Source organism: Chryseobacterium soli (genome assembly GCF_000737705.1).
Taxonomy (GTDB): domain Bacteria; phylum Bacteroidota; class Bacteroidia; order Flavobacteriales; family Weeksellaceae; genus Chryseobacterium; species Chryseobacterium soli.
Genome location: NZ_JPRH01000001.1, coordinates 173,014 through 230,684, shown reverse-complemented (window position 1 = coordinate 230,684; position 57,671 = coordinate 173,014). Strand labels below are relative to the sequence as shown.

The 57,671-nt window shown below is 37.5% G+C and carries 47 protein-coding genes (2 of these 47 only partly in view); 30 read left to right on the top strand and 17 right to left on the bottom strand.

The window, feature by feature from the left end:
• From IW15_RS01020 to IW15_RS00970, 11 genes are all read left to right on the top strand, one after another.
• Nucleotides 1–2,388, top strand: the 3' portion of a protein-coding gene (locus IW15_RS01020; protein ID WP_084681343.1) for a SusC/RagA family TonB-linked outer membrane protein. Its footprint begins 567 nt before the window's first position; the window shows 2,388 of its 2,955 coding nt (coding positions 568–2,955); the start codon falls outside the window, past its left edge; it ends in the stop codon at nucleotides 2,386–2,388.
• Nucleotides 2,389–2,403: 15 nt separating this feature from the next.
• Complete coding sequence (locus tag IW15_RS01015) at nucleotides 2,404–4,029, top strand: SusD/RagB family nutrient-binding outer membrane lipoprotein (RefSeq protein ID WP_034708559.1); 1,626 nt, start codon at nucleotides 2,404–2,406, stop codon at nucleotides 4,027–4,029.
• A 175-nt stretch (nucleotides 4,030–4,204) separates the two neighbouring features.
• Entirely contained in the window at nucleotides 4,205–5,491 is a 1,287-nt protein-coding gene (locus IW15_RS01010; RefSeq protein WP_034708558.1) for an MFS transporter, read from the top strand.
• A gap of 41 nt (nucleotides 5,492–5,532) precedes the next feature.
• Nucleotides 5,533–6,504 (top strand): glycoside hydrolase family 130 protein, encoded by a 972-nt coding sequence (locus IW15_RS01005; protein WP_034708557.1) that lies wholly within the window; start codon nucleotides 5,533–5,535, stop codon nucleotides 6,502–6,504.
• Nucleotides 6,505–6,616: 112 nt separating this feature from the next.
• Nucleotides 6,617–8,860, top strand: a complete 2,244-nt coding sequence (locus IW15_RS01000; RefSeq protein ID WP_034708556.1) for a GH92 family glycosyl hydrolase — start codon at nucleotides 6,617–6,619, stop codon at nucleotides 8,858–8,860.
• A 15-nt stretch (nucleotides 8,861–8,875) separates the two neighbouring features.
• Nucleotides 8,876–10,303, top strand: a complete 1,428-nt coding sequence (locus tag IW15_RS00995; RefSeq protein ID WP_034708554.1) for a glycoside hydrolase family 125 protein — start codon at nucleotides 8,876–8,878, stop codon at nucleotides 10,301–10,303.
• 67 nt (nucleotides 10,304–10,370) lie between these two features.
• Nucleotides 10,371–12,770: an endo-beta-N-acetylglucosaminidase H gene (locus tag IW15_RS21835; RefSeq protein WP_131368445.1), complete on the top strand. Its 2,400-nt coding sequence runs from the start codon at nucleotides 10,371–10,373 to the stop codon at nucleotides 12,768–12,770.
• A 140-nt stretch (nucleotides 12,771–12,910) separates the two neighbouring features.
• A complete protein-coding gene (locus IW15_RS00985; RefSeq protein WP_034708552.1) occupies nucleotides 12,911–13,786 on the top strand; it encodes an ROK family protein in 876 nt (291 codons plus the stop codon).
• A 5-nt stretch (nucleotides 13,787–13,791) separates the two neighbouring features.
• The gene (locus IW15_RS00980; RefSeq protein WP_051881678.1) at nucleotides 13,792–16,062 is read left to right on the top strand and encodes a GH92 family glycosyl hydrolase; all 2,271 of its coding nucleotides are present in this window, start codon (nucleotides 13,792–13,794) and stop codon (nucleotides 16,060–16,062) included.
• Nucleotides 16,063–16,094: 32 nt separating this feature from the next.
• Nucleotides 16,095–16,592 carry a cupin domain-containing protein gene (locus IW15_RS00975; RefSeq protein WP_034708550.1) on the top strand — a complete coding sequence of 166 codons (498 nt, stop codon included), beginning with the start codon at nucleotides 16,095–16,097 and terminating at the stop codon, nucleotides 16,590–16,592.
• Nucleotides 16,593–16,673: 81 nt separating this feature from the next.
• A complete protein-coding gene (locus IW15_RS00970) occupies nucleotides 16,674–18,785 on the top strand; it encodes a glycoside hydrolase family 97 protein (protein ID WP_034708549.1) in 2,112 nt (703 codons plus the stop codon).
• Between the two features lie 536 nt (nucleotides 18,786–19,321).
• Here the strand turns inward: IW15_RS00970 and IW15_RS00965 are convergent.
• The 5 genes from IW15_RS00965 to IW15_RS00945 all read right to left on the bottom strand — a co-directional run bounded on the left by IW15_RS00965 (nucleotide 19,322) and on the right by IW15_RS00945 (nucleotide 25,526).
• Nucleotides 19,322–22,012: a TonB-dependent receptor domain-containing protein gene (locus IW15_RS00965; protein ID WP_034708548.1), complete on the bottom strand. Its 2,691-nt coding sequence runs from the start codon at nucleotides 22,010–22,012 to the stop codon at nucleotides 19,322–19,324.
• Between the two features lie 67 nt (nucleotides 22,013–22,079).
• Nucleotides 22,080–22,424 (bottom strand): hypothetical protein, encoded by a 345-nt coding sequence (locus tag IW15_RS00960; RefSeq protein ID WP_228384289.1) that lies wholly within the window; start codon nucleotides 22,422–22,424, stop codon nucleotides 22,080–22,082.
• A 37-nt stretch (nucleotides 22,425–22,461) separates the two neighbouring features.
• On the bottom strand, nucleotides 22,462–23,094 hold the full coding sequence (locus tag IW15_RS00955) for a hypothetical protein (protein WP_228384288.1): 633 nt from the start codon (nucleotides 23,092–23,094) through the stop codon (nucleotides 22,462–22,464).
• 78 nt (nucleotides 23,095–23,172) lie between these two features.
• Nucleotides 23,173–23,859, bottom strand: a complete 687-nt coding sequence (locus IW15_RS00950; RefSeq protein ID WP_002982671.1) for a response regulator transcription factor — start codon at nucleotides 23,857–23,859, stop codon at nucleotides 23,173–23,175.
• A 119-nt stretch (nucleotides 23,860–23,978) separates the two neighbouring features.
• The gene (locus IW15_RS00945; protein WP_034708544.1) at nucleotides 23,979–25,526 is read right to left on the bottom strand and encodes a sensor histidine kinase; all 1,548 of its coding nucleotides are present in this window, start codon (nucleotides 25,524–25,526) and stop codon (nucleotides 23,979–23,981) included.
• A gap of 202 nt (nucleotides 25,527–25,728) precedes the next feature.
• Between IW15_RS00945 and IW15_RS00940 the strand changes: the two genes are divergently transcribed.
• Nucleotides 25,729–26,220 (top strand): SRPBCC family protein, encoded by a 492-nt coding sequence (locus IW15_RS00940; RefSeq protein WP_034708542.1) that lies wholly within the window; start codon nucleotides 25,729–25,731, stop codon nucleotides 26,218–26,220.
• Nucleotides 26,221–26,344: 124 nt separating this feature from the next.
• On the opposite strand, the gene IW15_RS00935 is transcribed toward IW15_RS00940, so the two are convergent.
• From IW15_RS00935 to IW15_RS00915, 5 genes are all read right to left on the bottom strand, one after another.
• A complete protein-coding gene (locus IW15_RS00935; protein WP_034708541.1) occupies nucleotides 26,345–26,686 on the bottom strand; it encodes a hypothetical protein in 342 nt (113 codons plus the stop codon).
• Between the two features lie 10 nt (nucleotides 26,687–26,696).
• Nucleotides 26,697–26,900: a hypothetical protein gene (locus IW15_RS00930; RefSeq protein ID WP_034708540.1), complete on the bottom strand. Its 204-nt coding sequence runs from the start codon at nucleotides 26,898–26,900 to the stop codon at nucleotides 26,697–26,699.
• Nucleotides 26,901–26,907: 7 nt separating this feature from the next.
• Nucleotides 26,908–28,953, bottom strand: coding sequence for a S9 family peptidase (locus IW15_RS00925; protein ID WP_034708539.1), 2,046 nt, complete (start codon nucleotides 28,951–28,953; stop codon nucleotides 26,908–26,910).
• Between the two features lie 90 nt (nucleotides 28,954–29,043).
• On the bottom strand, nucleotides 29,044–29,784 hold the full coding sequence (locus IW15_RS00920) for a uroporphyrinogen-III synthase (protein WP_034708537.1): 741 nt from the start codon (nucleotides 29,782–29,784) through the stop codon (nucleotides 29,044–29,046).
• Between the two features lie 12 nt (nucleotides 29,785–29,796).
• On the bottom strand, nucleotides 29,797–30,558 hold the full coding sequence (locus IW15_RS00915) for a DUF4271 domain-containing protein (RefSeq protein WP_228384287.1): 762 nt from the start codon (nucleotides 30,556–30,558) through the stop codon (nucleotides 29,797–29,799).
• On the opposite strand from IW15_RS00915, the gene IW15_RS00910 reads away from it, so the two are divergent.
• The 4 genes from IW15_RS00910 to IW15_RS00895 all read left to right on the top strand — a co-directional run bounded on the left by IW15_RS00910 (nucleotide 30,542) and on the right by IW15_RS00895 (nucleotide 33,956).
• The gene (locus tag IW15_RS00910; RefSeq protein ID WP_034708536.1) at nucleotides 30,542–31,258 is read left to right on the top strand and encodes a polyprenol monophosphomannose synthase; all 717 of its coding nucleotides are present in this window, start codon (nucleotides 30,542–30,544) and stop codon (nucleotides 31,256–31,258) included. The two genes, IW15_RS00915 and IW15_RS00910, sit on opposite strands and share 17 nt — an antisense overlap.
• Complete coding sequence (locus IW15_RS00905) at nucleotides 31,255–31,623, top strand: DUF4296 domain-containing protein (protein WP_034709775.1); 369 nt, start codon at nucleotides 31,255–31,257, stop codon at nucleotides 31,621–31,623. Before IW15_RS00910 ends, IW15_RS00905 begins: the two co-directional genes overlap by 4 nt.
• Before the next feature lie 73 nt (nucleotides 31,624–31,696).
• Nucleotides 31,697–32,827: a tRNA guanosine(34) transglycosylase Tgt gene (tgt, locus tag IW15_RS00900; protein ID WP_034708535.1), complete on the top strand. Its 1,131-nt coding sequence runs from the start codon at nucleotides 31,697–31,699 to the stop codon at nucleotides 32,825–32,827.
• Nucleotides 32,828–32,843: 16 nt separating this feature from the next.
• Nucleotides 32,844–33,956 (top strand): LptF/LptG family permease, encoded by a 1,113-nt coding sequence (locus tag IW15_RS00895; RefSeq protein ID WP_034708534.1) that lies wholly within the window; start codon nucleotides 32,844–32,846, stop codon nucleotides 33,954–33,956.
• Here IW15_RS00895 and IW15_RS00890 read toward each other — a convergent pair.
• On the bottom strand, nucleotides 33,950–34,663 hold the full coding sequence (locus IW15_RS00890) for a biotin--[acetyl-CoA-carboxylase] ligase (protein ID WP_034708533.1): 714 nt from the start codon (nucleotides 34,661–34,663) through the stop codon (nucleotides 33,950–33,952). The two genes, IW15_RS00895 and IW15_RS00890, sit on opposite strands and share 7 nt — an antisense overlap.
• Before the next feature lie 88 nt (nucleotides 34,664–34,751).
• Between IW15_RS00890 and rsfS the strand changes: the two genes are divergently transcribed.
• From rsfS to IW15_RS00840, 10 genes are all read left to right on the top strand, one after another.
• Complete coding sequence (gene rsfS / locus IW15_RS00885; RefSeq protein WP_034708532.1) at nucleotides 34,752–35,120, top strand: ribosome silencing factor; 369 nt, start codon at nucleotides 34,752–34,754, stop codon at nucleotides 35,118–35,120.
• A 16-nt stretch (nucleotides 35,121–35,136) separates the two neighbouring features.
• Complete coding sequence (gene ftsH, locus IW15_RS00880) at nucleotides 35,137–37,122, top strand: ATP-dependent zinc metalloprotease FtsH (RefSeq protein WP_034708531.1); 1,986 nt, start codon at nucleotides 35,137–35,139, stop codon at nucleotides 37,120–37,122.
• A 136-nt stretch (nucleotides 37,123–37,258) separates the two neighbouring features.
• Entirely contained in the window at nucleotides 37,259–37,840 is a 582-nt protein-coding gene (locus tag IW15_RS00875) for an LUD domain-containing protein (RefSeq protein WP_034708530.1), read from the top strand.
• 24 nt (nucleotides 37,841–37,864) lie between these two features.
• Nucleotides 37,865–38,737, top strand: a complete 873-nt coding sequence (locus IW15_RS00870) for a phosphatidate cytidylyltransferase (protein ID WP_034708528.1) — start codon at nucleotides 37,865–37,867, stop codon at nucleotides 38,735–38,737.
• A gap of 4 nt (nucleotides 38,738–38,741) precedes the next feature.
• Entirely contained in the window at nucleotides 38,742–39,395 is a 654-nt protein-coding gene (locus tag IW15_RS00865; RefSeq protein WP_034708526.1) for a phosphatidylserine decarboxylase family protein, read from the top strand.
• Between the two features lie 253 nt (nucleotides 39,396–39,648).
• Complete coding sequence (locus IW15_RS00860) at nucleotides 39,649–40,062, top strand: hypothetical protein (protein ID WP_034708525.1); 414 nt, start codon at nucleotides 39,649–39,651, stop codon at nucleotides 40,060–40,062.
• Between the two features lie 8 nt (nucleotides 40,063–40,070).
• Nucleotides 40,071–40,385 carry a hypothetical protein gene (locus tag IW15_RS00855; RefSeq protein WP_034708524.1) on the top strand — a complete coding sequence of 105 codons (315 nt, stop codon included), beginning with the start codon at nucleotides 40,071–40,073 and terminating at the stop codon, nucleotides 40,383–40,385.
• Between the two features lie 197 nt (nucleotides 40,386–40,582).
• Entirely contained in the window at nucleotides 40,583–41,575 is a 993-nt protein-coding gene (locus tag IW15_RS00850) for a helix-turn-helix transcriptional regulator (protein WP_034708523.1), read from the top strand.
• A gap of 145 nt (nucleotides 41,576–41,720) precedes the next feature.
• Nucleotides 41,721–43,523, top strand: a complete 1,803-nt coding sequence (locus tag IW15_RS00845) for a hypothetical protein (protein WP_034708521.1) — start codon at nucleotides 41,721–41,723, stop codon at nucleotides 43,521–43,523.
• 102 nt (nucleotides 43,524–43,625) lie between these two features.
• A complete protein-coding gene (locus IW15_RS00840; protein ID WP_051881673.1) occupies nucleotides 43,626–44,402 on the top strand; it encodes a sterol desaturase family protein in 777 nt (258 codons plus the stop codon).
• Nucleotides 44,403–44,420: 18 nt separating this feature from the next.
• On the opposite strand, the gene IW15_RS00835 is transcribed toward IW15_RS00840, so the two are convergent.
• The 4 genes from IW15_RS00835 to IW15_RS00820 all read right to left on the bottom strand — a co-directional run bounded on the left by IW15_RS00835 (nucleotide 44,421) and on the right by IW15_RS00820 (nucleotide 48,358).
• Nucleotides 44,421–44,771, bottom strand: coding sequence for a DUF1801 domain-containing protein (locus IW15_RS00835; RefSeq protein WP_034708520.1), 351 nt, complete (start codon nucleotides 44,769–44,771; stop codon nucleotides 44,421–44,423).
• A gap of 16 nt (nucleotides 44,772–44,787) precedes the next feature.
• A complete protein-coding gene (locus tag IW15_RS00830) occupies nucleotides 44,788–46,626 on the bottom strand; it encodes an ABC transporter ATP-binding protein (RefSeq protein WP_034708519.1) in 1,839 nt (612 codons plus the stop codon).
• A 299-nt stretch (nucleotides 46,627–46,925) separates the two neighbouring features.
• On the bottom strand, nucleotides 46,926–47,846 hold the full coding sequence (locus tag IW15_RS00825; protein WP_034708518.1) for a M28 family peptidase: 921 nt from the start codon (nucleotides 47,844–47,846) through the stop codon (nucleotides 46,926–46,928).
• A gap of 122 nt (nucleotides 47,847–47,968) precedes the next feature.
• Nucleotides 47,969–48,358 carry a DUF4293 domain-containing protein gene (locus IW15_RS00820; protein ID WP_034708517.1) on the bottom strand — a complete coding sequence of 130 codons (390 nt, stop codon included), beginning with the start codon at nucleotides 48,356–48,358 and terminating at the stop codon, nucleotides 47,969–47,971.
• A 144-nt stretch (nucleotides 48,359–48,502) separates the two neighbouring features.
• Between IW15_RS00820 and rho the strand changes: the two genes are divergently transcribed.
• Together rho and IW15_RS00810 are read left to right on the top strand one after the other, a co-directional pair.
• Nucleotides 48,503–50,401: a transcription termination factor Rho gene (gene rho, locus IW15_RS00815; RefSeq protein ID WP_034708515.1), complete on the top strand. Its 1,899-nt coding sequence runs from the start codon at nucleotides 48,503–48,505 to the stop codon at nucleotides 50,399–50,401.
• A gap of 307 nt (nucleotides 50,402–50,708) precedes the next feature.
• Nucleotides 50,709–51,305, top strand: a complete 597-nt coding sequence (locus IW15_RS00810; protein ID WP_034708514.1) for a superoxide dismutase — start codon at nucleotides 50,709–50,711, stop codon at nucleotides 51,303–51,305.
• A 74-nt stretch (nucleotides 51,306–51,379) separates the two neighbouring features.
• Here IW15_RS00810 and IW15_RS00805 read toward each other — a convergent pair whose 3' ends face one another.
• The gene (locus tag IW15_RS00805; protein WP_034708513.1) at nucleotides 51,380–51,799 is read right to left on the bottom strand and encodes a DUF6146 family protein; all 420 of its coding nucleotides are present in this window, start codon (nucleotides 51,797–51,799) and stop codon (nucleotides 51,380–51,382) included.
• A 58-nt stretch (nucleotides 51,800–51,857) separates the two neighbouring features.
• Complete coding sequence (locus tag IW15_RS00800; protein WP_034708512.1) at nucleotides 51,858–53,057, bottom strand: endonuclease/exonuclease/phosphatase family protein; 1,200 nt, start codon at nucleotides 53,055–53,057, stop codon at nucleotides 51,858–51,860.
• Between the two features lie 239 nt (nucleotides 53,058–53,296).
• On the opposite strand from IW15_RS00800, the gene IW15_RS00795 reads away from it, so the two are divergent.
• Nucleotides 53,297–56,041: a carboxypeptidase-like regulatory domain-containing protein gene (locus tag IW15_RS00795; RefSeq protein ID WP_034708509.1), complete on the top strand. Its 2,745-nt coding sequence runs from the start codon at nucleotides 53,297–53,299 to the stop codon at nucleotides 56,039–56,041.
• Between the two features lie 10 nt (nucleotides 56,042–56,051).
• Nucleotides 56,052–57,671 carry the 5' portion of a DUF5689 domain-containing protein gene (locus IW15_RS00790; protein ID WP_034708508.1) on the top strand. The gene runs 555 nt beyond the window's last position, so only the first 1,620 of its 2,175 coding nucleotides appear in the window; the start codon lies at nucleotides 56,052–56,054; its stop codon lies beyond the right edge, outside the window.

Here is a 57,671-nt window from a genome sequence, read left to right as displayed (position 1 = left end):
AGTCTCACGGTAGATAATGCATACAGTCTGCCTAAATTACAGCATAGCTATTTGTCTTATGATCCTGCGGTACCCAACGAAACTCCGGGTTCTTCTATTTATAGCTGGGGAGCCAAAGGATCTTCGAAAGATTATCTCAAAGATTTTCTGCAAAACGGAACGACTTGGGTTAACAGCCTTTCTTTTCAATCGGGAAATGAAAAATCAACGAATTATTTCTCTATTGGAAATACCACGAATAAAGGAGTGGTACCCATGTCTTATTTTGATCAGTATAATGTTTCTTTCAGGAACTCAAGTAAATACCTGGATGATAAGCTGACATTAGATGCGAACTTCATAGGTTCCCTCCAAAACAGTAAAAACAGGCAGACTCCGGGAGCTTCTTTCTCACCATTGGTGAGTTTGTATTGGCTGCCGAGAGGGGTAGATTTTGATCAGTACGGACCGGATAATTATTCCTACCTCAATAAAACGCGGTTACTTCCTGCACAAAACTGGTGGGAAATAGGGCCGGATGGCGCTTTCAAAGGAAATCCGGCTACTCAGAATCCATATTGGATCCTGAACAGAAACCAGGTGACAGTCAGCAATAAAAACGCCTACAGTTCCATTGCATTGTCCTATCAGATTAACCCATGGCTTTCTGCCAGAGTGCGTGGGAATTATAGCTGGAACATTTCCGACAGCCAGCGTGATATTTCTGCCTATTCAGATCCTGCTTTGCTCGCCAACGGACTCAACGGAAGGCTTCTTAAAAATGTATATGAAAATTCTTCTACCTATGGAGATGCTTTACTTATTGGTAATCCCAAATTAACGGACGATATTTCGCTGGACTTTACGGTAGGAGGAAGTATTAATACGACAAGAAACAAAGTAACCCAGATTGATAATTCTTATCTGGCAAACCCAAACCTGTTTACTTTAAATAATCTGCAATGGGCCGTGAACAGAGCTCCGGGCGATGGATATCATAATATCTACTGGAATATGAAAAAACAGGTACAATCATTCTTTGCGAGTGCATCTGTCGGATATAAAAATATGTTCTATGTGGATATGACATTTAGAAACGACTGGGATTCTACTCTGGCTTTAACTGGAAGAAAAGGCTTTGACTATGAATCTGTAGGAGCGAATGCCATATTATCTTCTGTGTTTAAACTTCCGGAAGTGATTGATTTCTGGAAAGTACGGGCGTCTTATGCTACAGTTGGTTTAGGGTTACCGTCGAATATTTCAAATGCCATGTTGGAATATTATAAAGCCTATTCTTACGGGGTAGATGCCGGAACCATCGTATATCCTAAGAGTTCATTTGTGACCAGTATTCAGGAGCTATCTCCAAAACCGGAACTTAATAAAACGTTTGAAGCAGGAACAGAGCTGAGATTGTTTAAAAACCGATTGAGTTTTGACATCACTTATTATAACTCCAATGCCACCAATCAGTTATTGGAGACGGCAATTTCTTCCAACTTAGGAGGGATTCCTTCAGGCTCATATTACATCAATGCAGGGAAAATACAGAATACAGGTTTTGAATCTTCTTTGTCTTACAAAATTTTCAGTTCAGAAAAATTTGGATGGACTGCTATGGTGAATGGATCAGCGAATAAAAATAAGATTGTAGAATTATTTCCTACCAGCATCAGTGTTCCGCAGGATCAGCTTTTTTCATTGACCGGCGGCGGAAATTATACTAAAATGAAACTGGGCGGATCGTTCGGGGATATTTATGGAATTAAATTCCAGAGAGATGATCAGGGACGTATTCTGGTGGATGCCAATGGAGTTCCGTTAGCCACGACAGGCAGTTTGGGCTATTTAGGAACCCCGAATCCTAAATTTATTATAGGCTTTAATAATGCTTTTAACATTGGAAAATTGGGGATTTCCTTCCTCGTTGATGGGAAATTTGGAGGTAAAGTATTATCTCTCACTGAAAAAGCGAATGATCTGTACGGCGTAAGTAAAGCTTCTGCCGATGCCAGAGATGCAGGCGGAGTGTCTATTCCCAATGCAGTATATGCACCCGGAACACCACAGGCAGGAACCGCTTATAACGGAAAAACCGATGCAAGAGCCTATTATTCAGCAACCGGTGGGATTAATAACGGGACAGGGATTGATGAGGCCTACATGTATAGCGCTACAACAGTACGTTTACGACAAGCTTCCATTTCATACACATTTGATGTGGATTCAAAATATATGAGAAATGCAACGGTAAGCCTTATTGGAACCAATCTGTTTTTCTTCTATAAAAAAGCTCCGTTTGATCCTGAACAGGTATCCGGAAACACGCCGGGCGGAGTGGGAGTAGATTCATTTGGACTGCCGGTTACCCGTTCCATCGGATTATCATTAAAAGCTAACTTCTAATTTTACAATACGAAAATGAAATTCATTACTATTAAAACATGGGTACTTGGAGCAGCGGTATTGCTTACTGCTTCCGGATGTACCAGTGAACTTGATCGATATAATCAGGAAAAGTTAGGAGGACCTGAAAATTTTTATGCAGACTTTATTGCGGTGGTAAACCCGATGAAATCTATGCAGAGAGGCCTTCAGTCAGATTACCAGTTGTATCCGAACCTCAGTGCAGATATGTTTAGCGGGATGTTCAGTACAGCAACCCAATTTAACGGGGGAAAAAATAATATGACCTATTATATGATGGACGGATGGAATAACAGGATTATTGCAAGACAGCAGGATATTTTCAACTATTCCATCATCATTGATAATGCCGCTAAAAATAACTATCCTGGGATCGATTTTACAGCAACATTTGCCGTTAAAAAAATACTGAAAGTGATTACGGCTGCCAGAGTTTCAGACAATCATGGTCCCGTAGTATACAGTAAATACGAAACACCGAATGCAAACGGAGTTACTGATTTCGATTCTCAGCAGGATGCCTACAATTACTTCATTAATGACCTTACCTCTGCTATTTCCGATTTGGAAAAAATAAAGAATACATCCAGTACACAAAATGTAGAAGACAAATCTACTTTACAAAAGGCGGATTTGGTGTATCAGGGAAATATAGCCCAATGGGAAAAATTAGCTAACTCTCTTAAGTTGAGGTTTGCTATGCGAATGAGTTATGCCGACCCGGCAAAATCCAAGCAGTATGCAGAAGAAGCTTTTGCATCCCCAGCAGGATTAATTACGGATAATGCTGATAATGCATTGATAAGTGTCGGACAGTCTGAACTCAGTTTTATTATTTATTCCTGGGGAGATTGTCTTATCGGAGCACCTCTGATGGCCTACATGAACGGATATAATGATCCAAGACTTCCGGCATATGCCATTCCTGCAACAGATGGCAGTGTTCAGGGTAAATATATTGGAATCCGTCAAGGTATTGATTTATTAAATGGAAAAACAACCTACGGAGGATTCTCCCAACCACAGGCGAAATCTGCAAATGGCGATTATTTTTCTGCCACGGACGGTAAACTTAAATTGTTTACAGCAGCAGAAGCCTGGTTCCTGAAAGCCGAAGCTTCCCTGAGAGGATATGCCGGTGCCGGTGATGCAGAAACGAACTATGTAACCGGAGTTCAGCAATCTTTTGGGGAGTGGGGAAAAAGTGCAAATGTTGCCACATATCTTGCAAATACTACCGCAACCGAAGCTCCTTATGTTGATCCTAAAAATGCAGCTAATAATATCAATGCCGGAGATACCCAGCTGAGCACAGTGACCATCGCTTGGAACAATACCGATTCTACGGAAAGGAAACTGGAACGAATTATTACCCAAAAATGGCTGGCCCTGTATCCAAACGGCCCTGAAGCGTGGGCAGAACAGAGACGAACCGGATATCCTATTCTTTTTAAAATAAGACAGAACGATAGCGGGGGACTCATCAGTACAGATGCCATGATTCGTAGAATTCCTTTTACGACCGATACTAAAAATTCGCTGTTCAATTATTCCCAGGCTTTGCAATATCTAGGCGGAGCCGATACCGGAGGAACAAAATTGTGGTGGGATAAAAAATAATTATAGCAAGAACATCATCAGAAAGATCGAGAAGCTGTTTCAAAATTTAGATTTAATTTTTTCTCATCCCGGCGGAAGAATCCCGGTGCAGGAATTCTTCATTTTAATCACGTTCGTTTCACGCCGGAATGAGATTTTTTGAGAGATTCTCTTTTCTTTAGTATTTTAGTTGAATATGGAAAACAACAACTCTGAAACCCGTTCAGTACAACCGATCCTCTGGATATCTACATTATATTTCGCAATGGGAATTCCTTTTGTGACCATTAATGCGGTTTCCGGGATTATGTATAAAGATATGGGCATTTCAGATGCCAAGATCACATTCTGGACGGCTCTGATTATGTTTTCATGGACACTAAAGCCTCTGTGGAGCCCTTTTCTGGAAATCTATAAAACAAAAAAGTTTTTTGTAGTTGCTACTCAGTTTGCTATAGGAATTCTTTTCGCATTAATCGCACTAGCACTGCCGTTACCTGATTTTTTCAAATACAGCATTGCTCTTTTCGCGGTGGTTGCATTTTGTGGGGCGACCCATGATATTGCTGCAGACGGAACCTACATTAATTTTTTAACGAATAAAGAACAGGCAAAATACATTGGCTGGCAGGGTGCTTTTTATAATCTTGCCAAGATCATCAGCAGTGGAGTTCTGGTCTATTTTGCTGGAGTTCTGGAAAAAACAAAAGGAGTCACCAATGCATGGATGATTATCATGGGAATTTATGGACTGCTGTTTTTTGCATTAGCTCTATATCATTATGCTGTTTTACCAAAAGAAAACAGAAGTAAAAAAGAAATCCGGAAAGCAGGAAGTATCCGTAAAGAGCTATTGGAAGTAATCATTTCATTCTTCAAAAAGAAAAACATCATGTGGGCCGTATTGTTTATCATCCTGTACCGTTTTGCGGAAGGATTTGCGATAAAGATTGCGCCTTTATTTTTTAAAGCACCAAGAACTTCAGGAGGATTGGGATTATCTACATCGGATATCGGGCTTATTTATGGTACTTATGGCTCAGCGGCATTTATTTTAGGGTCTGTGCTCGCAGGATATTTCATTGCTGCAAGAGGATTGAAAAAATCTCTGATCTGGTTGTGTTCCGCTTTTAATATTCCATTTGTGGTATATGCCTTATTGGCTCATTTTCAACCGGATACATTGCTTCCTGTAGGCATTGCAGTTGTAGTGGAATATTTTGGCTACGGATTCGGTTTTGTAGGGCTGATGCTGTACATTATGCAGCAGATTGCACCGGGTGAACATAAAACGGCTCATTATGCTTTTGCAACAGGGATTATGAACCTTGGGGTAATGATTCCGGGAATGTTCAGCGGAATGATTAGCGATTGGGTGGGTTATAAGATGTTTTTCATCTGGGTTTTGATAGCAACTATACCCGCTTTTATAGTCACGTTGCTGGTACCGTTCTCCTATTCTGAAAAATTAAAAGAACACTAAATCATTTATTAAACCTATTAAATAAAAGTAAAAAATACTTTATGACATTTCAACCAGCAAAGATCCCCTGGCAGGATCGTCCGGAAGACAGCCGCGATATCATGTGGCGCTACGCTGCAAATCCGATCATCAACAGATATGCAATACCCACATCCAACAGCATTTTCAACAGTGCTGTGGTTCCTTTCGAAGATGGGTTTGCGGGAGTGTTCCGTTGCGATAACAAAGCCGTGCAGATGAATATTTTTGCAGGTTTCAGTAAAGATGGGATCAATTGGGAAATCAACCACGATCCGATTGATATGAAAGCCGGAAATACCGAAATGATAGAATCGGATTATAAATATGACCCGCGTGTTGCCTTTATTGAAGACCGCTACTGGATCACCTGGTGCAACGGATATCACGGACCAACAATCGGGATTGCCTATACTTTTGATTTTAAAGAATTTTTTCAGTGCGAAAATGCATTCCTGCCTTTTAACAGAAACGGAGTTCTTTTTCCTGAGAAGATCAACGGGAAATATGCAATGCTGAGCCGGCCAAGTGATAATGGACATACTCCTTTTGGAGATATTTATATCAGCTACAGTCCTGATATGAAATACTGGGGTGAGCATCGTTGTGTAATGAAAGTAGCACCATTTGAAGACAGTGCATGGCAGTGTACCAAAATAGGAGCAGGCCCTGTTCCAATCAAAACAGAGGAAGGATGGCTGCTTTTCTACCACGGGGTGATCAATACCTGCAGAGGATTCCGTTATTCGATGGGAGCATCGCTGCTGGATCTTGAAGATCCGTCAAAAGTATTGTACAGAACGAAACCTTATTTGCTGGCTCCGGCAGAATTGTATGAGCTTACAGGAGATATTCCTAACGTAGTTTTCCCATGCGCCGCGTTGTCGGAAGGAGATAAAGTAACGGTATATTATGGTGCGGCGGATACGGTAGTAGCCATTGCATTTGGATATATTTCTGAAATCATTGATTATATGAAAAATAATTCGCTTTAAACTTTAATAAATAAACAGTTAATGTTGTATTTCCGGCTGTTGAAATCATGATTAAGGTTTTTATATTGTTGAATAAATCTCTATATTGAGAAATTTTTAAGATTTTCCTATTATGAAAAAAGAATTGCTTGTGTTTTTATTGATAACCCTGTTTTCCTATACCGGAAATGCTCAGCAGCGAAAAGATGATATTCTTTCCTGGGTAGACCCGTTTATAGGAACCGGAGGACATGGCCATACATTCCCCGGAGCGACTACGCCGTTTGGAATGATCCAGCTCAGTCCGGATCAGAATACCAAAAGCGGCGACTGGGATTGGTGTTCAGGCTATCATTACAGCAGTAAAACCATTATGGGATTCAGTCATAACCATCTCAGCGGGACGGGTTGGGCAGATCTTGGAGATATTTTAGTGATGCCTACTGTCGGAAAAATCAATATGCTGCCCGGATCAGAAGAAAAGCCGGAAACCGGGTACCGTTCCACCTTCAGTCATGAAAGAGAAACCGCATCACCGGGATATTATTCCGTGATGCTGGACAGCTACGGAATTAAGGCAGAATTAACGGCTTCTCCAAGAGTAGGATTTCATAAATATACCTTTCCAAAAAGCGAAGAATCTAATGTGATCATTGATCCTACCAATAAGATCTTCGGGAATATTTATCATACCCTTGTAAGCATAGAAGGAAACAATACCATCAAAGGGTACTGTTACAGCAATGGCTGGGGCGGAAAACGGTTTGCTTATTTCGTGATGGAATTTTCAAAACCTTTTAAATCCTACGGCACTTATTCTGAAGGGAAACTGAAGGAGAATGAAAAAATTGCCCTTGCCAAAGATGCCAAAGCGTATGTAAGATTTTCCACTCAGGAGAATGAAAGCATTGAAGTAAAAGTTTCATTATCTCCGGTAAGTACGGAAGGTGCCCAGGAAAACTTTGATGCCGAGGCAAGAAACGTAGATTTTGCAAAAGCTAAAGAAAATGCACAGAATACTTGGAGGGATCTTATCAGCAGATTCCAGGTGACAGGAGGTACCAACGACCAGCGAAAAATTTTCTATACGGGAGTATACCATACCTTTATTGCGCCTAACCTTTATATGGATACCAATGGAGATTATGTAGCAGCACAGGAAAATATGAACACCAAATGGTTTACGAATTACAGTACCTATTCGTATTGGGACGGCTTCAGGGCAACACATCCTTTGCTCACCATTATGGATCAGAAACATACCAAAGAATTTGCAAACTCCCTGATCAGTCGATATACAGACCGTAAAGATCACATGCCGATCTGGGAACTGTGCGGCTATGATAATTTCTGTATGCTTGGATATCACAGTGTATCCGTAATCTGGGATGCCATTTCCAAAGGAGTTCCGGGAATCGATCAGGAGAAAGCATTTGCCGCCATGAAAGATGCTTCTTTAACAGATAAAATGAGCAGCAGCGATGGAGGTGGAGGTCTTAATGATTACATCAAATTAGGATACACACCATCAGAAAACGGAGCTTCAGTTTCCGCAACATTGGAATATGCGTACGATGACTGGTGTATTCAGCAGCTTGCTGAAAAAATGGGTAAAAAAGAAGAAGCGGAAGTCTATAAAAAGCGTTCTATGAGCTTCCTTAATACTTTCAATAAAGAAAATAACCATTTCTGGCCCAAACAGAAAAACGGAAAATTCTTACCGGATTTTACTTTAAACGACTGGAAAAAATTACAGCCACATTGGGTTTCCGGAAATATCTGGGCCTATGACTTCTTTGTTCCCCACCAGATTGATGAAATGATGAATTTATATGGTGGAAAGAAAGGATTTGAAGAAAAACTGGACAAAACATTTACCGAAGAGCTTAAAATGATTGGTGAACAGCACGTAGATATTTCAGGATTCATCGGTTCGCTGGGATTTGGTGACGAGCCTGGACATCATGTTCCTTACCTGTACAATTATGCTGGAGCGCCTTACAAAACCCAGAAGATGGTAAAATATATCCGTGATAATATGTACGCGGCAAAACCAGACGGAATTGTCAATAATGAAGACTGCGGCCAGATGTCGGCATGGTACATTTTCTCGTCATTAGGATTTTATCCGGTAACTCCCGGAAAGCCTGTTTATGCGATTGGAGCACCACAATTTCCAAAAGTATCCCTGAAATTGGAAAACGGGAACACTTTCACCGTTACGGCAGATAAAATATCAGATAAGAATATCTATGTTCAGAAAATGTTTTTGAACGGGAAAGAATTCAAGAGTTGGGAAATTAATCACAGCGACATCATGAATGGTGGTGAACTGAAATTTGTAATGGGAAGCAAACCTGTACAATACAATCAATAATAAATAAAAAGAATAATGGAAAGGAGAAAATTTATAAAAACAAGTGCCATTGCAGGAGCAGGACTGTTGTTTACTCAAAATATTTTTGCTAAAACGTTGAGCATGGAAGATTTTCCTATAGTTCGTGTTCCTAAAGATAAAAGACATTTTACGAGTGAAGCGGTAGATAATGCCATTGCAGCTTTTAAAAAGAAAGTGAAGAATAAAGAGCTGTCATGGCTGTTTGAAAACTGCTTTCCTAATACTTTAGATACCACCGTTTTTTATAAAGAAATCAATGGAACTCCGGATACCTACGTGATTACAGGAGATATTGATGCCATGTGGCTCCGCGACAGTTCTGCCCAGGTTTTTCCTTATCTGCAGTTCTCAAAAAAAGATGAAAAACTTCACAAACTGATCTCCGGAGTGATCCATAAGCAGACAGAATTCATCCTGAAAGACCCATACGCCAATGCTTTTTATAACGATAATAATAAAATAAGCAAGTGGAAAGAATATGACCATACGGACATGAAACCCGGTATTCATGAAAGAAAATGGGAAATAGATTCACTTTGCTACCCAATCCGCCTTGCCTACCATTTCTGGAAGGAAACAGGGGATACAAAACCTTTTGACAGCACCTGGCTGAAGGGAATTAAGCTGACTTTACAGACTTTTATTGAGCAGCAGAGAAAAACAGGATTAGGTCCTTATCAATTCGAACGTACAACCGCCTGGGCTACAGACGGAATTCCAATGGGTGGTTACGGGTATCCTACAAAACCTGTGGGATTGATCAATTCCATGTTCCGTCCAAGTGATGATGCTACGATTTATGCCTTTCTGATTCCTTCCAATTTATTTGCTGTGGTAAGCTTGCGCCAGGCAGCAGAAATGGTTTCACAGATTAAGAATGAAAAAGCACTGGCCCAGCAGCTTAACAGTCTTGCTGATGAGGTTGATGCGGCGATCAAGAAATACGGAATCTATGACCATCCGGAATACGGAAAGATCTATGCTTTCGAGACAAACGGGTTTGGGAGCTACAATTTAATGGATGATGCCAACTGCCCAAGTCTGCTTGGACTGCCATATCTGGGCGCTGTAAAAGCCGATGATCCCATTTACCTCAATACCAGAAAATACGTTTGGTCAAAGGATAACCCGTTCTTTTTCAAAGGAAAACTGGCAGAAGGAATCGGCGGACCACACATTGGTCTTGATATGATCTGGCCGATGAGTATCATTATGAAAGCCTTAACCACCAATGATAAAAAGGAAATCAAATGGTGTATAGAAACGCTACAGAAAACCCATGGCGGAACCGGATTTATGCATGAATCCTTCCATAAAGACAACGGCAAAAAATTTACCAGAGAATGGTTTGCGTGGGCCAATACCTTATTCGGCGAACTGTTATGGAAAACATTTAACGAAAATCAGGATCTATTGATATAAACTTTATAAATCTCATTCAGCTTGCTGTATGAATTTCCCTCATGTACACTACAAAACAAATTATACTATGAAAAAAAAGTCCATTCTTACTGCACTGGTCCTACTGATCGTTCAGGCAACATCAGTGCTTCATGCACAACAGCTTAATCCTGTCGGAATATGCTATGTAGAAGTGAATAACAACAACATACTGAATGCAGGCTCCTATACGTTGCAGAATACCAACAGACAGTTGTTTGATGTGGCTATTATTTTTGCGGCCAATATCAATTATGATGTATCAAAAAACAGAGCGTACATTTCCAATAACAACAATGTAACAAAAGTTCTGAACGACGTAAATACTTACGTAAAACCTTTACAGCAGAAGGGGATGAAAGTATTACTGGATCTTTTAGGAAATCACCAGGGAGCCGGAATTTCCAATTTCCCGAATCGGGAAGCAGCCCGTGATTTTGCATTACAGATTGCACATACGGTATATACCTATGGTTTGGATGGAGTAGACCTGGATGACGAATATGCCGGTTATGGAAACAATGGAACAGGACAGCCTAATAACAGTTCTTTTGTAATGCTTTTGCAGGAGCTAAAGGCTGCAATGCCTGATAAACTGATCACGTTTTATTATATCGGTCCTGCTACCACCAGACAGAGCTACAATGGTGATGCAGCCGGGAATTATATCGACTACAGCTGGAACGCCTACTATGGAACGTACAATGCTCCTGTAGTACCACCTCTTACCAATACCAAGCTTTCTGCAGCTGCAATATGGGTAAATAATACTACAACTTCTGTACTTGCAAGTTCGGCGACCAGTACGAAAAATGACGGGTATGGTGTATTTATGTGGTACGATCTTAATGGAGCCAATAACGCCAGCTACTTAAGTACCGGATCCAATATTCTTTACAACGAAAATACATTACTTACCGGACAGCTCTATTCATGGACTCAGGGAGATACCTGCGATCCACCTTTGGGACTGGAAGTAACCAATACCACAGGAGTTTCTGCCAAATTAAACTGGACTGCCAGTGGCTCCCAAACCTATAATATTGATTATAAGCCAGCTAATTCAACCATCTGGACGAACGTTGCCAATAATTACACCGGAAGCAATATTACGATCAACAACTTAACTCAGAATACAGATTATGACTGGAGAATACAGTCAAATTGCTCTGCAACCATAAAAAGCACCTACCTGTTTGCGCCTCGTTTCAATTCCGGCAGTACATGTGGAACGCCATCCGGCTTGAAGTCTGAAAGCTATCTGGGAACAACAACAAAAGTATCGTGGGATGCAGTAGGAACTGCAACTTCATACACGTTGCAATATAAAACAGCTGCAGCAACTGCATGGACTGAGGTTCAGAACATTACCACCAATTCTTATACGCTGCCTGCTTTAACAGAAAATACAAATTATGTATGGAAAGTACAGACCGTATGCGGCTTAACAAATACCAGTGTATATTCCGGTGAAACACCATTTAACAGTGGATTTGCTCCGGTTCAGAGTCCTGGTGCAAGATCTCTTTCTTTCAACGGAAGCACCCAATATCTGAATGCCGGACAGTTTAACCTTAGCGGAAATGCGGTAACGCTTGAAGGATGGGTAAAAGTCAATGCATTCAAGACTGCTTTTCCTTATATTTCATCTGTAATGGGTATTGAAGTAGGCGACAATAATTCTGCAATGCTAAGATTTGGAGATGGAAATTTAGCCAATAACAAATTACAGTTTATATTAAGCTTTGGGTCTGCCCAGGTGAAGCTTAACAGCGTTTCAGCGCTAAGTACGAATACATGGTATCACATCGCTGCTACTTACGATGGTTCTTCCATGAAGATCTATATCAACGGAGCGCTTGATGCAAGTGCGACAGCTTCAGGGAATTTTACAGCAAATGGAATTATGTATCTGGCCAGAAATTATGATAATACCCGTACCCTTAATGGATTCTTAGATGAATTCCGAGTATGGAAAAGAGCATTAACCGCTACAGAAATTCTTGCCAACAATTGTAATGTTCCGGCCAATGCATCAAACCTTGAAGCCAACTGGAAAATGAACGAAGGAAGTGGAAACGGAGCGTTGGATGCTACAGCCAATACACACTTTGCCACCCTGGTCAGTATGACCAATACAAACTGGAAAACAGATGTAGGTTGTGCGGTATCATTATCAACAAAAGAGGTTGCATCTGAAAAAGGAAGTGTAAATACCATATATCCAAACCCTGTTAAAAAAGGAAATGATATTCATTTTACCATCAATGACCGCTCTGCCAGCGAAATCGTATTGTATGATATGGCAGGAAAAGTAATAGTAACGCAAAAAATTGATAAAGATCATATGGTTATCAATACCCAGAACTTATCTTCAGGAACCTATATCTATACCATTAGCTCAAAAGACAGAAAAATTCAGTCTTCAGGGAAAGTGATCGTAGAATAAAAACTTAATCCTCAAGGAAAATATAAAAAGTAAAAATTAAATTAGAGGATTTTATGATGGGCAGACAGAGAGCAGATTTGCTTTCTTGTCTGTCTGTTTTTTAGATTAAATAATAATGTAAGAAAATAAAGTAAAAGGATATGCAAAATATAGTAGGAATAGACATTGGCGGTTCGCATATTACTATGGCCCAGGTGGATCCGGAGAAGCGTGAAATTATTACTTCTACCTATGTAAGGGAACATGTAGATTCCTTTGGTGCTAAAGAAAGTATCTTTTCCGCCTGGATCTCTGCTATTGACAAAGCGACCCACGATTTGATTAAAAAAGATCTTTTGATCGGTATAGCGATGCCCGGACCTTTTGATTATGAAAAGGGAATTTCACTTATACAGCAGGGAAAATTCATCGATATCTATCAGGTCAATATAAAAGAAGAATTGGCAAAAAGGCTTTCCATTTCGGCTGATCAGATTCATTTTCTGAATGATGCTGGCGCTTTTCTCGAAGGAGAAGTTTTCGGAGGCTGTGTACAGGATTACAACCGCATTTTTGGGGTAACATTGGGAACAGGTCTGGGATCAGCTTTTTATAATGGAAACACCGCATCCGATGAAGATCTGTGGGATTCTCCTTTTAAAGATTCCATCTGCGAAGATTATCTCGCAACACGCTGGTTTGCCAATTATTATCATACATTAACCGGTGAGAAGATATCCGGAACAAAAGACCTATTGGATAAACCTCAGGAAATTCAAACCAGAATATTTGATGAGTATGCAGATTCCTTTGCAGAATTCATCGTGAAATATGTAAAGAACTACGAACCAGAAGTTTTAGTCATAGGCGGGAATATCGCGAAAGTATATCCTTATTTTAAAAAGAGATTAAATCAGCATTTAACAGAACATAAAATTAACCTTCCTATTAAAATTTCTGCTATTTTTGAAGATGCTGCTATTCTCGGTGCTGCAGGCTATGCCTTGAAAAAAGCCCAAATCAATTTAACAAAATAGATACCATGAAGTTTTTATTTTCAACCCTTTTTATTGCCTTACATATCTTTGCATTTGGCCAGGAAACGGCTCTTGCAGATTATGTAAATCCTTTAATGGGAACCCAGTCTAAACCTTCCTTATCCAACGGAAATACCTATCCAGCCATAGGACTTCCCTGGGGAATGAACCTTTGGACTCCGCAAACCGGAAAAATGGGTGACGGATGGGCTTACACTTACGATGCAGACAAAATAAAAGGCTTTAAACAGACCCACCAGCCATCCCCATGGATGAATGATTACGGCGCTTTTGCCATTATGCCGGGAGTGGGTAAACTAAAATTTAAAGAAGAAGAGCGTGCAAGCTGGTTCAGCCATAAAGCTGAAAATGCAAAACCGTACAGCTACAGTGTGTATCTGGCAGATATCAATGTGACAACAGAACTTACCCCAACAGAAAGAGCTGCTTTTTTCAAATTTGATTTCCCTAAAACAGACAGTGCATATATTGTTATTGATGCCTTAAACAAAGGCTCTTATATTAAAATTCTTCCCAAAGAAAGAAAGATCCTGGGGTATACGACCAAATATTCCAGAGGGAAGTATGACAACTTTAAAAACTATTTTGTCATTCAGTTTGATAAAGATTTCGACCTGACGACTACCTGGAAGGACAGTGTCTTTGTAAAAAATCAGTTAGAAATTACCAGCGATCATGCAGGAGCAATTGTTTGTTTTAAATTGAAAAACAAAGAAAGCGTGTATGCGAGAACAGCCTCCTCATTCATCAGTTTCGAACAGGCAGAACTCAATCTGAAAAGAGAAATCGGAAGCAGAAATTTCGAACAGGTAAAAACAGATGCTAAAAATATCTGGAATAAAACTCTGGGAAGAATCGAAGTAAAAGGAGGAACCGACCAGCAAATAAGAACATTTTATTCCTCTTTGTACCGAACTTTATTTTTCCCTCAGAAATTATACGAAATCGATGCCCAGAACACAATAAAGCACTGGAGTCCTTATAACGGAAAGATCATTGATGGGAAAATGTTTGCGGGCACCGGATTTTGGGACACATTCCGTGCGCTGTATCCTTTCCTGAATCTTGTATATCCAAGCATCAATGTTGAAATGCAGGAAGGATTGGTTAATGCCTATAAAGAAGGAGGATTTCTTCCGGAATGGAGCAGTCCCGGGTATTCCGATATTATGATTGGAAATAATTCAGCTGCAGTAGTGGCAGATGCCTACATCAAAGGACTTCGCGGATACGATGTGGAAACCCTCTGGCAGGCCGTAAAGCATGGCGCCAATAACGAAGGTCCGATTGATGCCGTCGGCCGTAGAGGAGTACAGTATTATAATACCTTAGGTTATGTTCCTTACGATGTCAAGATCAATGAGAATGCCGCCAGAACGTTGGAATATGCTTATGATGATTTTGCTATTTATCAATTGGGAAAAGCTTTGGGAAAACCTGCCTCAGAAATTGATATTTATAAAAAAAGAGCGTACAACTATAAAAATGTATTTGATCCGGAAACAGGTCTGATGCGCGGGAAAAATAAAGACGGGAAATTCCAGTCGCCATTCAATCCGTTTAAATGGGGTGATGCCTTTACAGAAGGAAACAGCTGGCATTATACCTGGTCCGTTTTCCAGGATATTGAAGGTTTATCTAAATTAATGGGCGGTAAAAAGAAGTTCGAAGCCAAACTGGATGAGGTTTTTTCCCTTCCACCGGTTTTTGATGACAGCTATTATGGAAGTGTGATTCACGAAATCCGTGAAATGCAGATCATGAATATGGGACAGTATGCCCACGGAAACCAGCCGATCCAGCATATGATTTACCTGTACAACTATGCCGGGGCACCTTATAAAACTCAGTACTGGGCACGGCAGGTGATGGATAAGCTTTATTTCGCAACACCGGACGGATACTGCGGTGATGAAGATAACGGACAGACGTCTGCCTGGTATGTATTCTCAGCCTTAGGATTTTATCCGGTAACACCGGCAACGGATCAGTATGTACTGGGAGCACCGCTTTTCAAAGAAGCTGTAATCCATTTGGAAAACGGTAAGAAAATTGAGATCAAAGCACCGGAAAACAGTGCTGAAAACCTATATGTAAAATCATTAAACGTAAACTTTCGGTCTTACCCAAAAAACTGGTTGAGTCATAAAGAATTAATGAACGGAGCCGTGCTGGAATTTAAGATGGACAATAAGCCTGATAAAGAAAGAGGCTCACAGGAAAAAGATTTTCCATATTCGATGTCAAAAGAATAATTACCCATAACTTTAAATAGAAATACAACTGTATGAGCGCAGAAAAAAAAGAAATATTTGATAAAGTAGAGAAAATGCTGACAGCTCAGGGCTTTACCCTCTCTGCAAAAGATGATACAAGACCCTGGGGCGGTTTTTTTGTGATAGATGAAAATCAGGCACAGGATTTTGCCAATCAGTATTTTGAAGGAATTGATGTGGAAAGTTTAAAAATAGGCGGAAAACTGAGTCCTAAGATTCTAATCGTTGCCCCACAAACCAGATTGAGCTGGCAGTATCATCATAGAAGAGCCGAAATCTGGCAGGTGGTAGAAGGTACAGTAGGAATTAAAACCAGTACTACCGATGAAGAAGGAGAACTGAAAGAATATTACCCGAAAGATCAGATCAAACTTCAGCAGGGAGAGAGACACCGGCTGATTGGTTTAGCTGGCTGGGGCGTAGTAGCCGAAATCTGGCAGCATACCGATGCCTCTAATCCATCCGATGAAGATGATATTGTGAGAGTGCAGGATGATTTCGGAAGATAAGTCTAAAATAGCTGGATCTGTCTCTCTGTGTGATTTCTCCTCCTTAGAGAAGGATGGATAGCATTTTAAAGATTAAATCGTATGAAAAAATATATAGTATCCTTTTGTATAGGTATCCTGTTTGTAGTAATTACTAAGGGGCAGTCCCTTTCGTCTCCGAATGGGCAATTAAAACTGAATTTTAAAATTGAAGGAGAAGGAACTCCATATTATTCTTTAAATTATAAAGATAAAAACGTTTTAAAAGATAGTAAACTGGGGTTTGTTGTAAAACCTGCTGATTCTTATGCCTCTGATTTTAAAATAGATGCTTTTGATCACTCTTCTTTTAATGAAAAATGGGAGCCGGTTTGGGGTCCAAACAAAGAAGTTGCTAATCATTACAATGAAATGCTTGTACACTTAGTGCAAAATAAAACTGGCTGGAAACTTAACATTAGGTTTAGGCTTTTTGATGACGGCTTGGGTTTTCGGTATGAATTTCCGGTTCAATCAGAGTTAAGACATTTTACGATAAAGGATGAAGTTACCAGTTTTAATTTTGGAAAAGATTATAAAGCCTTTTGGATTCCTGCAGATTATGATACAAACGAATTTCCTGTGACGACCTCTAAATTATCCGAAATTTCTAAATTAATAGATGAAGCTCGAAAAGAACCGTTGGCCGCAAAAGCTCCAAGTGCTACTCTCGCAGTGCAGACCCCGCTGATGCTAAAATCACAAGATGGGATCTATATCAATATTCACGAAGCAGCTTTAGTCAATTTCCCCGCAATGACACTTGATGTTGATGAGAAAAATTTTATTTTGTCTTCTAATTTGACGCCAGATAGAAACGGAGATAAAGGCTTCATTCAGACGGGATCTGTAAGTCCATGGCGTACATTGATTATCAGTGATGATGCGAGAGAAATTTTGTCTTCTAATCTTATCATTAACCTTAATGAGCCAAGCAAAATAGAAGATACCTCGTGGATAAAACCTGCCAAATATATTGGAGTTTGGTGGGAATATTTTACAGGAGGTGGCTCTACCTGGGCTTATTCCGATAATCAGGATATTAGAATTGGTGAAACAGATTATAATACTCTAAAACCGAATGGCAGACACGGAGCCAATACAAAACACGTAAAAGAATATATTGATTTTGCTGCAGAAAATGGATTTGATGCTGTTTTGGTAGAAGGTTGGAATGAAGGCTGGGAAGATAATCAGGCATACAGGAAAGAACATATATACAGCTTTATAAAAGCATATCCGGATTTTGATGTAGAAGAACTTCATGCCTATGCAAAAAGTAAAAAAATAAAAATCATCATGCATCACGAAACAACATCTTCTGCTGTTGATTATGAACGACAGCTTCAAAAGAGCTTCCAATTTATGAAAGATAATGGCTATGATGCCGTGAAGACAGGATATGTGGGGCCCATCATTCCCAGAAGTGAATACCATGACAGTCAATGGATGGTGAACCACTATAAGTATGTTGTAGAAACAGCTGCCCAATATCATATTATGGTCAATTCACACGAAGCCGTACGACCAACCGGACTGCATAGAACTTTTCCAAATTGGATTGCTCAGGAGTCTGCCCGGGGAACAGAATTCGAATCTTTTAACGGGAACCGACAGGATCATACAACAATATTGCCTTTCACCCGGCTGATAGGCGGTCCAATGGATTATACTCCGGGTATATTTGAGGGAGATTTATCTGTTTATGGTAATAATAAAGCAAAATTAAGTACAACACTCACTAAACAATTGGCATTATATATCACCATGTACAGCCCCCTCCAAATGGCTGCAGATTTAATTGAGAATTACAAAAAATATCCTGATGCTTTCCAGTTTATCAAAGATGTGGCGGTCGATTGGGATACTTCATATATTCTTGAGGCAGAACCAGGGGATTATCTGACTATCGCAAGAAAAGCGAAGAATAAGAAAGAATGGTTTGTTGGGAGTATCACCGATGAAAATTCAAGAGAAGCTAGTGTCAATTTATCATTTTTACCAAAAGGAGAAAAATTTGAAGCTATTATTTATAAAGACGGGAAAAATGCAAGCTGGAATCATAACCCTAAAAGCTACGAAATTTCTAAACAGCAGGTCACTTCAGGGAATACATTAAAAATAAAGGTAGCCCCCGGAGGTGGGTTCGCTATAAGCATAAAATTTTTAAAATAATGCAAAAACGACTTATTACTTTTGCGGCTTTGTGTATAGGTATTTAAACAGAATCAAATCGATGCTAAACAGTTATTTTGCATTCGTATAAACCTATAAGGAAGACAACATGGTAAGAGTACTCGACGATTTCGGAAGATAAAATTATAAGCAAAAAAAAAGACTGTCTCGAAAAAACAGTCTCTTTTTTTGTCAAATAACCTATAAACCAAGTTAACTTCTTTAATGCATTTGTGTTTTTGAATTATAAAGAAGCTCTTGAGGCTATCTGTCCATCGATATTTTATTTCATCATTTTGTTTCTAGTAAAATTTCTCATTGGGAATAAATCAATATCCTTATTGGTTAATTTTACTGGTACAAAATAACAACATTCCTAAATAAGATTCCCTATAAATATCATCGATATATATCGATGATTCATAGATGTTTATCGATATAAATTATTTCTTTACCTATGTTTTAATCAACTCAATTTTTAGTATACATCATCAACTTTGCTGACAAAAAATAAAAGTAATTTTAGAATACAATGATTAGAAGGTCACATCCAGACCCACATAGAAATTAGCTTTCATAATAGGCGCATACACCATCCCGCCATCAAAATAATTTCCAAAAGGATTTCTGAAATCAACAATTGCATTCTTCTGATAATAAGAAGTAAGGTTTTCACCGCCTGCGTAAGCCCTTATTTTTTTATTGAAATTTCTTGAGATCTGAGCATTCAAAACCGCATATGATTCTGAGTAGGAAGGAAGTTGAAATTCCGCCGGATTGCTTGAAGTATTGGGCAATCTTTGCTTTCCTACCCAATTTAGGGTCGTATCAAAGCTCCAGAATCCTTCATGTGTATTTTTGTTGGTAGCATACCCCAGATTCACAAAACCCCTGTGTTTTGCCATGAAAGGGATTTCTCTTCTTCCATCAAGATAATCAGCCTGCACATCATAATATTTGTAGGCTAATCTTACGTCAAAATTTTTGAAAGGCATAAAATCCCATTGCGTCTGAAATGAATTCGCAAAAGACTTTCCTTCTAAATTATAAAAAGTAAGCTCTTGTGGAGATCGGTCCAGATCAACCAATACCTGATCCTGGAAATCTGTTCTGAAAAAATCGGCAACGATGCTGGATTTTCTTCCGAACAATTTAAATTCCTGTTGCATGCTCGCACCATAATTCCATGCGATCTCCGGTTTCAGACCATAGATGTTTCCACCGTTCTGTAGAATCTGAATACTTCGGTTGGAAGCAAAATACTGCTGGTTTTCCGCAAAAACATTAGCCGTTCTGAATCCTCTTCCGGCAGAAAGTCTTAAGATGGTCTTCGGAGTGAAGTCATACTTGAAATTCAGCCTTGGCGTAAACTGCGTTCCTGCAAGATTATGAAAATCGGCTCTGGCACCTGCTACCAAGGTATATTTCAATCCTGTTAACGTATATTCTGCAAATACTCCCGGAACAATTTCATTTCTTTTAAAATGATCTATTAAATATGTTTCATCATATCCGTCATACATGAAACTGGCTCCGGCTTTGTATTTATGGTTGGTATTTCCGATAATACTTTCAAAAATCAAATTGGAATAATACGTCTGCTGCTTTCCGAAATAATTTCTCAACCCGAAAAAACTGTCCTGCTGGTGGTACACATACTGGTTCATCCAGCCTAAGCTCTGATAAGGCTTTCCTTTAAAAACATAACCCGTTTTATTCCATACCTGAAATCTTGAGATATCAATTCCTACACCATACGCAGGCTGCTCGTTCTGAGCAATATTTTTGTCGAAAGCCGTTTGTCCGGCTGTCCTGTTGTCTTTAACGAAATTAATTCCGAAATGAGAACCAAATCCCGATTTTTCAAGATCATTATAGTTCAGTAAATACCCCACATTGATTTGCGTGCCTTTGGGACGATCCAGAAAACCGTCGTGATTCATATCCGTATTTCCGAACGTTCCGTTTCCGTGAAGTAAAAATGTCTGAGACCATTTTTCATTAATAGGGGCAACGCTGGTGACGTTAGCTTCCGCTCTTCCATTAAAATCTGAAAAAAGATTTAATGAAGTTTCAGGCGTTGCGGGATCCTTTAAAAGCTCCGTGTTAATCTGTCCCGTAATACTTTCATAACCGTTAGTCACCGTACTTCCCCCTTTGGTAAGCTGGATACTTTCAATCCATCTTCCGGGAATAAAATTGAGTCCGTAAGCAGAAGCCAATCCTCTGATTTCAGGAAGCTGTTCTTTTGTAAGGCTGGTATATTTTTGGTCCAGACCCAGCATTTTTAGCTGTTTGGTGCCCGTAACAGCATTACTGAAAGAAACATCTACTGTCGCATTGGTTTCAAAGCTTTCAGACAAATTACAACATGCTGCTTTTAACAGTTCCTTCTTGTCAATATTAAATACAAGGCCTGCTTCTTTTTTACTTAAAGCGGTGGCTGCTTTTGAAGCGGTAACCACAACTCCTTCAATGTTTTTTTGATGAGTTTCCCCATTGGATTCTGATGAATGACCTTCGTGGTTTCCATGATTTTCACTTTCTTCAAAGTGAACCTTAGGATTGCTTGCTCCCAATGGGATTTCTCTGTCATACAGGCAACATTCTGGAAGCGCTTTATAAACACGGTTCGAAGACTTGTATTTTTCGTTATCGTGTCCTACCTCTGCTATTTTCTGTAAAATCTTGTCTGCTGAAGTTTTTGAAGGATCAAAATTCAGGATAACGGACTGTTTTTCTGCGCTCCATTCTGCAGAATTGGCTCCAGCATCTTTTGCTGCTGTTTCAATTCTTGCTTTACATGAACTGCAATTGCCTTTTACATAAAATTCGTTTTCTTTTTTATGGTCATGCTGATGATCACTTACTTCAGCTTTTGTTTCAGATTGCTGTGCATCTCTTTCATAATGGCAGCATCCCGGAAGACTTTCATAGGTTGCATCTGACGTTTTGAATTTTTCATTATCATGGCCTGCTTCAGCTACTTTCTTCAGGATTTCATCCGGAGAAACAGAGGGTTCAGTTTCTAAAGTAAGCGTTTGAAGGTCAATAGAGTATCGTGCTGATGTTGCACCTGCTTTCTTTGCGGTAGTTTCTATTCTCTCTTTACACATTTCACAGTTTCCCTTTACGCGGAACTGATTTTTGGAGATATTTTGAGCAAATGTAAAAGAGGTGAATAATAGGAATACACCAAGTACCAACTTGGAAATATATAATTTCATTTTGTTTAAGTTTAAATTAATTGAAAATCAGTTCATTACTTTATAAATGAACCGTCTGATAATACAATTAACCTAATTTAGGCGGCTGCCAGATTTCTTTTAAACTATCTGAAATGTAAGGATCAGCATATTGAAACTGTCCGTTTTTGTTAAGGCTGAGATTCAAAAACTCTAAAGAGATCAGGTTTTTTGAAGAGGCTATTTCCAGAAATGGAGCACAAGCAACACAAAAGGTACAGCAGTCGTCATTACACGATGATTTACTGTCTTTAGAATGCTTGTCCTTGGAAGATGTACTGTGATTCTTACAGCAGCTTTTAGATTCTTTTTTGCAGCAGGTTTCCTGTGAAGCCTGCGCATAGAAATTATCCTTAGGAATCAAAAAGATCCCTAAACAGAATAATATTGTCAAAATCTGAAATAGCTTCACAGCTGCAAAATTACAAAAATTATGGGAATGGATCACCAACTTTTAAGCTGCAGTCGTGAAAAGGTTCCCCATGAGCTGGATTAAGCTTAGGTTTTTCGCCACTTGCCAATGTTTGCTGAGAGACAGGAACCGGTGCGGGAACATTCTGTTGAGCTGGTGCCGCAGCAGGCTGTGGTGCAGGCTTACTGCTTAAGGGCTGCCCTACAGGAATATCACAACGGTGTCCGGGTTGTCCGTGAGGAGGATTCATTCCCGGCGCTGTTTTTACCTGCTTTCCGTTATTATCAATCATGATTTTTCCGGGAGATACGGCATTGGGATCGATCTGAATGGTATTATTGCCATTGACTGTAATATTTTGTGCTGCAGGAGCTGCAATTTGACCATTCAAAGGCTGTCCTACAGGAATATCACATCGGTGGCCTGGCTGTCCGTGAGGAGGGTTCATCCCGGGAGCTGTGGCTGCAGGAGCTGGAGAAACGGTATTGGTTATTCCGGCCTGATCCATAAGAGATGCTTTGGGAGCATTGTTAACCGCCATTCCCGGCTGGGCTGTCCCTGCTTCTTCTTTTAGATAAGTTGCTCTTTCATCTTTTTTACAGGAAACTATAAGTATTGAAATGGCCATCAAGCCAAAGAATGTATTCTTCATATCCATAGGTATGAAACAAAATTAGCAAAACATTTTGAATTGTTTTGCTAATTTTATATTTATAATCCGGTTTTGGGATTAATTTTTAACCAAAAGTCTGAATCCTTCACCGTGAACGTTGATGATTTCCAATCCTTCATCATCTTTCAATAGCTTACGAAGTTTGGCAATATAAACGTCCATACTTCTCGCGGTAAAGTAGTTTTCTTTTTTCCAGATTTTTCTTAGGGCAAGATCTCTCGGCATGAAATCATTTCTGTGGATACAAAGAAGTTTTAACAGCTCATTTTCTTTTGGAGAAAGTTTGTATTCTTTATCACCTACTTTCAGTTGTCTCAGCATAGAATCAAAGAAGATATTGCTGATTTTGAACTGCTCCTGCTCTTCATTTTCCAGGGTAGAGCTTCTTTGAAGAATTGCTTTTATTTTATATAACAACAATTCAGTATCAAACGGTTTAGTGATGTAGTCATCTGCCCCTAACTGGTATCCTTTCAGGATATCTTCCCTCATATTTCTTGCGGTAAGGAAGATAATAGGAGTATTTTTATCGATTTTCTTCACATCTTCTGCTAACGAAAATCCATCTTTTTTCGGCATCATCACATCAAAAATGCAGATGTCGAATTCATTTTCAGTAAACTCTTTCAATCCTTGTTCACCATCCGTAGCAAGGGTAACTTCAAAGTTATTTATCGTTAAGTAATCCTTCAGCACTGCTCCGAAACTCTGGTCGTCTTCTACTAATAATATCCTGTTGCTCATAGTTGTAAATATTAATAATTAATAGTGTAGAATGAGCTTCCTCACTCTTTTACTTCTTATATTTTGTTATTGGTTCTTATTGTTGTATAAATTGATTAAAATCTGTTATAATGTATTCTCTAGCTCATTGGAAGTTTTATGGTAAACGTACTTCCTTTTTCTTTATGAGAATCTACAAGGACTTGTCCTTTATGAAGTTCTACAATCTTTTTCACGTAGGACAGCCCTAGGCCTTGTCCCTTTACGTTATGGATGTTTCCTGTTTCCTCTCTGAAGAATTTTTCGAAGATTTTAGTTTTATTCTCGGTTTCCATTCCCATTCCTTTATCAGAAATCTCAATGACGTACATATTTCCCTCGTTTCTTGTTTTTACATGGATTTCGGGTGCCTCCGGAGAGTATTTATTGGCGTTGTCCAGTAAATTAACCAGCATGTTTGAGATATGAAATTCATCAATCTTAAAGATGTATTGAGAAGCGTTGAACTCCTGGGTAAGAGAACCGTTTCTTTGCTGTACAATCAGGTTAAATGATTCCGTAGTTCTTTTAATTAATTCCCGAACGTTGGTTTCCTTTAAAAATAATTTCACCTCATTTCTTTCAAGTTTAGACATGTTCAGAACATTCTCCACCTGTTTTTTCATTCGTATGTTTTCCTGCTTGATCAGCTCGGAGTAATATTTTACCTTATCGGGATTCGTTGCAATTTTATCATTAGCCAAAGAATCGGTTGCCACAGAAATTGTAGCCAGGGGAGTCTTGAACTCATGAGACATATTGTTGATGAAATCCGTTTTTATCTCTGCCAGCTTTTTCTGCCGCATCATATAATTAATGGAAATAATATAAATCCCCAGAATGGTCAATAATGAAAGAAATGTTCCGAGCAGCATCGGCCAGTTGTTCATAGCCAGAGAATATTCCTTTTTAGGGAATACCAGAGCCAAACTGTATAAAGTACGGTCTTTTTTGTCTGTAAAAAGTGGATAACTGTAGACACTGTTGTCTTTTTTCTCTTTGTAGGCTTTATTGAAAATGCTGGTAAGGTTGTTGTTTTTATCCGTAACCCCAAACCCAAATTTTGAACTGATTCCCCGTATTTTAAGCTCCTTGATCAATACAGAATCTAGAATTTTATCATCCACCCTTTTTGTAATGGGAAGGTTACTGCCATTCACTTTTACAAATTCTTTTACTGCATAATCACCATTCTCAATATCGCGGTTTATTTCTGCCGTAAGAGGTTCGCGGTTGGTCGTATCCCGTTTTACTTTATAGGCTGCTTCATCGGTGTATAAAGTGGTTAACCGGATAGAATCTCCACGTTGGGAGATGGGAAGCTGCGTTTTTTCAATGATATTTTTAGAATAAATGATCTGGCGCTGAGTACCTGAATCTTCTACTTGCTGAATGGTGGTTAAAGAAGGTTGACTGTTGTTGGCAAGAACGTTGTTTCTGAAATTCTTGTAATCTCCGTTCATGATTTTATCAACTTCAATTTCTCCAATGCTTTTTGAGGTGCTCTCCAAAGCCGAATAAACTTTATTGGAAAACTCCTGATCCAGTGCGCCGTAATAACCTTTCAGCCAATAAAACTGGAGCGTAACGAAAACAATCAGTGAAATCGTCATAAACACCGAGATTATTGGGATGAATTTATTATTCATTTATCTTTAATTAAAATTATTTGGAATTATGAATGTTAAAATTAATTATTTTAAGACTTCATAAACAAAAAACGAGCCAAAAAATTGTGTAATTTTTCTTAAAACTATGTTTTTTAACATTTTATTATAAATGTTTAAGATCTTGTCCTATGAAAAGCCCTTCTATAAATTAAAATACTAAGTTTGTTATAAATATTTACTTATGAACTCAACGATCATTTTTAACAAAGATTTTGATTTGAATACGGTGTATGTCATGAAAATTTTTGACGCAGACGTTTCAAAAGTATGGGATTATTTTACCCAGGCCGAATTATTGGACCAGTGGTGGGCTCCAAAACCATGGAAATGCGAAACGGTAGCCATGGATTTTAAAGAAAACGGAGTCTGGCATTACATAATGGCAGGTACGAATGGTGAGAGAATGTATGCCCAGGTGCAATACGGAGAAATTAATGCACACAGAAGTTATGATGGAGTAGCAGCTTTCTGTGATGAAGATGGAAAGGTAAATGAAGAAGTAGAACCGTCTAAATGGCTGGTAGGATTTACCGGAGTAGAAGAAGGCGCTAAAATGACCGTAAATATTCATTTTCCGTCCACAGAAGCGATGAAGAAGCACGATGAAATGGGATTTGAAGAAGGTTTTAAAATGACGCTGAATCAGCTGGAAGATATTCTTAAGACAAAGTAATTTTCATTTTGGAAATTACGTATTTGCTGGCAGGCTTTTAAGTCCGTTCTGCGAAATAATAACTCTCAATGAATTATAATAAAAAATGGAAAGTATTAGTACTCTCCATTTTTTATTTTGTTGACTAGATCAGTTCTTCATCCTGAAAGTATTGAATAATTGCTTTTTTCATCAGCAAAGATTGTTCATTAGGTCTTAATTCAGGAAGTCCTTCTATTTTTTCAAAATGAGGCCATCCATCTTCATAATGTGTGAATTTATAATAACCAAAAGGCTCTAATAACCTGCAAACAGCAATATGAAGGATGTTTAATTTATCGTCTTTCGTATATTTTTGCTGGCCGCTTCCCAATTCCTGAAGTCCGATCAGAAACAGGATGGTTTCAATCGGTGGATTCTTTTCAGTCTGGAAGTTTTCCTCAAAAAATTGTTCTATCTTTTTCCAGTATTCAGCTTCGTTAATCATAATTTATAAATCAATTCTCCAGGTTGTTATTTTTATTAGCATTTTCCTCTTCAGATTTTGCAGCATCTTGTTTTCTCGCAAGATCAAGAAGTTGTTCATACTTATCATTCTTCTTATCTTGTAAAGATTCTTGTTTTTCAATTCTATTGATCTTACTTTTTTGAAAAAGATAGTATACAATTAAAAAGCATAAAAAAACAACTAGGAGGGGCATAAGTATTTTAGTAATTGTTTTCTAATTTTAATAAAAATGCGTATTCCAATGCATCTTCTTTCAGTGATTCAAACCTTCCGCTTGCTCCTCCATGTCCGGAACTCATGTCAGTTTTGAAGACTAAAAGGTTGTTGTCGGTTTTTAATTCTCTTAGTTTTGCGGTCCATTTTGCAGGCTCCCAATACTGAACCTGAGAATCGTGCAGACCTGTTGTGATCAGCATATGTGGGTAATCTTTCGCTTCGATATTATCGTAAGGCGAATATTCTTTCATGTAATGGTAATATTCTTCATCATTAGGATTTCCCCATTCGTCATATTCTCCGGTTGTCAAAGGAATCGTTTCATCCAGCATCGTGGTAACTACGTCTACAAAAGGAACCTGTGCAACAATTCCATTGAAAAGGCCAGGCTCATAATTGATCACGGCTCCCACCAATAAACCTCCGGCGCTTCCACCCATCGCATATAAATGTTTTGATGAAGTATAGTTTTCTTTAATTAAGTGCTTTCCGGCATCAATAAAGTCAAAGAATGTATTTTTCTTAAAAAGCATTTTACCATCCTCATACCATTCTCTTCCCAGATATTCTCCGCCACGGATGTGGGCAATCGCATAAATGAAACCTCTATCTAAAATAGAGAGCCTTACATTGGAGAAGCTGGCATCAACCGTATGTCCGTAACTTCCATATCCATATAAAAGAAGGGGAGTATCGGCCGATTTTTTAGTGTCTTTATGATAAACTAATGAAATAGGAACCTTGGATTCTCCATCTCTGGAATCAGCCCAGATTCTTTCAGAAATATAATTTTCAGGAATGAATGTTCCACCTAATACCTCCTGCTGTTTCAGAAGTTTTGTGGTTTTATCCTTCATATTGTATTCGTACGTGGAACTTGGCTGGGTCAGTGAAGTGTATCCATAGCGCAGAACCTCGGTGTCGAATTCTAAATTAATAGCGATATACGCTGTGTACGTAGGATCAGAAAAAGGTAGATAATAAGACTCGTTCGTCTTTTCATCAATAATTTTAATCTGCAGCAGACCCTTTTCTCTTTCTTCAATAACCAGATACTCTTTAAAGATCTCAAAACCTTCAAGCAAAACTTCAGCGCGGTGAGGAATAACATCCACCCAGTTTTCTATTCCGCAATTTTCAATTTTAGTCTTTACGATTTTGAAATTGAAGGCATCATCTGCATTGGTAATGATGTAGAATTCGTCTTCGTAATGTTCTACAGAATACTCAAGATCATCAATTCTGGGCTGAATGATTTTCCACTCTGCAAAAACATCATCGGAAGGAATAAAACGGTGCTCGTCAGAAATCGTGCTTGAGCTTGCAATGAAAATATATTGTAAAGATTTTGTCTTGAAAACATTCACATCAAAAGTATCATCCTCTTCATGGAAAATTAAGACATCTTCGGAAGGATCTGTTCCTAATGCATGTCTGTATACCTGGAATGCCCGTAAACTGTCATCTTTTCTAATATAAAATACATGGGTATTGTCATTGGCCCAAACCGCTTTTCCTGTTGTATTTTCAATCTTATCTGCCAGGATTTCTCCTGTAGTCAGATCTTTAAAATTGATGTCATAAATTCTTCTTCCTACATTATCTGAAGAAAATGAAGCCAGTTTGTTATTAGGGCTCACGGCAACGCTTCCTACTTCAAAAAAAGTTTCCCCTTCTGCCAGAATGTTGACATCTAAAATGATCTCTTCCTGATGTTCCAGACTTAGATGTTTTCTGCAGAAAATAGGATATTCCCTTCCTTCTTCATAACGGACGATATACCAGTATTCATTGTAGAAATAAGGTAATGATTCGTCATCTTTCTTATATCGGGCTTTCATTTCTTCGAAAAGATCTTCCTGCAGCTGTTCCGTATCCTTCATTACAAAATCTGCGTAAGCATTCTCTTCTTCCAGGTATTTGATGACTTCCGGATTTTCTCTTTCGTTAAGCCAGAAATACTTATCTGTTCTAGTATCGCCGTGTATTTCGAGTGTTTTATCTATTTGTTGTGCCTGTGGAGCTTTCATTCAATATTAATTCTTGTTCAAATTTAATTAAAAAAAAACCATCTTTCCTTGTTATTGAAAAGACGGCTGTTTTATAGGGTGTATTAAAAACTATTTGTGAAGGCTTTTAATATATTTTTCAAGGGCCATAGTCATGGATGGTGTTTCCTTAGTAGGCGCCATTAAATCAATTGTTAACCCTGATTCTTCCGCCGCAGCAAGGGTAGTGCTCCCAAAAACTCCAATTTTGGTGTCCTCCTGTTTGAAATCCGGGAAATTCTGTTGTAGAGATTTAATACCCTGAGGACTGAAGAAGACAAGCATATCATAATCCTTGATATTGATATCCGTCAGATCGCTGCATACCGTTCTGTACATGATTGCTCTGGTCCAGTCAACATTTGAAGCATCTAATGTTTTAATGATATCCGGACTTAATACATCCGAAGAAGGCAATAGATATTTCTCACTCGGGAATTTCTTGAAAAGAGGCTGCAGATCTGCGAAGTTTTTCTCCCCAAAACTGATTTTTCTCTTTCTGTACACAATGTGCTTTTGGAGATAATTAGCGATCGCTTCAGACTGGCAGATGTATCTCATCGTATCAGGAACAGCAAAACGCAATTCCTCAGCAAGTCTAAAGTAATGGTCTATCGCATTTTTACTGGTAAAGATAATACCCGTAAACTGCGTTAGATCGATCTTTTGTGTTCTAAGTTCTTTATTGTCAACCCCTTCGACGTGGATAAAAGGACGGAAATCAATCTTTATTTTTTCCTTCTTCGCTATATCCAAATATGGAGAAGACTCACTAGGCGCTGGTTGAGAAACCAATATAGACTTTATTCTCATCATTGACTTTTATTAAAAAAATAATAATTTCCAAAGCAACAATAATGGTGCGATTTGGAGGGTGCAAATATACAAAAATTTATAATACCATTTTTCCGGCAATATATTGTTCTTGTGAAATAAATAGAAACAAACCTTGAAAATAAATACAAACGAAAAGAACAATAAGTAGTAAGAAAATATTTTATATCTGTCTATAGGGAAATAATAGTGGGTTATACAGAGAATTATAAGTAAAAAAGAGATAACGAAGTAGAATTTGGTGGAGGTGAAATAAAAAATTGACCATTTTTTTCCATCTCCTATACTTTGGTAAAATAAAAAACCTAAGGCAGATTTTGTGACATAAAAAAATACCACAGCAATCAAAGTGTACCCAAATTTGTTAAGTTGATACCCTCCAACCTGCAAATCTGCCACATATTTTGGCACAATCGGGATGTATTGGGACAGTAAAACGGATAAACTAAGCGTGGTTACACACGAAGTAATGATCCAGCTGGGCAGGTTATTGCTTGCGTCAAAATATTTTTGAAGCAGAAAGTCTCTTAGGTTGGCATCTCTTTCTATAATGTTCATCATGAAAACATATAAAAAGATACAGCCTAGCAGGATAAAAATTACCCAATCATTGTTCTCAGGTATTCTTATATGATTTGTAAAATTTTGTGATAACGGCAACGGAATGTTTTTTGCAAAATTATAGATTATTTTGTATAAAATAAAAAGGTTAAATAAACTATCTTTGCAAATTGAAATGAAAAAACTGGTCATCATCCCGACTTACAACGAAAAGGAAAATATTGAAAATATTATTTCCGCGGTTTTTGCATTGGAAGATGGCTTTCATATTCTGGTAGTGGATGACTCATCTCCTGATGGAACTTCCTGGATTGTAAAAGATCTTCAGAAAAAATTTCCACACCATCTGCACCTGTCGATACGGCATACAAAAGATGGATTGGGGAAAGCTTATATCCACGGATTTAAGTGGGCCCTTGAAAATAAATATGATTATATTTTCGAGATGGATGCCGATTTCTCCCATAATCCCAGTGATTTGCCTAAACTTTTCGAAGCCTGTCTGAATGCTGATATGGCCATCGGATCGCGTTATTCAAGAGGCGTAAACGTTGTCAACTGGCCGATGGGGAGAGTTTTGCTTTCCTATTTTGCCTCCAAATATGTAAGATTTATTTTAGGACTTCCGATCCATGATACGACCGCTGGTTTTGTCTGTTTCTCAAGAAAGGTTCTGGAAGAAATAGGATTGGATAATGTAAGATTAAAAGGATATGGATTTCAGATAGAAATGAAATTCAGAGCTTTTAAAAAAGGATTCAAAATTGTAGAAGTTCCGATTATATTCACCAATAGAATTTTAGGAGAAAGCAAAATGAACGGAGGAATTATTCATGAAGCCGTTTTTGGGGTGTTAAATTTAAAATGGAAATCAATCATCAACAGATTATGAAAAAACTGATCTTTTTTTTCGTTTTACTAAGTCTGTTTTCGTGCGGAGACTATATCGATAAACCTAAAAACCTGATCGATGAAGATACCATGGCGGAAATTCTGGCTGATCTTTCAGTGAATGATCAGGCAACCTATATGTATCAGAATAGAAATTTAGAAGCCGGAACCCGGTTTGTCCTTAAAACCCATAATGTAAAATCAGCAGATTTTATCGACAGTTTTAAATACTATGTGGTAAAAGACAAAATGAACGGGATTGCAGATAATGCCCAGAAAAAATTATTACAAAAAGATCCCAAAGCGGATCAATACATAAAAGATAAAACAAAGAAGAACGGTAACGTGCCTTCTTTCGCAAAATAAGTGATGAAGCAGAAACACGTTCCATTCGACAGAAATATCAACCGTAACAGCGGTGAAATAAAAAAATATACGAATGAAATTTTTTAATATAGAAAAAACCTCTGAGGGAAAGGCCAGAGCAGGAGAATTGACCACCGATCACGGTAAAATTCAGACTCCTATTTTTATGCCTGTAGGCACTGTTGCCAGCGTAAAAACCGTTCACCAGAGAGAATTAAAAGAAGACATTAAAGCCCAGATTATCTTAGGAAACACCTATCACCTGTACCTTCGTCCTACAATGGATACCATGCAGGAAGCGGGTGGTCTGCATAAATTCATGAATTGGGATCTTCCTATCCTTACTGATTCCGGAGGTTTCCAGGTGTTTTCGCTTTCTAAAAGCAGAAAAATGTCCGAAGAAGGCGTAAAATTCAAATCTCATATTGACGGAAGCTACCATTTATTCACGCCGGAGAAATCTATGGAAATCCAGAGACAGATCGGAGCGGATATTTTTATGGCTTTTGATGAGTGTGTTGCTTATCCAAGTGGGTACAACGAGGTAAAAGCTTCTATGGAAATGACCCACCGATGGTTAAAAAGATGTATCGACTGGAATGAAGCAAATCCTGAATTATACGGTCACAAACAAAGATTTTTCCCAATTGTACAAGGTTCTACCTATTCGGATTTAAGAAAAATTTCAGCAGAAGTAATTTCTGAAGCAGGTGCTGAAGGAAACGCTATCGGTGGACTTTCGGTTGGTGAACCTGAAGAAGAATTGTACAGAATTACCGACGAGGTTACCGATATTCTGCCAAAAGATAAACCAAGATACCTTATGGGAGTAGGAACTCCATGGAACATTCTGGAGTCTATTGGATTGGGAATCGATATGATGGATTGTGTAATGCCTACAAGAAATGCCAGAAATGCGATGCTTTTCACGTGGCAGGGCGTTATGAATCTTAAAAATGAAAAATGGAAGAAAGATTTTTCGCCTTTGGATGAATTTGGAACGAGTTTCGTTGACAGAGAATATTCAAAAGCATATGTGCGTCATTTATTTGTTTCAAAAGAATATTTAGCAAAACAAATTGCGTCCATTCATAATCTTGCATTTTATTTAGATTTGGTAAAAGTAGCAAGAGAACATATCGTTGCAGGAGATTTCTATCAGTGGAAAAATTCTATTGTACCGATTCTTAGACAAAGGCTTTAAAAAATAAAGAAAGGAAATGCTTAAAATTATAGACCGGTATATTATCAAAAAGTATCTTGGAACCTTTAGTTTCATGCTGATATTGCTGTCTATCGTAGTCTTGGTTATTGATGTTCAGCAGAAAATACCAAGAATAGAATCCGCAAAGGCTTTAGATCCAAAACTGGATCTGATGTATTTTCTGTTGCATTTTTATCCGTTTTGGATTATTAATCTGATCGTAACTTTCCTTTCCATTTTAGTTTTTATTTCTGTGATTTATTTCAGTTCGCGAATGGCGAATAATACTGAAATTGTTGCCATTATAAGCAGTGGTGCCAGTTTTCACAGATTTGCAAAGCCGTATTTATATACTTCCATATTAATTGCTCTGATATCACTTGTCGTGAATCATATGGTGCTGCCATGGGCGAATATCAAAAAGAACGAACTGGAGGCATATACGTATAATGCGGCCAATAAAGAGAAAATCTTAGGAACAGCTCCTGCCTCTGCACAGCTCAGCAAAAGTGAATATATTTTTGTTAACTCCTGGAATAAAAGAGAAAACAGAGGTTCCGGCTTTATTTATCAGAAATTTGATAAAAACCGCAGGATGCTTTATGAGCTTAAATCTTCCGAAGTTTCCTGGGACAAGGCAAAGAAACTGTTCATCCTAAATAATTACGTTGAAAAAACCATCAATAAAGACAATACAGAAAAATTAGGCAATGGTCCTGAGTTGAGAAAAAACTATGGACATGCCCCGGAAGAGCTTTTCCCGAATGAACTTTTAGGACAGAATAAAACCACTCCGGAACTGTTGAAATTTATTCAAAGAGAAAAAGAAAAAGGGAATTCCAATTTAAATTCCTATCTGAATGAACTTCATCAGCGGACTTCAATGCCTGTTTCTATCATTATTCTCACGTTTTTAGCGCTTTCTCTGGCTTCACAAAAGAAAAGAGGAGGGTTGGGAGTTAACCTGGCAATAGGGATCTCAATGGCCTTTATTTTCGTATTCTCTTTTGAAGCATTAAAAGTAGTTTCTGAAAACAAAAGCCTGTCTCCGGCATTGGCGATGTGGCTTCCGAATCTGGTTTTTCTTCCGCTTACCCTATATTTGTACCTCAAAAGAGCTAATCAGTAAAGGAGTTTTACTTCTTTGTGGTAGAAAGATCTCATTTCGTTTTCCAGTTCGATCCAGATTTCTCCCTTTTCATCAGCGTAGCGTATGATGCCATTTTGTCTTTCTTTTCCAATCTCAAAGACGGATATTTCGTTTTTCCGGAACAGATGACTGTTGAACCGATCCATAATCTCCTGCTCAGAAGGAATGTTTTTAAGTTTCTCAATGAAAAAAGCATTCAGGTTTTCCGTAAATTCTTCAAGATCAAATCTTTTCCCGGTCTGCGTTAAAAGCGATCCTGCATTGGATATTTCATCAAATTTCTCCTGGAGGATATTGAAACCTGCCCCGATAATAAAGTACTGCTCCTGATGAATCTTTCTCTTTTCAATAAGAATTCCGACGATTTTTTTCCTGTTGAGTATAATATCATTCGGCCACTTGATAAATACCGTGTTTTCAGTCAAATTGGCCAGATAATCCCGGATCACGATTGCGGTATAATAATTGAACAAGAAATCAGAAATCAAGAAGTTCTTAGCCTTTACTGCCAGCGTATATGCTAAATTTTGTCCGGCGGTAGAAGTCCATGTATTTCCGTACTGTCCGCGGCCCTGTGTTTGATTAAATGTATGCACTCCAATAAAATCTGAATTTTCATAAAGTAAAAACTTTGAAACTTCGTCATTAGTAGAAGAGCATTCTTTTAAATAGAATAATTGGTGCATTTAAGAAAACTTTAAGAACATTAAGGGCCTAAAAGTAAGGCTTAAGTAAAGAAAAAACAATAAATTTGCAGATTATAGTATATTTTTAATGAATAAAACAGTAGAAAAGCAAGCGCTAATAGATAAAATCGTTGAAGCCATTCAAGATGTAAAGGGAGAAGATGTAATGATTTTCGATCTTTCAAAAATTGAAAACTCTGTGGCAGAGACATTTATAATATGTAGTGGTAACTCCAATACGCAGGTGGCTGCCTTAGCAGGAAGTGTAGAGAAAAAAGTAAGAAATGAACTTCAGGACAGACCTTGGCATGTAGAAGGTACCGAAAATGCAATGTGGGTTTTAGTAGATTATGTTACGGTAGTGGTTCATATCTTTCAAAAAGAAACACGAGAGTATTATGATATCGAAGAACTATGGGGTGATGCAGTCATCACAAAAATTGAAACAGAATATTAAATTTTAAAAAGTATAAATGAACAATAAAGGATTCAACTGGTTTTTTCCAATTGCGATCGTAGCTCTTTTGTTATTTTTTGGCTCCAATTTTTTAGGAGGTGATAGTGCGAAATCTATTGATGAAGATGGATTCTTCAGAGAATTGCAGTCAGGGAAAGTACAGAGTATTATTATATACAAAGACACAGAGAAAGCAGATGTTTTCCTGACAAAAGCTGCAAAGGCTGCTGTGGTAAGCAAATCAGCCAATGAAAACAATCCTCTATCAGCATTTGAGATGGCTCCTAAAGCAGATTATTCTGTAAAATACGGAGATCTTCAGCTTTTCCTTCAAAAATTTGACCAGATAAAAGCAGCTGATGCCAATATCAAAACGACAAAAGATTACGGAGCGGGTAAAAACCCATTCATGGACATCTTATTCTCAGCATTGATCTGGATTGCTATTTTAGGATTATTCTACTTCCTTCTTTTCAGAAAGATGGGCGGTGGCGGTGGCCCTGGAGGACAGATTTTCTCTATCGGAAAATCCAAAGCAAAACTTTTTGATGAAAAAGAAAAAATTCAGGTAACATTTAAAGATGTTGCAGGATTGGAAGGAGCAAAAGAAGAAGTACAGGAAGTGGTAGATTTCTTGAAAAACTCTGAAAAATATACCAAATTAGGAGGTAAGATTCCTAAAGGTGTCCTGTTAGTAGGACCTCCGGGAACCGGTAAAACCTTGTTGGCAAAAGCAGTTGCAGGGGAAGCTAAAGTTCCGTTTTTCTCCCTTTCAGGTTCAGATTTCGTTGAAATGTTCGTTGGGGTAGGAGCTTCCAGGGTTCGAGATTTATTTGCCCAGGCAAAAGCAAAATCTCCGGCGATTATTTTTATTGATGAAATTGATGCGATCGGACGTGCCAGAGGAAAGAATAATTTCTCAGGTGGTAACGACGAAAGAGAGAATACATTGAACCAGCTTCTTACGGAAATGGATGGTTTTGGAACCGATGTGAATGTGATCGTAATGGCAGCCACCAACAGAGCTGATATCTTAGATAAAGCTTTGATGAGAGCAGGACGTTTTGACCGTTCCATCTATGTAGACCTTCCTGAATTACATGAGAGAAGAGAAATATTTGATGTTCACTTAAAGAAAATCAAATTAGATGATAATGTAGACAGAGATTTCCTTGCGAAACAAACTCCTGGATTCAGTGGAGCAGATATCGCGAATGTTTGTAACGAAGCAGCACTTATCGCCGCAAGATACAATCATACCTCTGTTACAAAACAGGATTTCCTGGATGCTGTAGACAGAATCATCGGTGGACTTGAAAAGAAAAATATGGCTATCAAGCCATCTGAGAAAAAGAGAGTGGCTTATCACGAAGCAGGTCACGCTACGATCTCATGGTTGGTAGAACATGCATCACCGCTATTAAAAGTAACCATTGTTCCAAGAGGACGTTCTTTAGGAGCAGCATGGTATCTTCCGGAAGAAAGACAGTTGACCACTACCGAGCAAATGCTTGATGAGATGTGTGCAACCTTAGGAGGAAGAGCTGCAGAGCAGGTGATCTTCAATAATATTTCAACGGGTGCACTTTCTGATCTGGAAACCGTAACGAAAAGAGCACAGGCAATGGTGACGATTTATGGATTAAGTCCTACTATCGGAAACATTTCTTACTATGACAGTTCAGGTCAGTCAGAATATTCTTTCGGGAAGCCTTATTCTGAAGATACTGCCAATAAAATTGATGTAGAGATTAAATCTATCATTGAGAATCAATATGTGAGAGCGGTACAGATTCTTACCGATAATAAAGATAAACTGGATGCTTTAGCAACCAAGCTTTTAGAAAAAGAAGTTATTTTCCGTGAAGACCTGGAAGAAATCTTCGGAAAAAGAGCATGGGATCCGGAATTGACTGAAAGACCGGTAACGAATACCATTCCGTTAAAAGATAAGGAAGAAGCAAGTGAAATTCAGGCTCCTGAAAGCCCGAACATCTTGTAAAAATCCCCACAAATAAATAATTTAAAACCTGATCGTGTAAAAACTGTCAGGTTTTTTCATATTTAACCCTGTATTTTTAGAATCTATTGTAAATTATTTTCTATTTTTGTATAAAGTTGACTAAAAATAGATTAAGTTGAATTTATTCAAGAAGATTGTAAGCAAACTTACCAACCAGCCTGAGGAGGATGACAAACAAAGCATGGAAAAACTAGGGGATTCGCTGAAAAATGCAGATCTCGACTATAAGTTTGCGCAATTATTTACGCATTCGGGAGGATTTTTTAATTATTGTGCAGATGAAGCGGAGGCGCTACAGACTTTAAATCAAATTGTCAAGATTGAAGATATCCAAAACATTTTTTGCTGGGATAAAGAGCTTCAAAGCTTTTTGAATGTGGTAAAAAAGCCTTATACTTCAGAAATGGAATATTCCAATGATGCGGCATTCATTACCTGTGAGTATCTTATTGCTTATGATGGGCGTATTATGCTTTCACATAATAATATTCTTCATTACCACTCTTCAAAGCTTCCCAACAAAATTATTGTGATGGCTAATGTATCACAGATTGTGAATAACCTTAATGATGCAATGGGCAAGATCAAAAGAAACGGAAATATCAAAAACCTCACTTCCATCAGCGGGGGCAAATCAAATATGGATACTTCCTCTACTACCAATACTAAACTGTTTTTATTACTGCTTGAAGACTAGGCGGTAACTTATAAATCTTACATTTTGGACAAAAACCTTATTCAAAGAACAATTTCCGGAATTGTCTACGTTGCCATTATCATCCTTTGTACGACTCCATTGGGATCTCAATTGATTAACAGCGTATCACCCGGCCTTGCTAAGCAGCAATATTTATATCACGGCCTGATTACTCTTCTGCTTGCAGTAGGTTCATGGGAATGTGTAAAGCTCATGAAATTCGGGAAAGGATATGAAAAATGGGTTGTTTTCCCATTGATCATTTTTATATTTTATATATTCTCAAAGAGATTTTTCTACCATGATTTCTTTTTTGATTTCCGGTTAAGTGAAATCCTTGCGCTTTCTTTAATAGCGATTGCTGTAGTTACTTTATTTAAGTATCCCAGCGAATTGTATTACGACAGCGGTAAACTGATTTTTACGGTCATCTACGTGGCGCTGCCATTTAGTTTTGCCCTTGGACTTCCGAAGTTTTCAAGCTACGATGATACGTTTTCTTTAGAAGTTCTTTTTCTGTTCATTTTAATCTGGAGTAGTGATACTTTTGCCTATCTGACAGGGAAGTTTTTCGGAAAACATAAGATGGCCCCTAAAATATCCCCAAAGAAGACCTGGGAAGGATATATAGGAGGTGTTGTATTAACTTTAATTTTATCATATTTTATAGAACGTTATCAGCATGATCTTCGCGGAAACTGGATGGTGGTAGGATTTCTTGTCGCGGCTTTCGCTCCTTTGGGAGATTTAGTGGAAAGCCAGCTCAAAAGAAATTTTGGGGTAAAAGACAGCGGAAACCTCATTCCGGGGCATGGTGGCGTATTGGATAGACTGGATAGTTTTTTAATTTGCGTTCCTGTCGTATATTTGTACTTTATTTTAGAAAAATTTATTTAAACTCATGAAATTACATAAAGAGTCGAAGGGAACGATTACAGTAGCAACCATAATTTTTGTCATCATTGGTGCGTTAGCTATTTATTATTTAAAAATGTGGTCGCTTCTGATCATTTTACCTCTGTTGATCATCTACAGTCTGGTATTTTGGTTTTTCAGAGTTCCAAACCGTAATATTCTGGATCATAAAGAAAATGTCATCGCTCCGGTAGACGGAAAAGTAGTGATGATAAAAGAAGTGGAAGAAACTGAATTTTTGAAAGAAAAAGCCATTCAGGTTTCCATCTTTATGTCTCCACTGAATGTACATATCTGCCGGTATCCGGTTTCTGGTAATGTAATTTATAAAAAATACCATCCCGGAAAGTATCTCGTAGCATGGCACGAAAAATCGTCTACTGAAAATGAACGTACAACGGTTGCGGTAGAAAGTTTAACAAATCATAAGGTAGTTTTTAGACAGATCGCCGGATATGTTGCAAGAAGAATTGTTTTCTATTGTAATGAAGGTGATGATGCTAAGGCTGGACATGAATTTGGTTTCATTAAGTTCGGTTCAAGAATGGATGTTTTCTTACCGCTAGATACTGAGATCACTTGTAAAATCGGAGATATTACCAAAGGTGGAATTGACGTGATCGCAAGAATGAAAGATTAATATAAAACTATTTATAAATAAAAAGGAGAAAATCAGCTGTGGTTTTCTCCTTTTTATTTTATGATATTACCCGTCGTGAGACTAAATGAAAATGCAATCCCGTATGAGTTTTTCTACTCGTGCGTAGTATTGCGTATCTGGACTTGTAAGCCCTCACTCGTTAAATAGATATTTTTGTTCATCAGATAATTAATGTAAATCAATGTTTATAGATACCTCATGAAGTAATGCATTGAAAAAATGATTGTTGAGAATGAATTTAAAAAAAATACACATTGGTGAGTTTATAGAGCACAGGATGAAGGAGCTTCAGATACCCTATGAAAGAGCTGAGAAATTTTTAAAATGCAGCGAGGAAGAAATCAAAATGATATATAAGCAAAGTAGTATTGATACTTATCTTTTGCTAAGATGGTCTAAACTTTTGGAATATGATTTTTTCAGGCTTTTTTCAGGGCATCTAATCTTGTATGCCCCAAGTAGGAATGTCAGCCCGGTTTTGTCTGATGAGAACAAACTGCCGGTATTCAGAAAACATATTTATACGGAAGAAGTTAAAAGCTTTATCCTTGAAAAGATTACTACAGGGCAAATGACCCCTCAGGAAGTGATTCTTACCTACAAGATACCCAAAACGACTTTGTACAAATGGATTAAAAAAGTGTAATACGAGATATGACACCAGATTATAAACAAATATATACTGATATTATTAAGGAGAAATATCCTGAAAAAATAAATGATCTACAGATCAAAAATAAAATTGGATGTATAAATACAGTTATGGACGTTCTTAGCCTTAATACGCTGATCTTCGGGCAGGCAGATGGACTGACTGAATCTAAAAATCAAAAACTTCGTTCTTACGATAAAAACTCTGTTTTAAAAATTCTGGATTATCAGCAGAAAAACAACCTTAGTAACAGCATGACTGCTCTTCATTTTAAGATGAGCAGAAATACCATTGCAAAATGGAGAAAATATTACTAAATCGTCCATAAACGGAACTCAGATCATACATTTTGTCTCCATTTATATGGCTAATTTACTTTGTAATATCTTATTTGAAAAATAAGATATTATATTTCTATTAAAACTAGATTTTTTTATATATTTAATTGTACCAAACCCTACATGGGCAATTCTAAAGAATTACCCATGTATTCTTCATTATAAAATTTTGGGATATGATAAACAGAATATTTTCTAAAATAATGACCTACGATTTGGAGAAATCAGCGAATGATTTTGAGCAGCAGTCTTTATTTCTTGTTAACCGTTATCTCCTGTTTCTTTTTTTACTATTCCTGTTTTATTCCATATTTATTATCTCTTTTTTTGGGGATGTCTTTAGCTCCTCCTTTTTAATTATCAATACCTTTTTTTGGTTGTTTCTATTCTGGATCAAAGATAAAATGAGCAGATATAGGAAGATTTTGAAAGGTTCCTACATTATAGTTTTTATCGTGCTCACATTTATTGTCAGTTTTTTTTATATCTATACATGGAAGAATGCCGGGGTTGAATATTTTTATTTTTCTCTTTTATTTGCTATCCCTTTCTTTTTTAATTATAAAGAAGATTATTACTTTATTTTACTGATCGTAGTTATTATTGCCATTAATTTTATAGGCTGTCTGTATTTTGAATTAGACTTCTTACCGAAAAGTAAATTTATCAGGCCTAATGATTTTAAACTTATTCAGCTGTTTAACATCATTTTTGTGATTACTACATTTCTCATAGATATTTATTTCGTTTCCCAAAAAGACAGGTTGATTTACGGTCTTATCAAGCAGACAAAGCTGCAGGATTCAACCATTGAAGATTTGCTGAAGTCCAACAATGACTTAATGATACAGCAAATTGTAATTAATAATCTTACAGAAGACAATATTTCAGAAATTATTGGACTTGCGGAAAGTAACTCGCCCCTATTTCTTGAGAAATTTCAAATCTATTTTCCCGAGTTTATACCTAATGTTTTAAAAATAAATTCATCCGTTGTGTATTCTGAGCTTCACATCTGTGCTTTGATGAAATTAAATTTTGACACAAAAAAAATTGCTTCATGTGTCAACAGCAGTGTACGGGCAGTAGAAAGCCGGAAGTATAGAATCCGCAAAAAATTGGGGATTGCTTCAGATATCAACATTAATAATTTTATACTTAAAATATAGAATACAGCTGTTTTGCGTGAGTTTTAATACGTACGCGTAGTATTGAGTAGTGATGTTTTCATTTAAATGGTAAAATCAATGGTAATTTTGCAAAATAAATCTAGTGATAGATGATTGATAATGTTAACAATTAAATACAAGAACGATGATGAATGTAAAATTTACAAAAGCAAAAGTTAGAACATTACTTTTGGTGTTGTTTTTCACCTTTGGACAGTTTTATTCACAAGTGAATAATGGTGCGGTAGGGATTAATACCTCGACTCCCAATACAAATTCAGTTTTGGATGTTGTTTCAGGAAGCAATAATAAAGGAATACTTATTCCGCGCTTAACAGAAACTCAAAGAAATGCAATTTCCATACATCCGGCTACAGATGATGGCCTTACGATCTTTAACCTTACAGAAGACTGTTACAACTACTGGAGCCTTGCAGATAGCGAATGGAAAAGCGTCTGCGGACAGATTGGAAAATCGGTTTTTACAGTTGATTGTTCCAATAGCAAGGCATTTGGAACTTATATTCAAGGTAAAGAGTTAACAGCTTCCAACTATTTAAGTGTTACAGTAAACGTTACTAAAATTGGTAATTATACGATTTCCGGGACTACCACCAATGGGTATAATTTCTATGGAACGGGTGTTTTCCTAAATACAGGAGTGCAAAAGGTACAAGTTCCTGGACAGGGTACTCCTGCTGCTGTGCAGACTAATACGGTACAGCTTATTGCAAACGGAGTGAATGTTACTTGTACGCCGGCTATTTCTATCAATGTTTTAAGCTCTGCAGGAACTTATACAATATCTTGCGGAAGTGCAACCGTGAATGGAGTATATACAAAGGGAACAGCTCTGGGAGCTACTAATACCATTACATTACCTGTTGTGGTGAGTGCTTTGGGAAGCTATTCTATTACGACCAATACGGTAGACGGAATTTCTTTCAGTGGATCAGGAACCTTCACCGCTACAGGAAATCAGAATGTAACGTTATCCGGAACAGGAACTCCTACTTCTACGGCGGATAAAGTGATGACGATCACCTCTAACAGTTCAGACGGAGCAAGTACTTGTAACGTTACCGTTGTGATAACAATTCCTGTAAAAAAAGTGTTGCATATCGGGAATGAAACAGCTTACGGATACAGTGCATACACAGGACCTTCCAGAAGTTTAATGGATTCTCCAACTAACTTTGGAACAACTGCATCAAGTGTGGTTAAATCTGCAGGGTATACTCACACATCTTTAGGCCCAAATCCTTCAAGTGCGGCCTTATTAACAGCACTTAATAATAAACCGGACATTGTAATTTTAGGTTTTGATTATTCAAACTTAGATGCTACAAGTGCAGGTTATATTGTTAATTATCTGAACAAAAAAGGAATTGTTATAGCTTATACAGAGACAGCTGCTAGTGTGCAAAATCTAATGAGAGCTGTATTTTCTGATGCTAGTATTACCTCAAGTACAGTTAATGGCGGAGGTGCGGTATACGCCCTTGCTAATACCAATGACCTAATCTTAAATGGTCCTTTTGGTGATGTAAGAGGGAAAAACTGGGGTGAAGATGCTTCAGCAACAGCAAGGGTTCAAGGCGTTTCAGGAAGTGTTATCCCTTTTAGCTACGCACAGGCTATTAACGATGCTACTGTTTACGCTGGTCTTACTGGTTTCAGACATACTGGATTGAACTTTATATGGTTTGGAGACGGTGGTTTCTTAAGTAATGAAAATGCCAATGGAAGCCAATATCCAAGTAATACTATTGAGCCTTTTCTTGCCCCAAGTACGGGAGGGTACTTACCGGTTCAGAGAACTGCGTACGGATATGCAGGGAATGGCTATGCTACAGGAGGAATGCAGGTTCAGAACGCGATTATCTTTGCCAATGCTTTAGCCTGGGCAATGAAACAGGCTGAGTCTAATGGAATAAATACTCCGTAGGACTTAAGATTAGATTTTAAAAACACAAATTTCATCAATATAAAAAACACTAATGCTTATAGAAATATAACATTGGTGTTTTTCTTATTTAAACCCTATCGTATGATGAATTATATAAGCAAGTTTTTCAATTTAAGTTTTATGGGCTTACTGCAGTATTTCTTACTCACCGGATTGTATTACGGGATCTGTTACTTTCTTTTTAAAAAGGCTTTGTATAATGCAAAAATTCAGCAAAAGGAAATGAAAAGGCAAGATATTATAAGAGAAATACTTCACTCTACCGGTTCATCATGTATCATGGTATTAATGATTTTTATGGTGGTTGAAAGTCCCTTACGGAACTATACTAAAATTTATGAAAATATCAATGATTATTCGCTGTACTGGTTAGCAGGAAGCATTATCATAGGATTATGCATTCATGATACTTATTTCTACTGGATGCACAGGTTGTTACATCATAAAAAAATATTCAGGTATGTGCATCTTATCCATCATAAATCAACAAACCCGAGTCCTTTTGCTGCCTATTCTTTTCATTTGCTTGAAGCTGCTGCAGAAGGCTTAATTGTTCCTATTCTGCTTTTTCTTATTCCCTTGCACCATATAAGTATTGTGATCTTTATACTAAGCTCTCTGTTCATCAATGGATATGGACATTTAGGTTATGAAATTGCTCCAAAATGGCTGAGAAACTCCTTTCTGTTTAAAATTTTCAACACATCGGTCCATCATAATCTTCACCATCATAAATTCAAAGGAAATTATGGTTTGTATTTTCGGTTTTGGGATCAGGTCATGAAAACGGAACATCCTGATTATCTAAAGACGTATGATAGCATACAAAAGAAAAGATTTGGAGAAGTAGGAGAATAGGGTAAACTTCAGTATAATTTATACTTTGATATATTGTTTCACTTCTTTCATGAGGCTTAGAATAAGCTCAACAGGTAAATCCTCATTCACATCAATTAAAAGGATTTTAAACTTCTTTCGGCCTTCCTGGATAAGTTCTGGATGATCTAACCGGTCACCGTGATAAAAGCTGACATAATATTTTTTATGCTTTTTGCTGTAATAGAAGTAACACAGCATTTTCTTTTTGTATTTAAAGAAAGGAAGCCCAAAACTTAACGTCTCGGTTATGTTTTCGGTATCAGACTCCAGTATTTTTGTTCTTAAAAACAAAAGAGTACTTCTGGCAGGCTCTTCGATTCTGTAGAAATACTCTTGTATGGGATTCATTGATTATTAAAAAAGATTAATCGAAGTTTTGAAGCTCGACCAGTTTATGGTACATACCTTTTCGGGCAATCAGCTCCTGGTGGGTGCCTTGTTCTACAACATCTCCTTTTTCCATTACTACGATCCAGTCAGCTTTTTGAATAGTTGAAAGTCGGTGGGCAATTACTAAAGAAGTTCTGTTTTCCATCATTTTTTCCAGGGCATCCTGAACAAATCTTTCAGATTCCGTATCCAGTGCAGAAGTTGCTTCATCCAAAATCATAATCGGTGGATTTTTCAGTACAGCTCTGGCGATAGATACCCTTTGTTTCTGACCTCCGGAAAGTTTTCCACCGTCATCACCGATATTGGTGTTATAGCCGTCAGGAAGTTGGGAAATAAATAGATCGGCGTTGGCTATTTTTGCTGCTGCAATAACTTCTTCCTGGGTAGCATCAGGTTTACCCATCAAAATATTATTGTACACCGAATCATTGAATAATACAGATTCCTGAGTTACCATTCCTAGAAGTTTTCTATACTCCTGTAACCTTAAATGCTTAATATTCGTTCCGTCAATTAAAATTTCACCTTCGGAAACATCATAGAATCTTGCCAGAAGGTTAGCAATCGTTGTCTTTCCACTACCACTTTGTCCAACCAAGGCAACGGTTTTCCCTTTTGGAATTGTTAAATTAAAGTTTTTAAGGATCAGATTATCCTTATCATAAAAGAATCCGATGTCTTTAAATTCAATTGAATTTTGAAGAGTAGAAATAGAAACAGGTTCTGCCACTTCTTCGATTTTCACATCGGCATCAAGAATTTCCAATACTCTTTTCAGAGAAGCTTCCCCTTTCTGAACGTTAGAGATAGAGGTTGATAAACTTTTTGCAGGAGGTAAAATCTGGAAGAACATTCCTAAGAATACAAGAAAATCTGCAGGAGAAATACTCTGTTCAACGATAATTTGTTTTCCTCCGTACCAGGCGATGATCAGGAACGTAATAGATCCTAAAAATTCACTCATCGGCGAAGCCAGTTCTTTCTTTCTTCCTAAATTAATTGAACTGGAGATCCACTTATTCATCGACTGCATGAATCGGTTATCCATTATTTTTTCTGCATTGAAGATCTTGATCACTTTTGATGATTTCAAAGTTTCATCAACGATAGAAAAGATAGTTCCCATTTCGTGCTGTGCCTCATGAGAGTCTTTTTTAAGACTTTTTCCAACCAACGCAATCATTGTTCCCATAACAGGTAAAACCAATAACGAGAAAAGTGTCATTTCCGGGCTTAAGAAAAATAAGGTAACCAACGTACTGATCAGCATAAACGGAGCATTGATCAATTCAATTAAACTGCCCAGAATATTCCCTTCAACTTCTCCTACATCATTAGACATACGGGACATCAAATCACCTTTTCTGCTTTCGGTAAAAAATGAAACCGGTAAAGACAGGATTTTGCGGTACATAGCACCACGAAGATCTTTGGTAACCCCTACACGATAGTTGATCAATAAGAAAGATCCGAAATAACGGAATGCATTTCTTAATAAGAACATAAAGGCAGTAATAACACACAACCAGGCAAGAACATTCAGTGAACCATATTGAGTTACTAAATGCTGTACATAATAATTGGAATATTCTTTTAAGTACGAAAAAACATCTGTCAGATCTCCTGAATACACAGGTGCTGATTCATATTTTTCAGGTTTTATGGTACCAAAAAGCATTCCCAAAACAGGCAGAATGGTTCCTAAGGAAGCAATTTGAAATACAGAATACAAAATGTTGAAAAATAAACTTCCGTAGATATATTTTTGATGCGGCCTCGCGAATTTTAATATTTTTTTATATTCGTTCATTGAGTGAAAAATTGGATAGCAAAATTAATTAAAATATACTGAAAGACGTTCTTAATTGGATTTTACTTTACCTAATATGTTTGCATAAAATCTTTTTTGTTACAACTTATCTGCATTACTTCTTCAGTATATTAAATAATATCCTGAAATAGATGGATTTTAGCAGTAGGAAAATTCTATTAGATTGCTTGTAGAAGCCGAAGTACGAAAAAATGATGTTCAAAAATTAGGAATCAATAAGATGCCCGGTATAAAAAAAGAAAACCACCAAAAGGTGGTTTTTATTGAATAGAATTTTCTTAAAACTTTACTTTATCCGTATACTTCGGAGCAAAGTTCTTAGGACTTAATTTTTCCAGTGTTTTCCCAAAATTATTAATGATCTGGGTCATATTGTCAAAATCAACAATGCTTACATCATCATTTACCTGGTGGTAATGCTTTATTTTTGTCATGTCTGCTGTTGAAATAGAATGAGCGATAATTTTCTTTTTTACAAAATTCACATTGTCTGATCTGTAAAATAGTTGCTCTTTAGCATAAGGATCAGGATTTATCGTTAATCCGTTCACTGCATTTTTATTGAAAAGCTCGTCCATATCAGAGAATTCGTCTCCTGTCATGAAAACGGCGTTCTTTCCGAACTGAGATTCTGTGGCTACCATTTCAAAATTGAAAAGGGCGGATAGGTTATTGTAGATTTTGTCTAAATTTTTGTCACCGGCAATGGCTGTAGAGCCCAGCATTCCTTTTTCTTCGCCGTTAAAGGCCATGAAAACCATAGAAAATTCAGGGTTTTTATTTTTAAAATAATCTGAAATACCCACCAGGGTGGTGATGCCGCTTGCGTCATCATCTGCACCGTTGTAAATGTTGTCGCCGCTTTTATTATTAGTGCCGATATGATCAAAATGGCCTGAGAATCCCAGGTATTTATCCGTTTTTCCTTTTTTTACACCACATACATTATACACTGTTTTTCCTTTATAATTAAAAGGAACGAGATAAGAATTCCCGGTACAGTATTCTAAATTATTTTCTTTGAATAAAGTGGCAATATAGTTGCCGGCATTTTCATTTTCGGGAGTTCCGATTTCGCGGCCTTTCATTTCATCTGATGCCAGTGTTGAAAGAATCGTGTTCACCCTTTCTTTCGAAACTTCCTGAGCGAAAGTAAAGACTGAAAAAAGCGATACAGTAAGGTAGGTTAGTTTTTTCATTGTTGATAATATTTATAGGATCTGTCGCAGCTTTACATGAAATGTTGCAGTTGATATGATAAATATAATAAAAAAACAGCTTCTGAAAAGAAGCTGCTTTCACTCAAAAAATCGTTGTAAGGTTATCGCAGTCTGTCTACAGATTTTACGAGCCTCTCATCTCTGCGGATATAAATGTTTGCAATAAGCAGACAAATTACCGCGATCAATGGGAAAACCGGCTCAATACCCTTCTCAGGAAATTGTATTCCTCCGGATAAGTTTAGTAACCAGTACGTCAATACACCAATCAACAAAACGTTTATAATGATGCTGATGGTATTCAGCAAAATTTGTCTTTTTCTGTTTTTATAGCTGAATACACTCAGTAATCCAACTAAAACAAGGGCAATACACCCAATGTTTACCACGGGAATACTACCAAAAACAGTAGCATCTTGTCCCGTTAAGAAAAGAGAAACAGCAGCCAAAACTGCTAAAAATGTCCATATGGTCTGTATTCTTTGTAGCATTGAATATTAATTCGTTGGCAAAAATAACATAAATTTTGCACAATTCAAAAATAAGTGTAGATTTGCATTATACAATGTACTTGAAAATAACAGTCACCGGACTTACTTTTCTTACTCACAATTAATTACATTTTTACATTAAATATGTTTAACCTAGAAACGTTAAGGTCAAAATCCGTAACGGACTTGACTAAAATCTTAAAGGATTTGGGCGTTAAAGTTGCAAGAAACAGCAATGAAAATGACAAAATCTTTGCAATTCTTGACTTTCAGGCTTCTAACCCTAAAGTTGCTAAAGATTATTTCAACGCCACGGAAACCAGTATAACTACTGAAGAAATACCGGCTGAGAAACCAGCAAAAGCTCCTGCAAGAAAATCAGCTCCAAAGAAAACCGCACCGAAACCCAAGTCGGAAGCGATACCACAGGAGGAAACACAACCCCAAGAAGTAGAAATAAAGCCACAGGTACAGGCAAAAGTAGAGGCAAGACAACGTGTTCCTGAACAACAGAAACCGGAGGAAGTAAAAACTGAAACCGAAACCAAAGCAGAAGCACAAACACAAACTGCACAGGCTAAGAAAAAAAGACAAAGAGTTTCTCCTCCTAATAATAATACAGGTAATACAGAGTCTGTTCAGGAAAGAAAAGAAGCTACTAAAAATGCAGAACCTCAGGAATCTGCTCCTACAGAAGAAAAGCCTACATCCCCTCAATCTCAGGCCAGACCTCAAAAAAATCACAATCATCCACAGAATAGTGGAAATTCTCATAAGAATCCAAACCAAAACCCGAATCAGAATCCTAACCAGAATTCGAATCAGAATCAGAATCCTAACCAGAATCAAAATTCTAATCAAAACCAGAATCAAAACAGACATTCTGAGAAGCATGAAGAACATCATGAGTCCAGAAAAGAGTTTAACTTCGACGGAATGGTTAGTATTGAAGGGGTTTTAGAAATCCTTCCGGATAACTACGGTTTTTTACGGTCTTCAGATTTTAGCTACATTTCTTCTCCTGATGATGTGTATGTTTCTACAGCGCAGATCAGAAACTTTGGATTAAAAACGGGTGATACTGTGAAAGGTATTGTTAGATTGCCAAAAGAAGGAGAAAAATATTTTTCACTTTTAAAGCCTACAGAAGTTAATGGACGTGATTTAGCATTCATTAAAGACCGTGTTGCTTTTGAATATTTAACACCGCTTTTCCCTGAAGAGAAATTTAATCTGGCAGGAAATAATTCTACGCTTTCCACAAGAATCGTAGATCTTTTTGCACCGATTGGAAAAGGACAGAGAGCAATGATCGTGGCGCAGCCTAAGACAGGTAAAACCATGTTGCTTAAAGATATTGCCAATTCTATTGCGGCCAACCACCCTGAAGTATACATGATGGTACTTCTTATCGACGAACGCCCTGAGGAAGTTACCGATATGGAAAGAAGTGTAAATGCTGAAGTGATTGCTTCTACATTTGATGAGGCGGCAGAAAAACACGTGAAAGTAGCTAATCTTGTACTTGCGAAAGCACAGAGAATGGTAGAATGCGGACACGATGTAGTGATCCTGTTAGACTCTATTACGAGATTGGCAAGAGCATATAATACGGTGACTCCAGCTTCAGGAAAAGTTCTTTCCGGTGGAGTAGATGCCAATGCATTACACAAACCGAAAAGATTCTTCGGAGCAGCAAGAAAAATTGAGAACGGAGGTTCTTTAACGATTATTGCAACTGCTCTTATCGATACCGGTTCTAAAATGGATGAAGTTATTTTTGAAGAATTCAAAGGTACCGGAAACATGGAACTTCAGTTAGACAGAAAAATAGCGAACAGAAGGATTTATCCGGCTATCGATTTAATTTCTTCAAGCACGCGTAGAGATGATCTTCTTCTGGACGAGGTTACCTCACAGAGAATGTGGATCTTCAGAAAATATCTTTCTGAAATGAACCCTGTGGAAGCTATGGAATTTGTAAATAAAAACATCAAAGGAACTTTAAACAATGAAGAATTCCTGATGTCTATGAATAAATAAATTTAATATTGTTAAATAGAAAGCACGGATCGTAAGGTTCGTGCTTTTTATTTTTATAGAAGGTATGCGTTCTTGATTATCAATATAACAAAGAAATCTGTTTTCATTTCCTGAATTGTAATTCTCAGATCCGAAAGAAATATTGTGTAAAAGAAATACAAAGGATTTAAATCTGCTTTATTTATTGAAGAAGGATGATTCATGGCAATGAATATATCAATGTTAAAGATTTATTAAAATAATCTCCAATTTTTGATAATAGCTTAAATATTGGCTAACTTTGGATTATAACATTAAAAATAAAATTATGTCATTTGAATTACCAACATTAGGATACGCTTACGATGCATTAGAGCCTACTATTGATGCAAAAACAATGGAAATCCATTATACTAAGCACCACCAGGCATATATCGATAACTTAAACAAAGCAATTGAAGGAACTGAATTAGCAGGAAAAACAATTGAAGAGATCTGCCAGACAGGAACTGATAAGCCAGCGGTAAGAAATAATGGAGGAGGACACTTCAACCATAGCTTATTCTGGAAAATCTTAACTCCTGGTGGAAGCAAAGAACCTGTAGGAAATGTAAAAGCAGCGATTGAAAACTATGGTGGTCTTGAAAAATTCAAAACTGATTTTTCTGATGCAGCTAAGACAAGATTCGGTTCAGGATGGGCTTGGTTAATTAAGAATGCAGACGGTTCTGTTTCTGTTTCTTCTACTCCAAACCAGGACAACCCGTTAATGCCTGTTGCAGACGTTAAAGGAACTCCAGTGTTAGGATTGGACGTTTGGGAGCATGCATATTATTTGAACTACCAGAACAGAAGACCTGATTATGTTGGAGCTTTTTTCGATGTAGTAAACTGGGACAAAGTAGAAGAATTATTCAACAAATAATTGTTAGATCCTATAAAAGCAAAAGGTTCAGAATGTTTTCTGAACCTTTTTTTGTGCATGATTGTTAAGGAATGCTATCGTATGACATCGCTGCCGGACAATCCGTTCATTCTTAATCCGTACTTCCAGCTTACGTAAGCGAATACCTGATACAGCTTGTATTCGAACTTGATCCCGTAATTTTCTTTTGGATCATAATCGATTCCGGATTCTATGATGTTTCTGTACTTCCCTGTGTTATAATAAGAGTTCCACTCGTTCACCAGAAAAGTGTTTTTAGTCTTTAAATACGATTCAGAATATTGGCTGATGGGTTTTGCAATACCATTCAGGAAATAGTCAAACTGAGTATCCATTACTGTGATATCCCATTCTCCGTCATCATTTTTAGAAGGCTTTATTTCAGATTTCTCTTTCGTATTCTTAGGAGTGGTTTGCGAAAAACAACTAAAAGGAATACATGCGAAAATTAAGAGCAATACAAAATTTTTCATGATGGATATATTTACCTTAAATATATTAAAAAAGCACCCTAAAAAGAGTGCTTTTGTTTTATTTTTTAATGTATTCCTTCTGAACAACAGAAACAGCTGGGAAGTGGTCACTGTATCCACCAGTAAACCTGTCGCCGTCCCAAGAACGGAATGGGTATCCTTTGTACTGTCCTTCCTTGTTGACTAAATAAGAAGGAGCATAGATCTCTGCCTTATAGATGGTATAAGTAGGGGTAATTTTGTCAGGAGAATATAAGTTTCTTGAAACGATAATCTGATCAAACAAATTGGGAGCATCTCTGTATGCTAAAGAAGCAACCCCTGCTTTGTATAGCTTATACATTAGATTATAATAAGGAGTTTTGTCCGATAATTCACTAGGATCACCTACTGCTCCTAAATGTTTTTTCACGCTTGGACTTACCGGATCATCATTGTAATCACCCATAGAGAATAATTTGATGCCTGGGTTTTCAGCAGTCAGCTTATCCATTTCGTTTTTCAAAACGGTAGCAGCTGTATTTCTTTTAGCCTGTGAAATTGCTTCTCCACCTCTTCTTGAAGGCCAGTGATTCATTAAAATAGCTACTTTTTCACCATCCAATAAACCTACTGCCACTACAACATCTCTGGTGTATTCTCTTCTTCCTTCGTCTCCGAAGATTTTTATTTCTTTTTTATAAGAGTTTATGACAGAGAATCTGGATTTTTGATAAATGATTGCTACGTCAATACCTCTTGCATCATACGTGTTGAAATGTACAATTCCGTAGTTGCTTTTTGCCAGAGCAGGCTGTTTGATAAGATCTTCAATGACCTGTCTGTTTTCAACTTCAATCAGTCCGCAGATAACCGGGTTGTCATTGGTGTACTGTCTACCCAGTTCAGAAATCACCTTTGCTTCATTGGCTAATTTTTGGTTGTATGATTTCGTTCCCCATCTTTTAGGGCTGTTGGCAGTAAAGTCATCGGCTAAGACCTGCTTGCGGATTACTTTTTTTCCGATTAGCAGATCATCACTCCATTCTCCTCTGTAGTCTTCTGTGGTTTCAAGATATTTTAAAGAATCTAATGGTACGCTTCTATGAAATTTAGGATTGTTTACCTGAAGGGTTCCGTCGATATAATCCGCAGAAGGAATAGTGTCCCAAAGGTTTTCTACATTCAGGAAAGCGACAGCCGCTCTTTTAACTTGTTTCTGCTGTGAAAAAGCAGATCCGAAGCAAAATACCGCAGCAATGATTAGATATTTTTTCATGTTCTTAGTATATTCAAAAAAATTAAGGGGGTAAAATTACTAATTTTATATAAGACTCATATTAAAAATATTTTAACAAATGCTTTTTTATATTAATGAAGAAAAGATAATATTGTTAGGATAATGGTGGAAGGTTAAGAAAAATTAATAGAATAAAAAGCTTAAAATGTTTGACTTAATGAAAATAGTTCTAAATTTGTGGCCCCTTAAATAAAGAAGGAGTTAAAAATAAGTTTATTATGATTAAAAAACTATCCCTAATCTCTTTGTTTACCCTATTGCCTGCATCTTATTACTTTGCACAAACTACCGTTTTTGCATACGTTAAGGATCAGGACGGTAAGCCATTAGAGAAAGCAGAAGTAGATCTAGCACAGTCCAGCGGTGATGTGACTGTGGATAAAATTGGGTACTTCCAGTTTGTGGATTTGAAACCTGGCCATTATCTTATTACTGTTGCAAAACCAAATTTTGAATCTAAAATTTTAGAATTTGATGTAACGGCTGATGAGAAGAGAAAAGACTTGGGTGTTATTACACTTAATTACAATCTAGGAACAGATGCAGGAGTTGTAGTCATTGACGACTCTGCAAATGATACCGAAGATGGAGGCTCATCAATGCAGCCTACAGTTGGACTTTTGAGCTCAGGGAGAGATGCTTTCCAAAATGTTTCCGCTTTTGAACTAGGTGCTTACTGGTTCAGACCAAGAGGGGTAGATAACAGATTTGAGGATGTAGTTTTCAACGGAGTATCGATGTCTAAAAATGATGACGGTAGAGTTGATTTCAGCAACTGGGGTGGTTTGAATGATGTTACCAGATATCCGTACGAGAATGTAGACAATATTACTCCTTCAGAATATACTTTTGGTAACCTGGGCGGGGTAGCTTATTATAACACCAGAGCTTCCAGCTACAGAAAGCAGACTTCATTGGCGTATTCATTTACCAATAGAAGTTATATGCAGAGAGCTATGGCAACGTATTCTTCAGGATTAACCAAGAAAGGTTGGGCATTTACGTTTTCAGGAAGCAGAAGATGGGGAGACAGAGCTGTTATTGATGGGGTATACCAGGATGCGTATGCTTATTTCGGATCTATTGAAAAGAAATTCAGCGACAGACACTCTATCAACCTTACCGGTTTCGGATCACCTACCTATAGAGCTTCCAACGCTCCAAATACTCAGGAAGTATATGATATTATGGGGAAAAACTACAACTCTTACTGGGGTTGGCAGGATGGAGAAAAAAGAAACTCCAGAATCAGAAATGTTTTTGAACCGATTTTCATGTTGACAGATTACCTGAAACTGGGTAAAACCTCAAACTGGACTAACACAGTTTCTTATCAGTTTGGAAGCGATGCAAGAAGCAGATTAGACTGGTTCCACGCTGCAGATCCAAACCCTACGTATTACAGAAAATTACCAAGCTACGGACTTTTATCAGCTGATGAGTTCAGACAGCAGTCTCAGATCGACTGGAATTCTATATACAATGCCAACCGTCTTAACCTTACCAATATGGATGGGTCGCCAAGAGGAGCTGTATATACTGTAGTAGAAGACGTAAATAAAGATAAAACATTCAATTTCTCCTCTCACTTTGATACAAGATTAAAGGATAACTGGAAATTGAATATCAACTTTAACTACCAGAATTTAAAATCTGATAACTTTAGAAGAATTAAAGATTTATTAGGGGCTAATTATGCTTATAATCTTAATGCTTTTAATAATGATGTAAGATACAATGCAGATGATACGAATGTAGAAGTAAGAGAAGGAGACAGAACTCAGTATTCTTATGAGCTGACAAGAAACCATTACTCTCTGAACGTTTCATCAGAAGTGGATTTCAGTAAATTTAATGTGGTAGCTTCCATCTTCTCTTCTTATTCTGAAGCATACAGAGAAGGTAATTTCAGAAGTGGTATTGCAAGATTCAGAGACAACTCTAAAGGAAAAAGTGCGGTTTATGATGCCTTAGATGCTGGTATTAAAGCAAAACTTACTTATAAGATCGACGGTAAAAACTTTATCGTATACAACGGAGCTTTCTTCAGTTTGGCACCAACAATCAATGAGATCTATATTAACCCAAGAATGGTGGATTATTTAACGCCAGGTGTTAAAAATCAGATCATCAATTCTAATGATATCAGTTATATCATGAGAGGACAGATCCTGAAATTAAGATTGTCAGGATATCTTACAACGATCCAGAATGCTACTGAAATTTCAAGATACTATGCTGATGTTAATGACGGAACGCTGGGGAACTCATTCAGTACATTGGTAAACGAAGCAATGAGCGGTGTGAACAAGAGATACATGGGAGTTGAATTAGGCTTCGATGTGAAAGTAACATCTACATTAAATGCAGTGGGGGTAGCAAGTATTGGAGAATACAAATATACCAACAACCCGGAAGTATCAACTTTTGATGATCTTAACGGATTCAGAGGAACAGACGTATGGGGGAAAGCAAATGTAAAAGATTACAAAGTTGCCGGAACACCTCAGAAAGCATTCTCTTTTGGTTTAAAATATAATTCTCCTAAATATTGGTGGGTTGGAGCTTCAGCCAATTACCTGATGGATCAGTACCTTGATTTCTCAGCGCTTAATAAAACGCCATACATGTATACAGATCAGACAACAAACGATCCGTATCCGGGAGTAACGCCTGAGCTTATCCAGCAGATTACCAAGCAAAAGAAATTCAACAACCAGTTTATGCTGAATGCTAATGCAGGTAAATCTTTCCAGTTTGGAAAATACAGAATGGGACTTAGTGTATCTGTAAACAATATTCTGAACAACAGAAACTATGTAACCGGAGGATTCGAGCAGGGAAGAAATGTAAACTTTGCAGACGCTCTTGCAGAGTCTCAGAGAGATACCCCTTATTTCGGACCAAAACTTTGGTATGACAGAGGAACAACCTTCTTTACTAACGTTTATTTAAGATTCTAAAAAGACCACTATGAAAAAATATACTTCAATTTTAAAATATATTTTTGTGATCATTGCTTCCCTGTATATCACAGGATGTGTGCATGATGATAAATATGACCAGCCTAACCTTGACGGTTTCGACTGTGCTGATAAAAAAGGGATCGTAGTACCATTTGCCGATGTAAAAGCAAAATACCAAAACAGTACTACTTACGTTTTCCCGGAAGATAAAACGCCTAATGATGAATCTGATGATTTATACATGGTAGGATATGTTTCTTCTACGGATGAAACAGGTAATATCTACAAAACAATCTATATCCAGGATGCTTTACAGAACCCTACGCATGGATTTACCATCAGTGTGGATGCCGTAAGTACCTATACAAGATATCCTCAGGGATCAAAGATTTATGTTAAACTTAATGGTCTTGCAGTAGGAGCATACGGTAACCTTGTACAGTTGGGTATGAAAACCGGTGCTGAAACTTCTGCCGGAGCAGTATCAAGAATTCCGGAAAAACAAGTACCGAAATTCATCTTCAGATCTTGTACAACAAGAGGGAATATCGTTCCTAAAGTAATGACGATGAGTGATATGGTTGCTTCTAACGACCAGTATTTCGGATGTCTGATCCAACTTAATGATGTTGAATTCGATGGAAGAGCATTATGTACAACCTATGCCCCTAACGGTGTAACGATAGATAAAACTATAGGTGAGGGCTGGACAGTAACCGGTGGTGTAGGAAAATATACAAAAACGGCTATCGTAAGAAACAGTGGATTTGCTTCATTTGCCAATCAGCTTCTTCCTTCAGGAAAAGGTAAGTTTGTAGGGATTTACAGTAAATTCCAGTCTACGCCAACTTCTACAGTAACGTATCAATTGTATGTTAACAAACCTACTGACCTTGATATGAATAAATTCCCGCGTTTAGATGGTCTTACTTCTAGCCCGTGTGATTTTAATCCAAGTACGCTGACGGCGAAAACGGTAGCTGAACTTAAGCAAATGTCTACAGGAACAAACTGGACGCAGATTACAGGAGATTTCTATGTGAAAGCTCAGGTTGTGGCTAATGACGAAACTGGTAACCTATACAAATATGTGTACATAGAAGATGCTACAGGCGGAATCAGAGTAAACATCAATAAAGTGAATTTATATCTTGATAACCGTTTCAGATTAGGAAAAGATGTTAATATTAAATTGAAAAACCTATATGTAAGAAACGTTAGCGGAGAAATACAGTTAGGAAACCTGTTCAATAATAACACCCAGTTCGGACAGATCGAAGAAACAGATATGTATAAATATTTCTTTGATACGAATACTGCTTCAAGACCGGTAGTTCCTACAGAAAGAACCATTACACAGCTTACCACTGCTGATGTTGGAAGATGGATCAAAATCAAAGATCTTCAGTTTATAGACAGCGACCTTGGAAAAACATATACGGACGGTACAGGAACTACGAACAGAACATTACAGGATTGTGCAGGAAACCAGATTCTTCTGAGAACAAGCGGATTGGCAGATTTCGGAACATCTGCAGCGCCTAAAAAACCAGGTTCTACTGAAATCGAAGGAGGTAAAGGTGATGTATATGCAATCGCAAGTATTTTCAATGGAACATATCAGTTA

Excerpts from the sequence above, each read along its gene's own strand:
- IW15_RS01015 (WP_034708559.1), top strand. The coding sequence starts at position 2,404 with ATGAAATTCATTACTATTAAAACATGGGTACTTGGAGCAGCGGTATTG.
- IW15_RS01010 (WP_034708558.1), top strand. The coding sequence starts at position 4,205 with ATGGAAAACAACAACTCTGAAACCCGTTCAGTACAACCGATCCTCTGG.
- IW15_RS01005 (WP_034708557.1), top strand. The coding sequence starts at position 5,533 with ATGACATTTCAACCAGCAAAGATCCCCTGGCAGGATCGTCCGGAAGAC.
- IW15_RS01000 (WP_034708556.1), top strand. The coding sequence starts at position 6,617 with ATGAAAAAAGAATTGCTTGTGTTTTTATTGATAACCCTGTTTTCCTAT.
- IW15_RS00995 (WP_034708554.1), top strand. The coding sequence starts at position 8,876 with ATGGAAAGGAGAAAATTTATAAAAACAAGTGCCATTGCAGGAGCAGGA.
- IW15_RS21835 (WP_131368445.1), top strand. The coding sequence starts at position 10,371 with ATGAAAAAAAAGTCCATTCTTACTGCACTGGTCCTACTGATCGTTCAG.
- IW15_RS00985 (WP_034708552.1), top strand. The coding sequence starts at position 12,911 with ATGCAAAATATAGTAGGAATAGACATTGGCGGTTCGCATATTACTATG.
- IW15_RS00980 (WP_051881678.1), top strand. The coding sequence starts at position 13,792 with ATGAAGTTTTTATTTTCAACCCTTTTTATTGCCTTACATATCTTTGCA.
- IW15_RS00975 (WP_034708550.1), top strand. The coding sequence starts at position 16,095 with ATGAGCGCAGAAAAAAAAGAAATATTTGATAAAGTAGAGAAAATGCTG.
- IW15_RS00970 (WP_034708549.1), top strand. The coding sequence starts at position 16,674 with ATGAAAAAATATATAGTATCCTTTTGTATAGGTATCCTGTTTGTAGTA.
- IW15_RS00965 (WP_034708548.1), bottom strand. The coding sequence starts at position 22,012 with ATGAAATTATATATTTCCAAGTTGGTACTTGGTGTATTCCTATTATTC.
- IW15_RS00955 (WP_228384288.1), bottom strand. The coding sequence starts at position 23,094 with ATGAAGAATACATTCTTTGGCTTGATGGCCATTTCAATACTTATAGTT.
- IW15_RS00950 (WP_002982671.1), bottom strand. The coding sequence starts at position 23,859 with ATGAGCAACAGGATATTATTAGTAGAAGACGACCAGAGTTTCGGAGCA.
- IW15_RS00945 (WP_034708544.1), bottom strand. The coding sequence starts at position 25,526 with ATGAATAATAAATTCATCCCAATAATCTCGGTGTTTATGACGATTTCA.
- IW15_RS00940 (WP_034708542.1), top strand. The coding sequence starts at position 25,729 with ATGAACTCAACGATCATTTTTAACAAAGATTTTGATTTGAATACGGTG.
- IW15_RS00935 (WP_034708541.1), bottom strand. The coding sequence starts at position 26,686 with ATGATTAACGAAGCTGAATACTGGAAAAAGATAGAACAATTTTTTGAG.
- IW15_RS00930 (WP_034708540.1), bottom strand. The coding sequence starts at position 26,900 with ATGCCCCTCCTAGTTGTTTTTTTATGCTTTTTAATTGTATACTATCTT.
- IW15_RS00925 (WP_034708539.1), bottom strand. The coding sequence starts at position 28,953 with ATGAAAGCTCCACAGGCACAACAAATAGATAAAACACTCGAAATACAC.
- IW15_RS00920 (WP_034708537.1), bottom strand. The coding sequence starts at position 29,784 with ATGAGAATAAAGTCTATATTGGTTTCTCAACCAGCGCCTAGTGAGTCT.
- IW15_RS00910 (WP_034708536.1), top strand. The coding sequence starts at position 30,542 with ATGAAAAAACTGGTCATCATCCCGACTTACAACGAAAAGGAAAATATT.
- IW15_RS00915 (WP_228384287.1), bottom strand. The coding sequence starts at position 30,558 with ATGACCAGTTTTTTCATTTCAATTTGCAAAGATAGTTTATTTAACCTT.
- IW15_RS00905 (WP_034709775.1), top strand. The coding sequence starts at position 31,255 with ATGAAAAAACTGATCTTTTTTTTCGTTTTACTAAGTCTGTTTTCGTGC.
- tgt (WP_034708535.1), top strand. The coding sequence starts at position 31,697 with ATGAAATTTTTTAATATAGAAAAAACCTCTGAGGGAAAGGCCAGAGCA.
- IW15_RS00895 (WP_034708534.1), top strand. The coding sequence starts at position 32,844 with ATGCTTAAAATTATAGACCGGTATATTATCAAAAAGTATCTTGGAACC.
- IW15_RS00890 (WP_034708533.1), bottom strand. The coding sequence starts at position 34,663 with ATGCACCAATTATTCTATTTAAAAGAATGCTCTTCTACTAATGACGAA.
- rsfS (WP_034708532.1), top strand. The coding sequence starts at position 34,752 with ATGAATAAAACAGTAGAAAAGCAAGCGCTAATAGATAAAATCGTTGAA.
- ftsH (WP_034708531.1), top strand. The coding sequence starts at position 35,137 with ATGAACAATAAAGGATTCAACTGGTTTTTTCCAATTGCGATCGTAGCT.
- IW15_RS00865 (WP_034708526.1), top strand. The coding sequence starts at position 38,742 with ATGAAATTACATAAAGAGTCGAAGGGAACGATTACAGTAGCAACCATA.
- IW15_RS00860 (WP_034708525.1), top strand. The coding sequence starts at position 39,649 with ATGAATTTAAAAAAAATACACATTGGTGAGTTTATAGAGCACAGGATG.
- IW15_RS00855 (WP_034708524.1), top strand. The coding sequence starts at position 40,071 with ATGACACCAGATTATAAACAAATATATACTGATATTATTAAGGAGAAA.
- IW15_RS00850 (WP_034708523.1), top strand. The coding sequence starts at position 40,583 with ATGATAAACAGAATATTTTCTAAAATAATGACCTACGATTTGGAGAAA.
- IW15_RS00845 (WP_034708521.1), top strand. The coding sequence starts at position 41,721 with ATGATGAATGTAAAATTTACAAAAGCAAAAGTTAGAACATTACTTTTG.
- IW15_RS00840 (WP_051881673.1), top strand. The coding sequence starts at position 43,626 with ATGATGAATTATATAAGCAAGTTTTTCAATTTAAGTTTTATGGGCTTA.
- IW15_RS00835 (WP_034708520.1), bottom strand. The coding sequence starts at position 44,771 with ATGAATCCCATACAAGAGTATTTCTACAGAATCGAAGAGCCTGCCAGA.
- IW15_RS00830 (WP_034708519.1), bottom strand. The coding sequence starts at position 46,626 with ATGAACGAATATAAAAAAATATTAAAATTCGCGAGGCCGCATCAAAAA.
- IW15_RS00825 (WP_034708518.1), bottom strand. The coding sequence starts at position 47,846 with ATGAAAAAACTAACCTACCTTACTGTATCGCTTTTTTCAGTCTTTACT.
- IW15_RS00820 (WP_034708517.1), bottom strand. The coding sequence starts at position 48,358 with ATGCTACAAAGAATACAGACCATATGGACATTTTTAGCAGTTTTGGCT.
- rho (WP_034708515.1), top strand. The coding sequence starts at position 48,503 with ATGTTTAACCTAGAAACGTTAAGGTCAAAATCCGTAACGGACTTGACT.
- IW15_RS00810 (WP_034708514.1), top strand. The coding sequence starts at position 50,709 with ATGTCATTTGAATTACCAACATTAGGATACGCTTACGATGCATTAGAG.
- IW15_RS00805 (WP_034708513.1), bottom strand. The coding sequence starts at position 51,799 with ATGAAAAATTTTGTATTGCTCTTAATTTTCGCATGTATTCCTTTTAGT.
- IW15_RS00800 (WP_034708512.1), bottom strand. The coding sequence starts at position 53,057 with ATGAAAAAATATCTAATCATTGCTGCGGTATTTTGCTTCGGATCTGCT.
- IW15_RS00795 (WP_034708509.1), top strand. The coding sequence starts at position 53,297 with ATGATTAAAAAACTATCCCTAATCTCTTTGTTTACCCTATTGCCTGCA.